We start from the raw sequence: 56,383 nt of genomic DNA on the forward strand, positions 1-56,383 counted from the left end.
GCAGACGGGCTACGCCCGCCCCACCGCCCCCGCGAGCACCGGCTCCCGCGCGAGGGTCCCCGTGGGCATCGACGGGTGGCGGCACAGGAACACGATTCCGCCGACGATCGCGGCAAGGCCCGCCGCCTGCCAGGCCAGTGCGCCCGTGTCCGTCCGCAGCCGGTCCCCGAGGAAACCGACCCCGCAGACGATCCCCGCGAGCGGCTGCGCGGCCGTGAGCGCGGGCAGCGAACTGCGCAGCGGTGCCATCTCGAAGGCGCTCTGGACGAGGAGCAGACCGGCGAGGCCGAGGACGAGCACACCGTACGGCTGCCAGGCGGTGAGCAGTCCGAGCAGCCCCTGTTCGCCGACGCGTTGGCCGCTGATCCGGGTGAGCGCGTCCTGCAATCCGTACAGGAGACCACCCGCGGCGCCGAGGAGTGCCGGGCCGATGCCCAGGCGGAAACGGCGGGCGACCACGGTCAGGACCAGCGCCGTGCCGAGCACCGCGCCGATCACCAGCCAGTGCCGCAGCGGCGCGACCGTCGCGTCCGAGCCCTGGGGATGCCCGGCGATCAGGAAGGCGCTCACACCGCCCGCGAGCAGCAGCAGACCGCCCCAGCCCTGGCGACCGAGCGGCTGGCCCGTGCGCCAGCGCACCAAGGTCATCGCGAACAGCAGATGCGTGGCGAGCAGCGGCTCCACCAGGGACATCTCGCCCCAGGACAGAGCGACCGCACCGAGTGCGGTGCCGCCCGACATCAGCGCGATGCCCGCCAGCCAGCGCGGCATCCGTACGAGGTCGAGCAGGAGCCTCGGGGAGAGGAAGTCCCCGAGGGGTGCGCTGCGGGCGGCGCTCTGCTGCAGCACGAAGCCGAAACCCAGACAGCAGGCCGCGCCCAGCGCGAAGAGTAAGACGGGGAGCGTCAAAGGGGACCTCAAGAGCGGTCGTTCATGGGGGACTTGGGCGACCTTAGCCGGATGCCTCCCTTGATCGCCTCCCCCCTGCGCCTTCTGTGGGCGGTCGCACACGGCGGTCCGCCGTCCGGTACGGCCATCACCAGGGCTTCGCACACAGTTGACGGAACCCGCCCTGGTACCGAGGATCTGAACCGACCGGTAACCGCGCGTGTGAACTGATTGAAACGGACGGCGACGATGGCGTACGACGCAGATGTGATCGTGATCGGAGCAGGCCTTGCCGGTCTGGTGGCCACCGCGGAGCTCGTCGACGCCGGGCGCAAAGTGATCCTGCTCGACCAGGAGCCCGAGCAGTCCATCGGCGGCCAGGCGCACTGGTCGTTCGGCGGGCTGTTCTTCGTCGACTCGCCCGAGCAGCGCCGACTGCGGATCAAGGACAGCCACGACCTCGCCCTCCAGGACTGGATGGGCACGGCGGGCTTCGACCGGGACGAGGACCACTGGCCGCGCAAATGGGCCGAGGCGTACGTGGACTTCGCCGCAGGCGAGAAGCGCTCCTGGCTGTACGGGCAGGGCGTGCGCTTCTTCCCGGTCGTCGGCTGGGCGGAGCGCGGCGGCTACGACGCCACCGGTCACGGCAACTCCGTGCCGCGCTTCCACATCACCTGGGGCACGGGCCCCGGCCTGGTCGCGCCCTTCGAGCGGCGGGTACGGGAAGGCGTGGCGCGCGGTCTGGTCGAGCTGAAGTTCCGCCACCGGGTCACCGGCCTTTCCCGTAGCGCCGGTTCGGTCGACACCGTCACCGGCGAGATCCTCGAGGACTCCTCGATCGAGCGCGGCCAGGAGTCCAGCCGCACCGCCACCGGCACGTTCGAGCTCAAGGCCCAGGCGGTGATCGTCACTTCCGGCGGTATCGGCGGCAACCACGATCTCGTACGCGAGGCCTGGCCCGCCCGCCTCGGCAAGGCCCCCGAGAAGCTGCTCTCCGGCGTGCCCGCGCACGTCGACGGTCTGATGCTCGGCATCACCGGGGAGGCCGGCGGCCGCCTCATCAACGGCGACCGGATGTGGCACTACACCGAGGGCATCGAGAACTGGAACCCGATCTGGCAGCGGCACGGCATCCGCATCCTGCCCGGCCCGTCCTCGCTCTGGCTGGACGCCCGCGGCAAACGCCTGCCGGTGCCGCTCTTCCCGGGCTTCGACACGCTCGGCACCCTCGAGCACATCATGAAGACCGGCCACGACTACACCTGGTTCGTGCTCAACCAGCGCATCATCGGCAAGGAGTTCACGCTCTCCGGATCCGAGCAGAACCCCGACCTCACCGGCAAGTCGGTGCGCGGCGTGATCGACCGGGCGCGTGCGGACGTGCCGGGCCCGGTCAAGGCGTTCATGGACCACGGCGTCGACTTCATCATCGAGGACGATCTCTCCGCGCTCGTACGGGGGATGAACGCCCTGACGAAGGACGACCTGATCGACGAGGCGGAGCTGCGCCGCGAGATCACCGCGCGCGACCGGGAGATCGTCAACCCGTTCACCAAGGACCTGCAGATCACCGCGATCCGCGGCTCGCGCAAGTTCCTCGGCGACAAGCTGATCCGCACCGTCGCCCCGCACCGCATCCTCGACCCGAAGGCGGGCCCGCTGGTCGCCGTCCGCCTCAACATCCTGACCCGCAAGTCTCTCGGCGGCCTCGAGACGGACCTGTCGTCCCGGGTCCTGACGGAGAGCGGCGAGGCGCTGCCCGGTGTGTACGCGGCCGGTGAGGCGGCCGGCTTCGGCGGCGGCGGCGTACATGGCTACCGGTCCCTCGAGGGCACGTTCCTCGGTGGCTGCATCTTCTCGGGGCGCGCGGCGGGCCGCGCGGCGGCGAAGGCTGTCGGCTAGCCGAGGGCCCTCCCGTACGACCGTCTAGAGCGACCCGCCCGTCGGCTTCGGCCCGGGCGGGTCGACCCGCTCCACCACACGGAAGCGCTGGGCGACGACAGGGGTGGCGTCGTCCACCGAGAACTCCGGGTCGCCCAGTGCCTCCCGCATCTCGGCGCCGTGCCAGAACTTCTCGTGCACGGCCCGCCATTCGGCGACGGTCCGGTACCCCTCGCCCTCGTCGCTCGCGTGCTGCTGATCCACCTCGGCGAGCGGCAGCACCCGTACCTCGGTCAGCTCGATCACGGCGACCACACGTTCGTCCGAGTCGAGGACCGCACCGCGCTCGCCGGCCGTGGGCAGCGGGTCGCCCCAGTGCTCGTAGTCGATGACGAGCCCGGTCGTGGAGGTCTTCTCCCCGGCGAGCACCGCGGCGACCAGCTGGTCGCGCAGCGGCCCCGGAAAGGCGAACTCGAAGGTCTTCATGTCCTCGGGATACGGCATGGGCGCAGCGTAGAGGCGGGGGGTGCGCGCAGTCGCGCCGATTATGACGAATCACGGACGGAGGGCCGTGGCCCCTTCACTCCCCGCATCCCAGGTGCTCGAATCGTGGGGTGAACTCCCCCTCGCCCCACGAAGAGCCGGCCGACGGCCGCGGCAGCCCCGTCGGGCGGCGGCTCGTGCTCGGCATGCTCGGGCTCGGCGCCGCCGGCATCGCGGCCGCGCCCGTCCTGCAGCGCGGAGTCGAGGCGGTGGCCGCGAAGGACCCCACGGGTCTGACCGACGTGCTGCCCGCGGGCGGCGGCTTCCGCTACTACTCGGTCGTCGCCTCCGTACCGCGCAAGAACGAGGACACCTACCGCCTCACCGTCGACGGACTGGTCGAGCACAAGGCCACGTACACGCTCGATGAACTCCGCGCGCTTCCGCAGACCCGGATCGTCCGCGACGTCCAGTGCGTCACGGGCTGGCGCGTACCCGATACGCCCTTCCAAGGGGTGCGGCTCTCCACGCTGTTGGACGCCGCGGGGGTGCGCCCGGAAGGCCGTGCCATCCGTTTCGAGTGCTTCGACGGCGCGTACAGCGAAAGCCTCACCCTGCAACAGGCGCGCCGCAAGGACGTGCTCGTCGCCCACCGCATGCGGGACAAGGACCTCTCCCACGCGCACGGCGGCCCGGTCCGCCTCTATGTGGCGCCCATGTACTTCTACAAGTCGGCCAAGTGGCTCTCCCGGATCACCGTCACCGACAAGGTCATCCCCGGTTACTGGGAGGAGCGAGGCTATGACATCGACGCCTGGGTCGGCCGGTCCAACGGCCGCGACGACAACCCCACGGCCTGAACTCCCGGCGCGGGTGCGGAGGTTCAGCCGCGGCGAACGCTGGATCCACCGCACCACGGCCGTCCTGATGACCGTCTGCCTCGTCTCCGCCGCCTGCCTCTACCTGCCCTCCCTGGCCCAACTCGTGGGCCGCCGCCATCTCGTGGTGACGATCCACGAGTGGTCCGGCATCCTGCTGCCCGCCCCGTTCCTCCTCGGCCTCGTCTCCCGCGCCTTCCGCGCCGACCTGCGCCGCCTCAACCGCTTCGGCGCGCACGACACACAGTGGTGGCGCGCCGCGCTGCGCCGCGAGAAGGGGCCTCGGCCGGCCGGCAAGTTCAACGCCGGCCAGAAGTCGTACGCGGCGTGGATCGCCGGCGCCACCCTGGTGATGCTCGGCACGGGCCTCATCATGTGGTTCACGCACCTCACGCCGCTGACCTGGCGCACGGGCTCGACCTTCGTCCACGACTGGCTCGCTCTGGCGATCTCGGTCGTATTGGCCGGTCACATCGGCAAGGCCCTCGCGGACCCGGAGTCCCGGCGCGGCCTGCGTACGGGATCGGTGGACCGCGCGTGGGCGGAACGCGAACACCCCTTGTGGAGGCCCTGAAACGCGCATGGGGCAGTCCGGTGTGCGGGCGAGGCGTGGCCGGGATCCGCCTCGACAGGTGCATGCACATGCCACAGGCTCGTGGGTCGCGGCGGCGCAGGGGGCGCCGCCCGCGTACCGGAAGGCAGACCCGTGAAGTTCAGCTACGTCATGCTGCCCGACTACCCGCTCGAGGAGTCACTCGCCTCGATCCGGCTCGCGGACGAACTCGGCTTCCACGCCGTCTACGCGGCGGACGAGACCTGGCACAAGGACATGTGGCTTCTGTTCGCCGCGGCCGCCCGTGAGACCAGCCGCGTCCGCCTGGGCCCGAGCCTGTCCTCGGTCGTGCTGCGCGAGCCCACGCTCATCGCCCAGGCGCTCGCGACCCTCGACGAACTCTCCGGCGGACGCGCCGAAGGAGTCCTCTCCAGCGGCAACTTCGGGCTGCTCGCCCAGTACGGCATCGACTGGACCCGCCAGAAGCCGCTCTCACGCACCAAGGAAGCGCTGCATGTGATCCGTACGCTCCTCGACGAGGGGACGATCACATACGACGGTGAATTCTTCACGTACGACGGCCTGTTCACCTTCGCGCGCCCCGTGCAGGAGCGGCTGCCGCTGAAGCTGGGCGCCATGCGCGGCCCCAAGTCCTTCGAGGCGGCGGGGGAGTTGTCGGACGGCTGCCATCATGCGCTCAGCTACACGCGTGAGGCGTACGACTATGCGGTGGAGCATCTGCGGATCGGCGCCGAGCGGGCGGGCAAGGACTGGCGGAGCCTCGACATCGGCGCCTGGGTGGTGTTCGCGACCGGGCCCGACTCGGCGAAGGCGAAGGAGGCCGCGCGCTCCATGGCCGGGATCTACGCCTCGTCGATGCCCGAGGAGCAGCTGCGGCGCAACGGGGTGGAGCCGGCCGAACTCAAGCCGGTGATCGACGCGATCGCTGCGGGGGACCTGGCCCGCGGGATCGAGCTGACCTCGCCGGAGACCGCAGAGAAGCTGTCCGTCGCGGGCACGCCCGAGGAGTGCCTGGAGAAGATCCGGCGCGATATCGAACCGAGCGGCGTGAACCACATGATCTGCGCCGTCACCGACCGGTCCCTGGTCCGCGCCTTCACCGGCCGGGACCTGCCGGGCGCAGCGGACGTGGAGACCCAACTGCGCCTGATCCACGAGGAGATCATGCCTGCGTGGGGACGCTAGGGGAGGACGGGCGGGGTGTTGCCGACGAGGGCGTCGAGTACCGCCCAGTCGCATTCGACCGGGTAGCCGCCCAGGCCTTCGAGCAGCGCGTACGGGTCGAAATCTTCCGCCGCCTCGTCCCGGGGCGGGTAGAGGGCCGGACCGGAATCCTCCTCGGGTGGCCGTCCGGCCGTCACCCGCTCCGCCTCCCGCCGGCAGCGCTCGGTGTCGGCGTCGATCGCATCGCTGCACGACGCGCCCACCGCGAACGAGGTGACGTGCAGATCGCCTTCGAGCCGGGCCCGGGCCGCTCGGACCGAGGCCTCCCACTGGGCCTCCTGCACCAGCTCGATCTGCTCGGCGCACTGCGCGGCGGTGAGCTGTTCGACGTGCTGAGGGTTGCGGTCCAAGGGGTTCGGACCGGCGTACGCGGCGACGGCCACGGCGGCGATCAGGACGAGACGCGAAGCGCGCCGACTCACAGCGATCCCCCTCGCGTCCGGCCCCGGGGCGGGCCGCCCGGCAGGGGCACACCTTAGCGATCACCGGACGGCGCGCCGCCCAGGGGGTCGCGGCCGCTCAGAGCTTGCGCAGCTTCGCGACGGCCTCCGCCGTGATCTCCTCGGGCGCCGGCGTCACATCGACCACGACGCCCGCCTCGTCGGCGCCCAGCTCCTCCAGCGCCTCGAACTGCGAGGCGATCAGCGAGGCCGGCATGAAGTGGCCCTCGCGCGCCGACTGCCGTTCGGTGATCAGTTCGCGCGAGCCCGACAGATGCAGGAACACAACGCCGGGCGCGGCCGCCCGCAGCCGGTCACGGTAGACCCGCTTCAGGGCCGAACAGCTCACGACCCCGCCGAGTCCCGCCCGCGAAGCCGCCCACGCGCCGAGCGAGTCGAGCCACGGCCACCGGTCCTCGTCGGTGAGCGGCGTGCCCGAGCGCATCTTCTCGATGTTGGCCGCCGAGTGGAACTCGTCCGCCTCCGCGTACGGCACGCCCAGCTCCGCGGCCAGCAGACGACCGACCGTGGTCTTGCCCGTTCCGGACACACCCATGATCACCACGACCTGATCGGAGCCCACAGCCGCTCACCCTCCTCGGTGTTTGTGCACGTCACGTCCATGATGCCGGACGCGTCCGGCACGGAATCCGGGGGGCGGGACAGCCGCCGGCCGCAGGTCAGGTGAGAAAGTCACCGTCCACATAGACCCACGCACCGTCCAGGCGCACGAACCGGCTGCGCTCATGCAGCTCACCGGGTGCGCCCGCGTCGGCGAAGCGGGCCAGGAAGGTCACGGTGCCGGTGTCGTGGAACGCCGTACCCTCGGTCGTGGCCTCGATCTCCAGGCCCGCCCACCGCATCCCGGAGTCGAAGCCCACGCCCGGCGGCCTCGTGTCCGGGTGCCAGGTCCGCAGGAGATATGCCTCATCCCGTACGACGAAGGCCGCGTACCGGGAACGCATCAGCTGCTCGGGCGTCGCGGCCCGGGCCGCCCCGGAGTGGAGGCGACCGCAGCACTCCCCGTAGGGGACACCCTGACCACACGGGCAGGGGGTCGTCGTGGTGACGGCGGATGCCGGTGTGCGCTGGGCGGCAGCCGTCTGAGCGCGGCGTTTCGGGCGTCGTGACATGGGCGCCATTGTCCCTCGGGCCCTGTCCGCCGGGCCCCACCCACCCCAGCCGCCCCCCTTCGATTCAGGTGCGGCGTACATCTATCACCTGTGGATCTACATCAGGTGGAGGGAACGACCCCGTTCTCTACACCCAGCGCAGTACACAGGTCCAGCCCCAGGGGCTGAGTGAATCACCGATTCCGCCGTTGACGATGGATGGGTACACCGGACAGAACTTCCTGCTTTCTCCCGTCTGCCCGGTCTTCGTCCTGCCCGTAACTCGACGGAAGCTTGGTCTCAGGTGGCTACGTTCCTTTATCGACTCGGCCGAGGCGCGTTCCGACGCCGCGGTCTGGTCGCCCTTCTGTGGGTGGCCATACTCGTGGGCATCGGCGGCGCCTCGTCCGTGGCGCCCGCCGCGCCCGAAGACTCCTTCTCCATGCCCGGCACCGAGTCCCAGAAGGCCTTCGACCTCCTTGCCGAGCGATTCCCGGGCCAGGCCTCCGACGGTGCCACGGCCCGTGTGGTGATCAAGGCCCCCGAGGGCGTGAAGCTCACCGAGGGCCCCGGTAAGGCGCACGTCGACGGCCTGCTCAAGGACCTCGGCGACAACCCGCAGGTCAAGGAGGTCGCCAACCCCTTCGAGGCCAACGCCGTCAGCAAGGACGGCTCGACCGCGTACGCCTCCGTGTCGTACAAGGTCAATGCGCAGGAGCTGACGGACAAGGCTCGTGAGGCGCTCACCAAGTCCACCGACGAGGCGCGCAGCGACGGCTACACCATCGAGACCGGCGGTGACGCCGTCCAGGCCGAGCCCGAGATGGGCGGCACCGCCGAGCTGATCGGCATGGGCGTCGCGCTCGTCGTCCTGGTCCTGACCTTCGGCTCGCTGGTCGCGGCCGGCATGCCGCTGCTCTCCGCCATCATCGGCGTCGGTATCGGCGTCTCCGGTATCGCGGCACTCGGTTCCGCGCTCGGCCTGTCCGCGACCACGGGCACGCTCGCCACGATGATCGGTCTCGCGGTCGCCATCGACTACGCGCTGTTCATCATCGCCCGCTACCGGGCCGAGATCGCCGAAGGCCGCTCGTACGAGGAAGCCGCAGGCCGCGCCGTCGGCACCGCCGGTTCCGCCGTGGTGTTCGCCGGACTCACCGTGATCGTCGCCCTCTCGGGCCTGGCGGTCGTCAACATCCCGATCCTCACGAAGATGGGCCTGGCCGCCGCGGCGACCGTCGCCGTCGCCGTGCTGATCGCGCTCACCCTCACCCCGGCGCTGCTCGCCTTCGCCGGCAAGAAGGCGCTCAGCCGCAAGGACCGCAAGGCCCTCAAGACCGGCACCGAGCCGAAGAACGCGGGCAAGACCAAGCTCGGCACCCGCTGGGCCCACTTCGTCCTTCGCCGCCCGGTGACCGTGCTGGTCACCGCGGTGCTCGGCCTCGGCGTCATCGCCCTGCCGGCCACGAGCCTCGAGCTCGGCCTGCCGGACGAGGGCAGCGCCGCGCCGGACTCCACGCAGCGCAAGGCGTACGACATCCTGTCCGACTCCTTCGGCGCCGGATTCAACGGTCCGCTGAATGTCGTCGTCGACGCCAAGGGCGTCGCCGACCCGAAGGCCGCCGCGGAAGAGGTCGGCAAGAAGATCACCGACCAGGGTGGTGCCGCGGCCGTCACCCCGGCCATGTTCAACAAGGCCGGCGACACCGCCACCATGACCGTCGTGCCCAAGACCGGCCCGAGCGACCCGGCCACCGAGACGCTGGTCCGCGACCTGCGCGACCTCGCGGGTGACATGAAGGCCGAGACCGGTGCCACCGTTCTCGTCACCGGCATGACCGCGATGACGATCGACTTCTCGCAGACGCTCAACGACGCGCTGCTGCCGTACCTCGGCATCATCGTCGGCCTGGCGGTCATCCTGCTGATGCTGGTGTTCCGCTCGATCCTCGTCCCGCTGAAGGCGGCGCTCGGCTTCCTGCTCTCCGTGATGGCCGCGCTCGGCTCCCTGGTCGCGGTCTTCCAGTGGGGCTGGCTCGCCGACGTCTTCGGCGTGGACCAGCCGGGTCCGATCATGTCGATGATGCCGATCTTCATGATCGGTGTGGTCTTCGGTCTGGCCATGGACTACGAGGTCTTCCTGGTGACCCGGATGCGCGAGGCCTACGTGCACGGCGCATCGCCCGCCGAGGCCATCACCAAGGGCTTCACCCTGGGCGGCCGGGTGGTCGCCGCAGCCGCGGTCATCATGATCAGCGTGTTCTCCGGCTTCATCCTGGAGAACGACGACATGGTCAAGACGATGGGCTTCGGCCTCGCGATCGCGGTCCTCTTCGACGCCTTCGTGGTCCGTATGGCGATCGTGCCCGCGGTCCTTGCACTGCTCGGCCACAAGGCCTGGTGGCTGCCGAAGTGGCTGAACCGCATCCTGCCCAACGTCGACGTCGAGGGCGAGAAGCTCCACAAGGAGCTCGGCGACACCCCGGCGCCCGCGCAGGAGCAGCGCGAGCCCGAGCCTGCCGGAGTCTGATCCGTCGGTGACGCACGGTGGCCCGGTCCTGAACGTTCAGGACCGGGCCACCGGCGTTTGTGCGCTCCCCGCTCGTTCACCGCGCCGTCCCTCGTATGGGCGCATAACGTGGCAGATACGGATCTCCGGACTCGAAATCCCGAGCCGGATCTCCCGAGCCGGAATCCGGAGCCGGATCCCCCTGAGCCGGATCCCCCGAGCCGGAATCCGGAGCCGAAGATCCGAGCCGGATCCCCGAAGCAGGAGGCAGAAGCCATGCCCGCATATCCGCTGGGCGCACCGTGCTGGGTCGACGCGATGTTCCCGGACCTCGACGCCGCCAAATCCTTCTACAGCGAGCTCTTCGGCTGGACCTACACCGAAGGCTCCGCGGAGTTCGGCGGCTACACGCAGGCGTTCGCCGACGGCAAGGCCGTGGCCGCGGTCGTGCCGCAGATGCCGGGCATGGAGGAGCAGCCCCCGGCCTGGAGCCTGTATCTGGCGGCGCCCGACATCGAGGCCACGACGGCCGAGATCAAGGCGAACGGCGGCACCGTCGTCATGGACCCCATGCAGGTCGGGGAGTTCGGCTCCATGGTCGTCGCGCAGGACCCCGGCGGTGTCTTCTTCAGCGTCTGGCAGGCCGGCGCGCACCAGGGCTTCGAGAAGGTCAACGAGCCCGGAGCCTTCTGCTGGGCCGAGGTCACCACCCGGGACCCGGACGCGGCGGACGCGTTCTTCCCCGCCGTCTTCGGCTACAACGCCCAGCGGATCCCCGACGAGACCATCGACTTCACGGTGTGGGACCTGGGCGAGGACCCGGTCCTCGGACGCTTCAAGATGACGGAGGACTTCCCGCCGGAGGTGCCCTCGTACATCAACGTCTACTTCGTGGTCGACGACTGCGACGCCGCCGTCGAGACCGTCAAACGCCTCGGGGGAGAGGTCCACATCGGCCCCATGGGCAGCCCCTTCGGCCGCTTCGCTTCGGTGACGGACCCGCAGGGCGCGGCGTTCTCCGTGATCGACGTGGCGACCATGGAAGGCGAGATGCCCGACTTGGGCTGACAGTTCAGGCATACGGCGGGGTGCGGGCCGAGCGAGGCCCGCACCCCGCCGCCTTGTGCGGACCCGAAATCCCTTGCACCCGGGGACGATCTCCCCGATCCGATGCATCATGCTTGCCAGGCGCGCCCGCCGATCAAGGCGCCGCGGACCGTACGGCAAGGGGGAACACGGGTGAACCGTTACGAGCGCCACGGCGAACTGCTCCGCCTGCTCGCCGAGCAGCGCCAGCTCGACGTCGAGTCGGCGGCGAAGGACCTGGACGTCTCCGCGGCCACGATCCGCCGCGATCTCGACCAGCTCGCCGAGCAGGGCCTGTTGATCCGCACCCGCGGCGGCGCGATGCCCAACGACGTCACCTACGACCTGCCGCTGCGCTACCGCTACGCCCGCGACTCCGTCGAGAAGGAACGCATCGGCCGGGCCGCCGCCGCACTCGCCACACGCGGCATGGTCGTCGGCATCAACGGCGGCACCACCACCACCGAAGTCGCCCGCGCCCTGGCCGCCCGCCCCGACCTCCTGGAACGCGAACCGTCCGACGGCCCCGCGCTGACCCTGGTCACCAACGCCCTGAACATCGGCCACGAGTTGGCGGTACGCACCCACATCAAGGTCGTCACCACGGGCGGCGTCGCCATGGCGCAGTCGTATGAACTCGTCGGCCCGCTCGCCGGGTTGATCCTCAAGGAGATACGCCTCGACATCGCCTTCATCGGCGTCGACGCCCTCGACCCCGAGCGCGGCGCCAGCGCCCGCAGCGAACACGAGGCCAGCATCAACGCCCTGCTCGCCGAACAGGCCGACCGCCTGGTCGTCGTCGCCGACTCCAGCAAGCTCGGCATCCAGGCCTTCGCCCGCATCTGCCCGCCCCAGGCGATCGACACGGTGGTCACGGACGACCGCTCGCCCGAGAAGGCCAAGGTGTTCGAGGAGCGGGGCATGACGGTGATCCAGGCTTAGGCCTGGATCAGCCGCTGGCCTGGGTCAGCCGCCGGATCAGCCGGCGGGCGGCAGGATGATGCAGGTCGTGGTCGCGTGCGCGATCAGCTTCCCCTGCTCGTCGAGGACCTTGCCCTCGGCGGTGGCGGTACGCCGCCCGGCATGGATGACGGTGCCCTCGGCGGTGAGGGTCTGGCCGTCGGTGCGGGCGGACCGGATGTAGTTCACCTTGAGTTCGAGTGTGGTGTACCCGGTGCCGGCCGGCAGCGTGGTGTGCACGGCGCAGCCCATCGCGGAGTCGAGCAGGGTGGCGGCGATCCCGCCGTGGACGCTGCCGAGAGGGTTGGCGAAGTCCGGGCGGGTGTCGAGCGAGAGGACGATACGGCCGTGCTCGACCTCGTCGAAGCGCATCCCGAGCAGACGGCCGATGGAGGGCACGTCGGTGGGGCGTTCGGTCTGCACCCAGCGCATCAGTTCCAGGCCGGTCATGGCGGTGAAGTCGGTGGTCGTCACGGTGGTTCTCCTTGCACGGTGCCGCCGTCCCGCCGCGAGCGGCGGCGGGACGGTCGTCGGACGGGATGAGGCGCGATACGGACCGGGACGCTGGCCCGGCAGGCTCTTCGGGGCAGCGCGTGTGCGGTCGGCCGGGTGCTCGTCAGCCGAGCGGGGCGGTGGTGTCGCGCAGAGTGGCCAGGGCCGGGGCGTACATACGGGACTTGATGGTGCCGAGGGTGTCGCCCGCTTTGTTCACCTGCGCCTGGGCGAGCTCGATGGCGGTGGCGCGTACGGCCTCCTCGGTGACCGCCCGGTCCACGATGCCGGCGGCCGCGGCTTCGGTGCCGCCGTAGCGCCGGGCGGTCAGCATCGCCTCGTGTGCCGTCCGCGGCGCGAGCCGGGACTGGATCAGGGCGGACATCCCGGGGGTGAACGGGATGTTGATATCGGCCTCGGGCAGGCACCAGTAGCCGCGGTCGGCCCGCATCACGCGGAAGTCCTGGGCGAGCGAGAACATCGCGCCGGCCGCGAAGGTGTGCCCCTGCAGCGCGGCCACCGTGACCACCGGCAGAGACAGCATCCGCGCGAAGAGCTCATGGACGGAGACGACGTAGTCCTGGTGCTGGTCGGCGTGGGCGAACAGCCAGTCCAGGTCGAGCCCGTTGGAGTAGAACTTGCCGCTCGCGGCGGTCACCAGCGCGCGCGGGCCCTCCGCCTTCTCCACCTCGTCGAGCGCGGCACCGACGGCGCTGAGCCAGTCGGGGTGGAAACGGTTCTCTCCGTCTCCGAGGTCGAGGATGAAGACGTTGTCCTGACGGTCGAGCGAGGGCATGGCGACTCCTTCGGTCTGGGCGGGTGAGGCGAGTTGGGCGGTGTGGCGTACTGGGCCTTCATGGCGTGCTGGGCCTGTGAGGCGGGTCAGGCGGGTGAGGCGAGTTGGGCGCGTAGGGCGTGCTGGCCGGATACGTCATGGCCGCACCGCAGCTACGACCGGCCTTCCGGCGCGGCACCGGGCCGGTCGCGCAGGGCGTGGCGGAGCAGATCGTGGATCTCGGCGGCAGCCCCTTCGATCGGGGCGGTGCTCCGTTCGGCGCGGCACATGATCACCGCGCCTTCGACCGCGGCGATGATGAACGCGCCCAGCCGGCGGCTGCGTTCCTCGGTCAGGCCGTGCCGGACGAAGAGGGCCGCGAGGGCCTGCTGCCAGCGGGCGAAGACAGCGGCGGCCGAGCGGGCGAGCTGGGGCGCGTCATCGTTGGTCTCGACGGCCACCGCCACGATCGGGCAGCCGGCCCGGAACCCGCTCTCCACGAGCCGGTCGCGCCACAGCACGAAGAACGCGTCGACGGCCTCCACCGGGTCATCCGCCTGCATGGCGGCGTCGATCAGGCCCGCGATGAAGTCCCCTGCCAGCGCCACCGCTTCGTCGATGAGCTGAGCCCGCCCGCCGGGGAAGTGGTGATACACCGAGCCCCTGGGGGCGCCGCTGTGTGCGAGCACCCGGTCCACGCTGGTCGCGCTCGCCCCGTACTCACGCAGCAGCGCGGCGGCGCTGAGGATCATCCGGTCACGGCTGTCACTTCTGCGCGGACTCACACGCCCGCCCCCTTCCGACGGCCAGGCGGCCCGGTGGGCTACCTGTCGGTAACTTATGGGCTATGGCATAGAACATGCAAGAGGTGGAGTTGACCGGAGGCTCCCTCCGTTTTACGCTCGACCCTATACGGAGGCGGCATCCGTTTTTGATGCGTCAGCAGGGGCACGGAGAAACCGGAGCGCGCATGATCGCCAGCGGGCAGCAGGGGCGCAGGCCCCGCGCCGACGTCCAGCGCAACCGCGCGGCCCTCCTGGAGACGGCTCAGCGCCACTTCCTGCAGTACGGCGTCGGCACCTCCCTGGAAGCAGTGGCCAAGGAGACGGGCGTCGGACCCGCCACGCTGTACCGGCACTTCCCCACCCGGGAGGCGCTGCTCGCCGCCGTGCTGCAGACGCGCTCCGAGGAGTTCGTGGCCCGCCGGGCGGACATCGAGCAACTCGGGGACTCCGCCGAGGCGTTGGAGCGGTGGCTGCGGGCGATGGAGGAGTACCTCAGCGCCTTCAGCGGTCTGCCGGACCCGCTCATGACCGCGGCTCGGGCCCAGGATCCGGACAACCCCCTCACGATTCCCTGCGACATCCTCATCACTGCCACGGATGAGTACGTGCGGGCCGCGCAGCGCGCGGGACACGTGCGCGCGTCGGTGCGGGGACACGACCTGTTCCTCGCGGCCTGCTCCATCGCCTGGATCAAGGGCACCGGCACCGACGAGGCGTCACTCGACCGTCTCCGCGCGCTCATCGCGAGCGGATACCGCGAGGTGGACCCGCAGGCGTAAACCGCCACATGCCCCGGGCGCGGCCCGGTGGCCCACCCCCAGCCATCGCATCGAGCCGCCCTCATGGCGGCAGCGCAACCACTTCAGGGACGAATCATGAAAATTACTGTCATAGGCGCAGGTGCCATCGGTGGGAACCTCGCCGTCAAGCTCAGCGCGGCCGGTCACGACGTCCAAGTGGCCGACGCCCGCGGCACCAGGGACATCCGGGCCGAGGTGCTCGAGTCCGGGGCCCGCGCGGCCGAGCCGGCCGCCGCCGTCCAGGGCCGCGACGTCATCATCCTGGCCGTCCCCTTCGGGGTCGCGGGGGAGCTCGCCGACCTGTTCGCCGCGGTCCCCGACGAGACCGTGGTCATCGACACCTCGAACTACTACCCGCACCTCAGCGGGCAGATCGCGGCCGTGGACGACGGCGAGGTGGAGAGCGTGTGGAACGCCCGTCAGCTGGGCCGCCCCGTGGTCAAGGCGTGGAACGCCGCCCTGGCCGGGACTCAGCGCACCCGGGGCCTTCCGGCCGGAACCCCCGGCCGTATCGCCCTCCCCGTCGCCGCCGACTCCGCGCGGGCGCGGCGCGTGGCGATGCGGCTCGTGGACGACACCGGCTTCGACCCCTATGACGCGGGCGTGCTGGCCGACTCCTGGCGCCAGCAGCCCAACAGCCCTGCCTACTGCACCGAGTTGACCCTCGACGCACTGCCGGCGGCCTTGGCCGCAGCCGACCGCGTCAAGGACGCGGCCGTCCGCGACAGCGTTCCGGAGCGCCTCGCCGCCCTTCCTGCGGACTTCACCCTGGACGATGTGGTCGAGATGAACCGCGCCGCCCACCGCTGACCGGCATCGGCCGCGGCACGGGCAGTCGGCGATACGCGGGACGGCGCAGGCGTACGGGCCCGTCTCCTCCCCCGGGGGAGACGGGCCCGTACGGTTCGGTCACACCGCTCAGTACGTGGTGGGCAGGTGCTTGTAGCAGTACTTGTCGCCGCCAACGGACTTCAGCAGGGCGTTGCCGGTCTTCTTGCCCACGATGCCGTCGTACGGCTTGACCTTGAAGTCCTCCTGGAAGGCCTTCACCCAGGCCTTGGTGTAGCTGCCGTACTTGCCGTCCTCCTCGAGGACGGTGCCGTAGTTGCGGTTGATGATCCGCTGGACGCACCACACACCGCTGCCGGACGAGCCGTGGTTGAGGGTGGGTGCGCCCGGGCGGGCCTCGGCGGCGGTCGTGGTCATCAGACCGAGCGTGCCGGCGGTGACGGCGGCGGCCGCGAGACCGGCCTTCAGACGGAGACTGCGCATGGGGTTCCTCCCCCCGTGTCGGCGGGGCGGCCCGGTGCCGCCCGGCTGGTGGAACGACCGTGCCCCGGCCGCGCCGCCGAGGGCCACAGCATGCCGTGCTTCTGCCGTCCCAGGCCGCTGACCTGCTGGGACGCCACGTCCCCTGACAAAGTGGCGGCACCCTGGGACGCACTCGTCACCGTGTCCTGATCCCGTCACGACGCCGGAAGGGCCGGAACCCACCGCCGAGGGCGATGCATCTCTTCCTCGGTAGGACCTTGGGTCGGTACGTCGACGGGGGTGGACCATGGCCCGCTGGAAACCGTTGCCCGGCGCGCTGCCGGAGCGTGAGCGACAACTCGCCGTCCAGCTGAGGCGGTTGAAGGACCGCGGCGGCCTGAGCTTCACCGCCCTTGCCGCGAAGACCTCGTACAGCTCCTCGTCCTGGGAGCGCTATCTCAACGGAAAGAAGCCCGTGCCGCGCGAGGCCGTGGAGGAGCTTGCGCGGGTGTGCGGGGCGGATGCGACACGGCTGCTCGTCCTGCACGAGGCGGCGCTCGCGACCGCCTCCGTCGACCGGACACCGCATCCACCGCCCTTGCCGGCGACGGGAGATGCCCGGCGCGCGGGCACGGCGCTGCTGTCCCGTCGGGAGGCGGATGCCCTGCCCATGGGGCACCCGGGAGGCGAACTGCCGCCCCCGGCCCGATCCGCGCGCGGTGGCACCCTCGCCGTGGCGCGGAGTGTGCGAGGTCGCCTCGTTGCCGGAGCACTGATCGCCGCCGCGTTCGGTGCCGGGCTCCTCGTCGGCGCCCGGTGGCTCGGAGCGGGGGAGCCGGCTCCAGCAGCCACCGCCGAGTACCGCGTCGGCACCACGTACACCTGTGAAATCGCCCGCCACGACGGCCGGTTGTACGCGGGCCACAGCGCCACCCGTGAGGTGCTGCTCACCCTGGACAGCAGCGGCTGGGACGTGGTCGAGGCCCAGTGCCTGCTCAGCCGGCACGGCTATCCGGCCGGAAAGGCCGACGGCCTGTACGGCGCCGGCACACGGCGCGCCGTCCAGGTCTTCCAGAAGGACCGCGGCTTGGTGGTGGACGGCATCGTCGGCCCCGACACATGGGGGGAGCTGCGCCGATGAGCCCATCCCGCCCCGAGCGCACGGCTACCGGTGCCGACCGTACGGTCCCCGGCGCCGAGCGCACGGCACCCGGCGTCGACCGTACGACAACCCGGGCCGCCCGCACGGCAACCCGAACTGAGCGGACGACAGCCCGGACCGCCGACACCGCCGCCCCCGAGCTCCGTCAACTGGCCGATCGCCTCCGTCACTTACGTACCGAAGCAGGCCTGTCCCTGGAGGCCCTGTCCGCCCGCACCCACCGCGGCACCACCTCCTGGGCCCGCTATCTGTGCGGCACCGCACTGCCGCCGCGCGGCGCGGTCGAGGAACTGTGCCGCGCCGCAGGAGCGCAGGCCCACGAGGTGCTGGCGCTCTGGGAGTTGGCGGAGGCGGAGTGGAGCGGACGGGCCGGCCGTGCGAGGGATGCGGCGCCGGATGCCGCTGCGCCCCGTGCCGAGCACCGCCGTCCGAAAGCGGCCCTCACCTTGGCATCAGCCGCAGCCGCTCTCGCCGCCACGCTGACCCTGGCCCTCACGCTCACAACGACCGGCGGCGACGCCCGCCCCACCCCGCCGCCCTCGGCCGCCCCGGGCTGCACAGGCCGTACCTGCGAAGGCCAGGACCCCGTACGCATGGGCTGCGGCGGAGCGGACATGGTCACCACGCTCGCCACGCACACCGCGGGCGACCGCCGCGTGGAGCTCCGCTACGGCAGGCCGTGCGCCGCGGTCTGGGCGCGCGCCGCCCATCTGCGCAAGGGGGACCGGGTCGACGTGACCCTGCCGGGCAGGCCGCCGAAGCAGGTCGTCGCGCAGGGCGGTCCGCGCTACGCGGCGACCCCGATGACCGCCGGCGACCCCTCCCGCGCCACTGTCTGCCTGACCCCGGCCGACGGCTCCCGCCGCTGCTTCACGGCCGGCGACGAATCCTGACACCGCCGGCTCCGGAGCGCGGAGGTCAAGCCGACGCGTCGCCCCGCGCAGCCGCTGTCAGATACCCGAGCACCATGTCCCCGAGCATCGAGCGATAGTGCTCACGCCGCCCCGGCTGGGTGAGGTCGCGGTCGAAAAGAGCCTGGAACGTATGCCGGTTGGCGACACGGAAGAAGCAGAACGAGCTGATCATCGCGTGGACGTCGATCGCGTCCACATCGGCACGGAAGACACCCTCCGCTCGCCCGGCCTCGAGGATCCGCCCGATGACCTCGATCGCGGGGGAGTTGAGCGAGCGCAGATGCTCGGAGCCCGCGACATGTTCGGCCCCGTGGATGTTCTCGATGCTCACGAGCCGGATGAAAGCGGGGTGGGCCTCATGGTGATCGAAGGTCAGCTCCGCGAGCCGGCGGATCGCCGCCACCGGATCCAGGTGCTCGACGTCGAGCTTCTGCTCCTGGGTCCGGATCACCGTATAGGCGCGTTCGAGTACGGCTGTGAAGAGCTGTTCCTTGCTGCCGAAGTAGTAGTAGATCATCCGCTTCGTGGTGCGCATCCGGGCGGCGATCTCGTCCACACGCGCCCCGGTGTACCCGGCCCGGGCGAATTCGTCCGTGGCCACATCGAGGATCTCGGCCCGGGTACGCGCCGCGTCCCGGGTGCGCCGCGAAGGGGACTCGGTCGGCTGCGCGGCGGCCATGCGGCTCCTCGGGTACGGACGATGCGGCGCCGGCCAGTCTAGCTTCGGCGCCCCGGGCCGAAGCGGCCGGTCAAGCGCCCCCGCCGGAAGAGCCGATCAGTTACTTCTTCGCCTACGGATGCGGGCGGGAATTCCGCCGCGAAGCGGGCCGCAGCACGTGACCGGCGTATCGCGAAGTGGAAGCCGGGACTCGCCTCCTTCTTCGTGCCGCTGATCTGCTGCTCGCGGCGGGGACGTGGTTCTACCGCCCCGGCCGCACCGACGCTCGTGCCGACCATCGGCCGCGACCACACCTATCCGGCCCTCGAGCGCTCTGTCCGCTCGTACACCGACCACGTGCCGGCCTACTTCCCGAAAAGCCGTGGTGCGGAACTCGGTGGTCGGGCGCCACGCCTCGATCGCGGCGTCCTGCGTCCTCGACGGCGCGGTCATCGGCGACCTCGCCCGCCGGCGCAGGTCACGGACGGTGCACCACGACCACAGGGCCGTCGCCTGAACCGTCCGCCCGCCTTCACCCGCCCCTCCACACCACGCGATCGCGCTGTCCCGGTGCGGAAGGGGCGGGAAACGAAAAAGACCCCACATGGTGTGGGGTCTCATCTGTGTCCGAGGGGGGACTTGAACCCCCACGCCCGATAAAGGGCACTAGCACCTCAAGCTAGCGCGTCTGCCATTCCGCCACCCGGACCGGTGACCCGCGGTTTCCCGCGGCGACGTGGAAAACCATAGCAAACATTCAGGGGTCCCCGATCACACCCCCGGGCCGCCCCGCCTGACGTGAACGGCGCATGTCGCAGCGGGCCCGCCCTTGGGTCCGGACCGGGGACGCGGGAGGATGGGACCGACCAGCGAGCAGCAACTGCGAGAGGAACGCGGCGTGAGCGAAGCGGGCAGGAACGGGCAGCACAGCGGTCGGCACGGCCAGGAATACGTCGCCGGTGAGGACGAGGTCGTCGACCTCTGCCGGGACCTGATCCGGATCGACACCAGCAACTACGGGGACCACTCCGGGCCCGGCGAACGCAAGGCCGCCGAGTACGTCGCCGAGAAGCTCGCGGAGGTCGGGCTCGAGCCCCAGATCTTCGAGTCCCACCCCGGCCGTGCCTCGACGGTCGCCCGGATCGAGGGCGAGGACCCCTCGCGTCCGGCGCTGCTGATCCACGGGCACACTGACGTCGTCCCGGCCAATGCGCAGGACTGGACCCACCACCCCTTCTCCGGCGAGATCGCCGACGGGTGCGTGTGGGGGCGCGGCGCCGTCGACATGAAGGACATGGACGCGATGACCCTCGCGGTCGTACGCGACCGGATGCGCAGCGGCCGCAAGCCTCCGCGCGACATCGTGCTCGCGTTCCTCGCCGACGAGGAGGCGGGCGGCACATACGGCGCCCGGCACCTGGTCGACAAGCACCCGGGCCTCTTCGAGGGCGTGACCGAGGCGATCGGCGAGGTCGGCGGCTTCTCGTTCACGGTCAACGAGAATCTGCGCCTATATCTCGTCGAGACCGCCCAGAAGGGCATGCACTGGATGCGGCTCACCGTGGACGGCACCGCCGGGCACGGGTCGATGACCAACAAGGACAACGCGATCACCGAGCTGTGCGAGGCCGTCGGGCGCCTGGGCCGCCACGAGTGGCCGGTGCGCGTGACCAAGACCGTACGGTCGTTCCTCGACGAACTGTCCGACGCACTCGGGACCGAGCTCGACCCCGAGGACATGGACGCCACCCTCGCCAAGCTCGGCGGCATCGCCAAGATGGTCGGCGCGACGCTCCGCAACTCCGCCGCCCCGACGATGCTCGGCGCCGGCTACAAGGTGAACGTCATTCCCGGGCAGGCCACCGCCCACGTCGACGGGCGCTTCCTGCCGGGGTACGAGGAGGAGTTCCTCGCCGACCTCGACCGCATCCTCGGCCCGCGCGTGAAGCGTGAGGACGTGCACGGCGACAAGGCGCTCGAGACCGACTTCGACGGCAAGCTCGTGGACGCCATGCAGCTCGCCCTGAAGGCCGAGGACCCCATCGCACGGGCCGTTCCGTACATGCTCTCCGGCGGCACCGACGCCAAGTCCTTCGACGATCTCGGCATCCGCTGCTTCGGGTTCGCGCCCCTGCAGCTGCCGCCCGAGCTGGACTTCGCGGGCATGTTCCACGGTGTGGACGAGCGCGTGCCGACCGAGGGACTCAAGTTCGGTGTGCGCGTTCTCGACCGCTTCATCGACGCTTCCTGAGCTCGTTGATCTCAATATTCGGCCGTACGTGCGCAGTTGACTGAAAAGAGTGAAAGCGACCATAGGCTCGTAGCCCGAATACTCCCTCCTCGTTACAGGTGATGCAGTCCGCGGCTGGGACTGCATTGCCAACAAGGAGGAATAATGATCAAGAAGGTCGTCGCTGCTGCGGCTGCTACGGGTGGCCTGGTTCTCGCTGGTGCGGGTATCGCAGCTGCCGACTCCGGTGCCCAGGGTGCCGCTGTGAAGTCTCCCGGCGTGCTCTCGGGCAACGTTGTTCAGGTCCCGGTCCACATCCCGGTGAACGCGTGTGGCAACACCGTTTCCGTGATCGGGCTGCTGAACCCCGCCTTCGGCAACACCTGCACCAACGTCTGAGACGTAGTGCCTCACCCCAAGAGGGTCTGAGTCCGTCGGCCCCGGAGTGCGTGCCATGCGCTCCGGGGCTGCCTGGCATCTAGGCGCACCCGCAAGGGAGCGGTTGCGCTACTCCAGTAGGTCAAAGGCAGGGAAGAACCTATGCGACAGGTCACGCGCAAAGGCCTGATCACCGTGGCAGCCGCGAGCGGCGTGCTCGCCGTCACGGGTGGCACCGCGTTCGCCGACTCGGGAGCGGACGGCAAGACCGCCGACTCCCCGGGCGTGCTGGCGGGCAACACCGTCCAGCTGCCGATCAACATCCCCGTGAACCTCTGCGGTAACACGGTCAACGTGGTCGGACTGCTCAACCCGGCGGCGGGCAACAGCTGCGCCAACGTCTCGGACAGCGGCAACAGCGGCAACAGCGACAACGGCGGCAAGGACGAGCCCGGTGGCGGCGCCACCGCCGAGGGCTCGGCGAAGGACTCGCCGGGCGTCGGCTCCGGCAATGTCATCCAGCTGCCGATCGACGTCCCCGTGAACGCCTGCGGGAACAGCGTCACGATCGGCGGCCTGGGCAACGGCACCGAGGGCAACGACTGCACCAACGAGGCCGGCCCGAAGCCGCCGGTCGACGAGGAGCCGCCGGCCGGGCCCGAGAAGCCGGAGAAGCCCGGTAAGCCGGACACCCCGGACCGTCCCGAGAAGCCCTCGAAGCCCAATGAGCCCGAGACGCACACCGTCACTCCGCCCAAGGGTTCCGAGCAGCTCGCCCGGACCGGCGCCGAGACGCCGATCGGTATCGCCGTGCCGATGAGTGCGGGTCTGCTCCTCGCGGGCGCCGTGCTCTACCGCAGGGCGCGTCAGGCGGCCTGACGCAGTACGGATGCGCAAGTGAGTGGGCCCCGCCTCTTGGCGGGGCCCACTCCGTTGTCACCAGGTTCTCGTCGGCGGATACGTCACCACGTCGCACGCACTTGACGGATGATCCGTCGGCGCAGCCGCACCCGGCGGCTTCCGTCGCGGCGCAGGGTCAGTCGGTGCAACTCCCAGTGTCCGTACTCGGCATGCTCGGTCAACAAGCGAGTCGTGTCCTTGCGAGAGATCCCGCGCGGCACGTACACGTCGAGAAATTCGTATTCGGCCATCGCATCTATTGTGCGGGCAACGGCCTGGTACGGATAGCGTCTGCACTATGTCTGATGCTGCGCAGGTCACCGCTGCCGAGGTACGTGCCGCCGCCGAGGCGGTCAAGACCGCTCTCGACCGCCACCTTGCCGCGGTCGAGGGACGGTCGGGCGAGGACGACCCGGGTGTCTACGAAGCGTTCAACGAGCTTGCGTCGGCGGCCGAGGCGTACGACGAACTGCTCTACGACACCTACGACGAGGTCACCCCCTTCGAGATTCCCGGAAACGAGGACGATCTGCCGCCCTATGCCGGCCCTGCCGATCCCAGCGCGCTCAGCGTGCTGATCCGGCGGGACTACGCGGTGGTCGAGCCGCAGCGGCTGCTCGCCCAGGCGCAGCGGGTGGCGGACCTTGACGCGGATACGGCGGGCGATCTGTCCGGGTCCGAGGAGGTCGGCGGGAGTGCGCATGCGGCGCTCGGGGTGCTGTTCGGCGAGTTCGAGCCGGATGAAATCGCTTCCCGGCACAAGGAGTTCGGCCTGGAGGAGGGCGACTCCACGCTCTGGGTGACGGCGTCGGAGGGGACGCCGGAGCCGGGGGAGTGGCTGGAGGCGCCGTTCGAGACGGTGGATCCGCAGCGGGTGGTGTGCCGGTTCGATGTGAGCGCGGTGTTCGACGAGGAACTGGACGACGGGCTCGATCTGGTGGGGGAGCCGGATCTGGAGGACGACTTGGAGCCGCTGGATTCCGAGCGGTAACGGTTCTGTTGTGGTGCCGGGTGCCGGGTGCCGGGTGCCGGATGCGGGGAGCGTGGCGTAGGCCACGCTCCCCGCATCCGCGACAGGCTCAGCCCTGAGTCGGCACCAGCCCTCGGATCAGACGCTCCAAGCGGGTGGTGCGCGGCTTCGCCGGCGCCTCGGCCACCGCACGCGGCAGTGCCTGGTCCACGCCGTGCACCACGGACAGATGGCGGTCGGCGCGGCTGAAGGCCGTGTAGACCCAGGGCCGGGTCAGTGACGCGGCAGCGTCCCCCGGCAGTACCGCCACCACCGCGGGCCAGCGGTGGCCGACGGCCTGGTGTGCGGTCAACGCCCAGGCGTGCCGGACGAGTTCGTCGACCTTGTCCTTCGGGACGGTGAACTTGATGCCCGCGCACTCCAGCTGAAGGCCCGCCGCCTCGGCGCCCACCACACGGCCCGTCACCGTACGGCCGGGAGCCGGCGCGTAGGCGATACGGTCGCCCGGGTCGAAGCCGCCGAAGCGGCCGGGCCCGGGGTTGAGCCGCTCCTTGAGCGCCGAGTTGAGCGCACGCGTACCCACGGGGCCGCCGTGCGCCACCGTGATCACCTGGGTGTGGTCGGCGGGGATCGAGAAGGCGCGCGGGATGGAGTCCGCGACCAGCTGGACCGTACGGTGCACGGCCTCGCCCGGGTCGCGGACCGGAACGATGACCACTTCCTTGTCCGGAGCCTCGACCTGGTTCAGTTCGCCGATGGTGATGCCGGAGGTCAGCTCGCCGATCGGCCCCTCGTCCGGGGTGCGCGAGGTGATCTGGGGGCAGACGCGCGCGGCGAGCAGGTCGGCGAAGACCCGGCCCGCGCCCGCGGACCACAGCACGGTGGGGTCGCCGCTGAGGACGAGCCGCGCGCCGTCGGGGAGTGATTCGGCGAGCATGGCCGCCGTCTCGACGTCCAGCTGCGGTGCGTCAAGGACCACCAACAGGTCGAGGGCCAGGGCGCCTTCACCGTCCCGGCCGGGGCCTTCGGCGCCGGAAAGGAGGCCCGCCACGGTGACCGCGGCCTCGGGCAGCGTCCCGGCAAGCCGGCGGCGCCCGTCCGTGGTGTGGGCCGCCGCGCAGGCCCGCAGGCCCAGTTCGGTTGCGGCGCTCACGAGCGCCGCGGCTTCGGTGCGTGCGGCTTCGCCGCCGGTGTGCAGCACCAGGCCGTGCCCGGCCACGGCCCGGATCAGCTCGGCCGCCGATCCCCGTACGGACGATGCGGCGCTCTCCCAGTCGGCGAGGTCCGAACCCTCTTCCTTGGCCAGCGAGTTCACCACACGGGCCAGCGCATCGGCGAGGCTCTCCTCGGCCAGTGCGTACCGTTCGAGCCCGAACAGCACCCGCATCGGACGCTCGACCGGCTCCTCGTCCTCGTCCTGCTGCTCCTGAGCCCTGGGCTGCTGAGCCCCGGCCTGCTGGGGTCCGCCCTCGTCCAAGGCGTCCTGGAAGACGAGGACTTCACCCTCCGCCACGGCCAGCTCGACCGCGGCATCCGGGTCGGGGACGGCGCGCTGGGCGAGGGCCGCCTTGAGCGGGCCGGCGTCGAGCGCGGTGTGCCCGGCGACCGCGGCCTGCTCCAGGAGCCACCCGGTCAGGGCGCGGCCCCTGCGTTCATCGTCCGGGCGGCATTCGTCGCCGAGCAGAGCGCGTGCGAATCCGTCGGCGTGGTCCGGGCGCACTCCGCCGACCCGCAGCAACTGCCAGGGGTCCTCGCGCAGTTGGTGCTCGGCGCCTTCCCCGAGCTCCGCGACCGCCCGTTCGGCGAGGGACTCGGGGGCCCCGCCCTCGGTCAGCACGGCCCGTACCGCCGCGACCTCCTCGGCCTGGGGAGCCCTCACCGCGGCGGGGGCCGCGGGTGCGGGTGCGGGCCTGGGCTGCTCGGTGGCCGGACGACGGGGCGCGGGCGGCTCGCTGAAGGTGCGGGGCACCGGCTTCTCGCCGCTTTCCACCGCCCGTACGGCCGCGAGCAGATCCGCGGCGGTACCGCTGAGCTTGCCGCCCGCGGCGATCGGTCCGTCCTTCTCGGCCTTGCGCTTCTCGATGCGCTCCCGGAGCTCTCGCTGCGCCGCCAACTCGGCCTCGGCTTCCGACGGCCCGTCAGCGGCATCCGCGGACACCTCCGCGGCAACGCCCCCGTCGGCCGCCTCTCCGTCAGCTGTCTCTCCGTCAGCTGTCTCCGCGTCAGCCGCCTCCCCGTCAGCCGCCTCCGCGTCACCGGACACCTCCGAACCGGCGGGCACCTGCGAACCGGCGGCGTCCGAGGCACCCTCCACGTCCGGAGCACCCTCAACGCCCGTGGTGCCCTCGGCCTCCGGCTCCTCGCCGGTCCGCGGCTCCTCGTCGGTCCGCGTTTCCTCCGCGGCTGCGGACTCCGTACTCACAGCGTGCTCCAGTCCTGATCGGGATAGCGGTGCACGGGCGCCGACACATCGTCGAGCGCCTGGCAGATCTCGTCAGGAAGACTAAGCGCCTCCACTGACAATGCGGCGGTGAGCTGCTGCGCCGTGCGCGCCCCCACGATCGGCGCGGCCACTCCGGGTCTGTCGCGCACCCACGCGAGCGCCACTTGAAGCGGTGTCGCGGCGAGCCCGTCGGCCGCCGTCGCCACCGCGTCCACGATCCGCGAGGCGGCCTCGTCCAGATACGGCGCGACGAAAGGCGCCATGTGGTCGGAACCGCCCCGCGAATCGGCCGGCGTCGAGTGCCGGTACTTCCCGGTCAGCACCCCGCGCCCGAGCGGCGACGAGGGCAGCAGCCCGACCCCCAGGTCGAGCGCGGCCGGCAGCACCTCGCGCTCGATGCCCCGCTGCAGCAGCGAGTACTCCATCTGCGTGCTGGCCAGGCGGGTGCGCACCCCCGGCACCGCCAACTGCCAGGTCGCGGCCTTCGCCAGCTGCCAGCCGCTGAAGTTGGACACCCCCGCATAGCGCGCACGCCCGCTCGCCACCGCTATGTCCAGCGCCTGGAGCGTTTCCTCGAGCGGGGTCTCGGGATCGAACGCGTGCACCTGCCAGACGTCCACATAGTCCGTGCCGAGCCGCTGCAGCGAGGCGTCGAGGGCGGCGAGCAGATGGCCACGCGAACCGTCGAAGCGCCGGTCCGGATCCGGCACGCTGCCGGCCTTGGTCGCGATCACCAGGTCACGGCGCGGCACGAGCCCTTCGATCAGCCGCCCGAGCACGTACTCGGCATCCCCGTCCCCGTACACGTCCGCGGTGTCGACGAGCGTGCCGCCGGCCTCCCAGAAGACCTTCAACAGGTCGGCGGCGTCATGCTCGTCGCTGTCACGGCCCCATGTCAGGGTGCCGAGCCCGATCCGGGATACGCGCAGGCCGGTACGGCCGAGATGCCTCTGCTCCATGGGCGCTGAGATTACTGGCCGAGAAGCGTCCCGTGGGAGCCTGTGGATAACCCGGGTCCCAGCCGTACCGCGCCCTTGTGGACAGCCCGGGCCCCGGCCGTACCTCGGCCCTTGTGGAAGCCCGGACGCCGGCCGTACCGCGCCCTTGCCCCCTCGGCCCCTGCCGCAATCCGCCCCCACCCGCTAGGCTCCCGACCACACAGTCTGTTACTGATCAGTAAGGGGTGCGGCCGATGCGACTCGGGATCAACCTGGGCTACTGGGGCGCCGGAATGGACGCGGACAACCTGGCCGTCGCCAGGGAGGCCGACAAGCTCGGCTACTCGGTCTGCTGGGCCGCCGAGGCCTACGGCTCGGACGCGGCGACGGTCCTGTCCTGGGTCGCGGCACAGACCGAACGGATCGACATCGGCTCCGCCATCTTCCAGATCCCGGCCCGCCAGCCCGCGATGACCGCGATGACGGCCGCGACGCTCGACTCGCTGTCCGGCGGCCGCTTCCGCCTCGGCCTCGGCGTCTCGGGCCCGCAGGTCTCCGAGGGCTGGTACGGCGTCAAGTTCGACAAGCCGCTGGCCCGTACCCGCGAATACGTGGAGATCGTCCGCAAGGCGATGAGCCGCGAGCGCCTCAGCTACGAAGGCGAGCACTGGACGCTGCCGCTGCCCGGCGGCCCGGGCAAGCCGATCAAGCTGACCGTGCACCCGGCCCGCGAGCACATCCCCGTATACATCGCGGCGATCGGCCCCAAGAACCTGGAGCAGACCGGCGAGATCGCCGAGGGCGCCCTGCTGATCTTCCCGTCCGCCGAGCACATCGAGGACACCGCGCTCCAGTACATCCGGGCCGGCCGCCAGAAGGCGGGCCTGGCGATGGACGGCTTCGACGTCTGCCCGACGCTGCCGCTCGCCCTCGGCGACGACAGCAACGTCAGCGCGCTCGCCGACACCTTCCGTCCGTACACCGCGCTGTATGTGGGCGGCATGGGCAGCCGCAAGCAGAACTTCTACAACCAGCTCGCCCAGCGCATGGGATACGAGAAGGAAGCCGCCGAGATCCAGGACAAGTACCTGTCCGGCGACAAGGAGGGCGCCGCGGCCGCCGTACCGCAGCAGCTGATCGACTCGACCGCGCTGCTCGGTTCCGTGGACCGGATCGCCGACCGGATGCAGGCCTATGCCGCGGCCGGGGTGACGACGCTGACGCTGGCTCCCGCGGGCTTCACGCTCGACGAGCGGCTTGCGGCGCTGCGGGCCGGTGTGGAAGCGGTGGAGCGCGCCGGTCTGGCGTAACGCGCGCCAAAGAATTTCTGCGGCCGTGGTGGGGGCTCGGGGGGTCTTCCCCGCCACGGCCGTCACGGAGAACAACGCGCCAAAGACAGGACGGTTACGGCTGTCCACCGCCAGATGGATGCAAACCGCACACGAGCCGGAATACGTCTTTCAGCGCAGTTGTCCGACACAACTGTTGCCTGGCACCTCGCACCGCATTTGACTCGTTCTTTGCGGAACCCTGCAGATCGCTGCGTGGAGGTGCCAGTCATGCTTTCGGCCAAGAGCCTGTTCACGGAGATCCTCGACAACGACGAGTCCTTCCGGCTGTTCTGTTCCATCGCCGCGAGCGGGGAGTCCCAGGGCGGCTGGGAGAACGCGCGCATCGCGGCGCTCGTACCGGAGAGCCAGCGCGAACTCGCGCCCAAGATCACCCGGCATGGCGCGGACGAGGACAAGCACGGGCGGATCTTCAACGCCCTGCTGAAGAAGCGCGGCCTCGAACCGTGCGAGATCCCGCACGAGACCGACTACACGATGCTGCTCGAGAAGAACGGCATCGGGCTCGCGCACGAGCAGCTCAAGGGCGACCAGCCGCTCGGTGAGCAGGACATCATCACGTATCTCGCGCACAGCAGGGTCACCGAGCAGCGCGCCTCCGAGCAGATGGACATGCTGCGCAAGTACTTCGGCGACCACCCCGACATCGGCCGCGCCGTCAAGATGATCTCCAACGACGAGGACAACCATCTCGCGTACTGCCACGAGGAGTTGCTGCGCTTCGCGTACGCCGGGCACGGCCGTGACATCCAGCGGATCCTGCGCGAGTGCGCCCACGCGGAGATCCGTATCTACCGCGATGTGAGCCTCGCCGTCATGGACCACATGGGCCGCATCCTCGGCTGGCCCAAGGCCAAGGCCGGGACGCTCGCCGCGGGCATCCACGCCGTGTACGCGTACGAACGGGCCGGCGGCTGGCGGCGGATGGTGTCCCTCAAGATGCCCGAGCGGCGCAACGCGCTCGGCGGTCCCGCGGCCTCGGCCCCCGAATTCGCCTGACCCGGGGGCGGTTCACAGCCAGCCGCGCCGCTTGAAGGTGCGGTACAGGCCGTACACCGCCCCCGCCATCACCAGTACGGCGCCCGGGTAGCCCCACCACTGGTCGAGCTCCGGCATGTGCGTGAAGTTCATGCCGTAGACACCGGCGACCATGGTCGGCACCGCGGCCATGGCGGCCCAGGCGGAGATCTTGCGCATGTCGTCGTTCTGCCGCACGCCCGTCTGCGCCAGATGCGCCGAGAGGATGTCCGAGCACAGCCGGTCGAGCGACTCCACGCCCTCGTTGGCGCGCGTCAGATGGTCGTTCACATCGCGGAAGAACAGCCGTGAGTGCTCGTCCACGAACGGCACGCCCGCGCCCGTCAGCCGGAGCATCGGTGTCGTCAACGGCACGGTGGCACGGCGGAATTCGAGGATCTGCCGCTTGAAGTTGTAGATCCGCGCGGCGAGCGTCCTGGTGTCGGTGGTGCCGGGCGCGAAGACCTCCTCCTCCAGGGTCTCCAGGTCCAGATGGAGCTCGCCGGCCACGTCCAGGTAGTGGTCCACGACGGCGTCGCTCACCGCGTAGAGCACGGCGGTGGGCCCGTGCTGCAACACCTCGGGCTGCTCCTCGAGCCGGCTGCGCACGACCCCGAGCGGAGCACTCTCACCGTGCCGCACGGTCACCACGAAGGAGTCGCCGACGAAGAGCATCAGCTCCTCGGAGGTCACCTCGTCGCGCTGGACGTCGTACGCGATGGGCTTGAGCACCACGAACAGCGAATCGTCGTACACCTCGAGCTTGGGCCGCTGATGTGCCTTGAGCGCGTCCTCCACGGCCAGCGGATGCAGCCCGAACTCGGAGCTGACGAGGGCGAACTCCTCCTCGGTCGGCTCGTGCATCCCCAGCCAGAGGAAGGCGTCCCCGCTCGCGCGCGCCTCGTCCAGGGCATCGGAGAAGTCCTCCGGCCCCTTGGTCCGGCGGCCTTCCCGGTAGATGGCGCAGTCCACGATCACGGAGGGCATCTTTCCTGGATACGGCGGAGCATGCATTCTGTGCGGTGCTTTCGGGCGCCTACCCTGGCCGCATGCCCACCTTGATTCTCGTGCGTCACGGACGGTCCACCGCCAATACCGAGGGGGTGCTCGCCGGGCGGATGCCCGGGGTCGCGCTCGACGAGCGGGGCAGGGCGCAGGCCGACGGGCTGCCCGGGCGGCTGGACGGGGTGCCGCTCGCGCTGGCCGTGAGCAGTCCGCTGCAGCGGTGCCGGGAGACGGTCGCGCCGCTGCTCTCCGCACGGGACGGGCTCGAACTGCACGAGGACGAGCGGATCGTCGAGTGCGACTACGGGGACTGGTCGGGGCGCAAGCTGGCCGAGCTCGCCGGTGAGCCGCTGATGGAGGTCGTGCAGCAGCATCCGACAGCAGCCGCCTTCCCCGGCGGGGAGTCCATGCGCGAGATGCAGCACCGGGCCGCGGAGGCGGTACGGGAATGGAATGCGCGGGTGGAACGGGACTTCGGGCCGCAGGCGGCGTATGTGATGTGCTCGCACGGCGACATCATCAAGTCCCTTGTGGCGGACGCCCTCGGCCTCCATCTGGACCTGTTCCAGCGCATCTCCGTCGAGCCCTGCTCAGTTACCGTGATCCGCTACACGCGGCTGCGGCCCTTCCTCGTACGCCTGGGAGACACCGGGGACTTGAGCTCCCTGGCGCCGCCCGCCGAGCCTTCCGGGCCCGACCGGTCGGAGGCCAGAGTGGGGGGAGATGCGGGCGCACCGTGATCGTCGGCCGCAGTAGGGTGGCACCGTTCCGCGTACAAGCTTCCATGTCCATAGACGCCGATCGCAGGGAGAGGCAGAGTCCGTGACCCGTCAGGTGTTCCTGTACGACCCGCCGGAGCGCTTCGTGGCCGGCACGGTGGGTCTGCCCGGACGCCGTACGTTCTTCCTGCAGGCCTCGGCCGGTGGCCGGGTGACCAGCGTGGCGCTGGAGAAGACCCAGGTGGCGGCGCTGGCCGAGCGGATGGACGAGCTGCTCGACGAGGTCGTACGGCGCAGCGGCGGCAGCGCTCCGGTCCCCGCGGTCGCACCCTCCGAGAACGCCGACACCGCACCGCTCGACGCCCCCGTCGAGGAGGAGTTCCGGGTCGGCACCATGGCGCTGGCCTGGGACGGTGACGCCGAGCGCATGATCGTCGAGGCGCAGGCCCTGGTCGAGCTGGACGCCGAGACCGAGGACGATCTCGCCGCTGCCGAGGAACAGCTCCTCCAGGACGAGGAGAACGGCCCGCCGATGCTGCGGGTCCGCCTCAGCGGTGCGCAGGCGCGGGCCTTCGCCAAGCGCGCCCTTGACGTGGTGAACGCGGGCCGCCCGCCGTGCCCGCTGTGCTCTTTGCCGCTCGATCCGGAAGGACACGTATGTCCGCGCCAGAACGGATACCGCCGCGGGGCGTGAGCTCCTTTGGGCTTTCCACCGAGCTCCTCACCCACGGCGAGCTGACCGTGCGCGGCCGGATCCGTGAGGCGTCCAACGCGGTGCTGCTCTGCGATCTCTCGTACGAGGGCGAGTCGGCCGCGTGCGTCTACAAGCCGGTCGCCGGGGAGCGCCCTCTGTGGGATTTCCCGGACGGCACGCTCGCCGAGCGCGAGGTCGCCGCGTACGAGGTCTCCGAGGCGACCGGCTGGGGCCTTGTGCCGCCGACCGTGCTGCGCGAGGGCCCCTACGGCACGGGCATGTGCCAGCTGTGGATCGACGCCCCGGAGGAGCCCGGGCCCGAGCTGCTCGCGCTGGTCGACGCGGAGGAGCCGGGGGAGGGCTGGAAGGCGGTGGCCTTCGCCGAGGTCGGTGAGGGACGTCAGGCGCTTCTGGTGCACGCGGACGACGAGCGGCTGCGGCGGCTCGCGGTCCTGGACGCGGTGATCAACAACGCCGACCGCAAGGGCGGGCATCTCCTCGCCGCGCCTGAGGGGCGGCTGTACGGAATCGACCACGGGGTCACGTTCAACACCGAGAACAAGCTGCGGACCCTGCTGTGGGGCTGGGCGGGGGAGCCGCTGCCCTCGTGGGCGCTGACCGTGCTGACCGGCCTCGCGTCCTCGCTCGCGCCCGACGGGCCGCTGTCCGCACGCCTGGCCGAGCTCCTCACCCCGGCCGAGGTCGACGCGACCCGCGCGCGGGTCTGGGCCCTGCTGCGCTCGGGCGTGCACCCGGTCCCGGAGGGGGAGTGGCCCGCCATCCCTTGGCCGCCGATCTAGCCCTCCGGCAAACCCGGCCGTTCCCGCAAACCCAGCCCGTCCCCGCAAACCCAGCCCGGCCGGGCAAACCCAGCCCGGCCGGGCAACCCGGCCCGTCCGCAAACCCAGCCCGCCGGCGTTTGAGGCGGTCTCTCTCAGCCCCTGCGGCGCTTGAGCAGATCCGAACGAAGTTCGGATGCGGGGCCCCGGGGGCGAGCCCCCGAAAGCGCAAGACCGCGGATCCGGTCAAGATCGAGGACCGGTTCGGACAGGGAACACCCCTCCGGTTACGCTCAAGGAATGCATGCCTGGCCCGCTTCCGAGGTCCCCGCCCTGCCCGGCAAGGGCCGCGACCTCAGGATTCACGACACCGCGACCGGAGGGCTCATCCCCCTCGACCCCGGTCCCGTCGCCCGTATCTACGTCTGCGGCATCACGCCGTACGACGCGACCCACATGGGTCACGCGGCGACCTACAACGCGTTCGACCTCGTGCAGCGCGTGTGGCTCGACACGAAGCGGCAAGTCATCTACGTGCAGAACGTGACGGATGTCGACGACCCGCTGCTCGAGCGCGCGCTGCGCGACGGCGAGGACTGGGTCGGGCTCGCGGAGCGCGAGACCGCGCTGTTCCGCGAGGACATGACCGCGCTGCGGATGCTTCCGCCGCAGCACTACATCGGTGCGGTCGAGGCCATACCCGGCATCGTTCCGCTCGTGGAACGGCTGCGGGACATGGGCGCGGCCTATGAGCTCGAAGGCGACATCTACTTCTCGGTCGAATCCGACGACAACTTCGGCAAGGTCTCGAACCTCGACGCAGCCGCCATGAAGCTGCTCTCCGCCGAACGCGGCGGCGACCCCGAGCGGCCCGGCAAGAAGAACCCGCTCGACCCGATGCTGTGGATGGCCGCCCGCGAGGGCGAGCCGAGCTGGGACGGCGGTTCGCTCGGCGCCGGACGGCCCGGCTGGCACATCGAGTGCGTGGCCATCGCGCTCGACCACCTCGGCATGGGCTTCGACGTCCAGGGCGGCGGCTCCGACCTGGCCTTCCCGCACCACGAGATGGGCGCCTCGCACGCACAGGTGCTGACCGGCGAGTTCCCCATGGCCAAGGCGTATGTGCACGCCGGCATGGTCGGCCTGAACGGCGCGAAGATGTCCAAGTCCAAGGGCAACCTCGTGTTCGTCAGCACGCTGCGCCGCGACGGTGTGGACCCCGCGGCCATCCGGCTCGCGCTGCTCTCGCACCACTACCGGGCCGACTGGGAGTGGACCGACCAGGTGCTCGCCGACGCCGTGGCCCGCCTCGGCCGCTGGCGCGCGGCCGTCTCGCGCCCCGACGGACCGGCCGCCGAGGCACTCGTCGAGGAGATCCGCGAGGCCCTGTCGAACGACCTCGACGCCCCCTCCGCGCTCGAGGCCGTGGACCGCTGGGCCGAGCTGCAGAGCTCGACCGGCGGTACGGACGAGGGTGCGCCGGGGCTCGTATCGCGGGCCGTGGACGCGCTGTTGGGCGTGGCTCTCTAGGCGGTACCGAGAACCGCAGATCCACGAGGAAGGCCGCTTCGGAAAGTCCAGAAGCGGCCTTTCTCAGTCCATGGTGGCGCCTGTGCGCAGCTGCTACACACGCGCCATGAGATCTCCAAAGTGGTTCAGGGGAACGGCAGTTGCCGCCCTGTTGGGGTTGTTCGCAGTGCTCGCCGGGCCCGGCGGCGGGCAGACCGTGCAGGCCGAGCCCGCGGACACCACCGTCGGCGACATCACCGGCTTCGAGGCCGACGGGGCCGTCTACCGCCTGGCCGCAGGAGCCGCCGAGGCCCGCGTCTCCTTCGTGACGGCCGAGACCTTCCGTATCGAACTCGCGCCGGACGGAAGGTTCACCGACCCCACCGGCACCGACATCGTCCTGCCGCAGGGCACCCCGCCCGCCACCAAGTGGCGCGACAGGGGTGACCGCTACGAGCTCTCCACGTCCCAAGTCACCTTGCGCGCCTACAAGAAGCCCCTGCGCTTCGCCCTGCACCGGGCCGACGGCAGCCAGGTCTGGGCGGAGACCAAGGGGCTCACCTGGAACGGCGAGCGCACCACGCAGAGCCTCGCGCGCGGCGCCGACGAGCAGTACTACGGCGCCGGAATGCAGAACGGCCGCGGCAACACCTCGCACCGCGGCAGGGCCGTCGAGGTCGGCGTCGACTACAACTGGGAGGACGGGGGCCACCCCAACTCCGTCCCGTTCTACCTGTCTTCGTCGGGATACGGCGTCTACCGCAACACGTACGCCCCGAACACGTACTCCTTCGCCGACCCCGTCACGGCCTCGGCGAAGGAACAGCGCTTCGACGCCTACTACTTCACCGGCGAGGGCGCGGACGGTGCGAAGGACGTCATCGGCTCCTACACCCGGCTGACCGGGAAGCCGTTCCTGCCGCCGATCTACGGTCTGGAGATCGGCGACGCCGACTGCTATCTGCACAACGCCAACCGCGGCGAACGGCACACCCTCGACGCCCTGAAGGTGGCCGACGGCTATCTCGAGCACGACATGCCGAACGGCTGGATGCTCGTCAACGACGGCTACGGCTGCGGCTACGAGAACCTCGCCGAGACCGCCGACGGCCTGCAGGACCGCAAGATGCAGCTCGGCCTGTGGACCGAGGACGGTATCGACAAGCTCGCCGACCAGGTGAAGGCCGGACAGCGGGTGGCCAAGCTGGACGTCGCCTGGGTGGGCGAGGGCTACAAGTTCGCCCTCGACGGCTGCAAGGACGCGTACAAGGGCATCGAGGACCACAGCGATGCCCGCGGTTTCACCTGGGCACCCGAGAGCTGGTCGGGCGCGCAGCGCTGCGGTGTGCAGTGGTCCGGCGACCAGTCGGGCAGCTGGGAGAACATCCGCTTCCAGATCCCGACGTACGCCGGTGCCACCATGTCGGGTCTCGCCTACACCACGGGAGACGTGGACGGGATCTTCGGTGGCAGCCCCAAGACGTACACGCGTGATCTGCAGTGGAAGGCCTTCCTGCCGGCCCTCATGACGATGGACGGCTGGGCCGCGAGCGACAAGCAGCCCTTCCGGTACGGGGAGCCGTACACCTCGATCAACCGCAAGTACCTCAAGCTCAAGGAGTCCTTGCTGCCCTACATGTACTCGTACGCGCACGAGGCCACGAGGACCGGCGTGGGGCCGGTCCGGCCGCTCGCGCTGGAGTACCCGGGGGATCCGAAGGCCGGGACGGACGCGGCCAAGTACGAGTTCCTGACCGGTGAGGACTTCCTCGTCGCACCCGTGTACCAGGACTCCACCGTGCGTGACGGCATCTATCTGCCGAAGGGAACCTGGATCGACTACTGGAGCGGGCGTGTGCACCAGGGCCCGGTCACGCTGGACGGCTACAGCGCGCCGCTGGACACGCTGCCGCTGTTCGTACGGGCCGGGGCCTCGGTTCCGATGTGGCCCGGCATCCGCTCGTATCAGGACCGCACGGCCGATTCGCCGCTCGCCTGGGATGTCTATCCGCAGGGCAGGTCCTCCTTCACGCTGTACGAGGACGACGGCGTGACGCGGGAGCACCGCGCCGGGAAGTACGCCACCCAGCGCGCGGAGGTCGACGCCCCGCGCCAGGGCGCCGGTGAGGTGTCCGTGCGGATCGGGGCGAGCGAGGGCGAGTTCGGCGGAAAGCAGCGCAGCCGCCCGTACCGCTTCACCGTGCACACCGGGGACGCGCCGAGCCGAGTGGAGCTCGACGACCGCGGGCTGCCGCGGCTGGCGTCGAAAGCCGCGTTCGACACGGCGGCCGAGGGCTGGTGGTACGACCGGGACGACCGCGGTGGCGTGGTCCAGGTCAAGACCGCGAAGCTGCGGACCGACCGGGCCTTCGAGCTCGAACTCGAGGACACCAGCGCGGTCGGCGGTGCGGTGCCCGGCGCCCAGGCCGCTCTCGCGGCGCCTGTGGAACAGGAGTTGGGTGCCGGGGTGGCCGGCAAGGTGTCCGTCGACGTCACGGCGGGCAGCCGGGACGCGACCGGGGTCCAGGTGGGCATCGAGGCGCCGGAGGGCTGGCAGGTGACCTCCGCACCGGTCGTCGACCGCATTCCCGCCGGCACGACCCGCCGGGTCGAGGTGGCCGTCACCCCGGACAAGGACGCGCGGCCCGGCGAGGCCTCGCTGACCGCCACCGCCCGCTACCGGGCGGCGGGCCAGGACCGCACCTCCGTACAGCGGTTCGCCGTGGCCGTGATGCCCCCGCCGCCGACCGCCGACGCCTGGGCGAGCGATCTGCCGTGGCTCAAGTCCACCAACGGCTGGGGCCCGCCGGAACGCGACCGCAGCAACGGCGAGTCCGGCGCCGAGGACGGCCGGGCGCTGACGCTGGCCGGGACCACGTACGAGAAGGGCATCGGCGCGCACGCCGACTCGGATATCGAGGTCTATCTCGGCGGCCGCTGCTCCAAGCTGACCGCCGACGTCGGCATCGACGACGAGATCAACGGCTATGGCGAGGTGGCCTTCTCGGTCGAGGCGGACGGCAAGGTCCTGTGGACCTCGCCGAAGGTGACCGGGGCTTCGGCGGCCGTGCCGGTGGACGTGGACCTGGCCGGCGCACGCCATGTCCATCTGCGGATCACGGATACGAACGGATCCAAGAGCGGTGATCACGGGGACTGGGCGGCGGCCAGGTTGCACTGCGCGTAGCGCCCGCGGGCCGGCACGACACGGTGCAGGGCGGGAAGCGCTTCCCGCCCTGCACCTCTGCGCGTACGTGGCCTACTTGTTGACCACGATCGCCTGGATCTGGTTCGGCGACTGGCTGTCGAAGAAACCGAGCACCTGGTGGCCCGCGATGAACGCGCGCTGCACCACGTCCTGGATCACCTGGCTGGGGTTGTGCAGCTCACGCCAGACGTTGTCGACCAGGAGGAACAGGATCGGCGGCTGGCCGGGGAGCGCGTCCACGACATCCCAGTAGCGGGTGGCGACGCCGCTCTGGATCGCCTGCGCCCCGATCTGGCCGGTCTGGCCCATCTGCTGCCCCATCTGCTGGAGCAGCTGCTGGATGTTCGGCTGCTGGCCGAGCTGCTGGAGCTGCTGCTGCAGCTGCGGCGGCATCTGCTGCTGGCCGGGCTGGCCGAACTGCCCGTACGGGGAGGACTGCTGGCCGAACCCCTGCTGGCCGTAACCCTGCTGGTTCTGCTGCTGCGGGGGCGCCGTGCTGGGTCCCTGCTGCTGCCCGAACTGCTGCTGGCCGTACTGCTGAGGGTTGAACTGCCCCTGGCCGTACCCCTGCTGGGGCTGCTGCCCGAAGCCTTGCTGCCCGTACCCCTGCTGGGGCTGCTGCCCGAACTGGCCGTACGGCGCCGACTGCTGGCCGAAGCCCTGCTGGCTCTGCTGCTGCGGGAACTGCTGCTGCTGTTGCTGCTGCGGAATCTGCTGCTGTCCGAACTGACCTTGCTGACTCATCTGCGGGGTGGTGCTCATGCGGGTGCCACCTTCCCTCGGTGATGGAGTGCGGTGATCGATGGATGTCGTCGGTGGATGCCGTTGTTGGATGCCGTCGTACGGGGACCGTGCGGTCTCAGCCGGTGACGACCAGGCCCACGATCTCGTCGTCCGCGTACCAGACACGGATGTCCGGTCGGCCGCCGGCGAAGGCGGAGTGCACCGCCTGGCGGACCTCCGGCGCCGGATGGTTGAGATTGCGCCAGGCGCCGGCCACGAACAGCCGGAGCCGGGGCGGGAGTTCACGGGGATAGGGGACCAGTTCGTCCCAGTACCGCTCGGCCTGGCCCGAGCCGATCGCCGACGGGAGCAGCCGGGTCAGCGCCGACTTGATGTCGGGCCGGTTGCCGATGCGCTGTGATGCGGGGCGGCCGGGCGCGTCCTGCTGGGGCGTGCCCGATGCACGCAGGACCTCACGCGCCTGCTGCGGGGACATGGGCGCCGACCCGGAGGCCTTCAGCATGCCCTGCAGCGAGGCGAGCGCTCCGGTCACCACCGGGGAGGCCGAAGAGGTGCCGGAGAACGTGTCGGTGTACCAGGCGATTTCCTCGGCACCGCCCTGCAGGTCACCGGGCCGGTTCCACGAGCCGCCGGTCGTGGTGGTCTCGCGGCCCCACCCCTGGGCGTCCACGCGCGCACCGTAGTTGGAGAACGCCAGACGGGAACGGTCGGGTCCGTGATCGCGGCCGTGGGTGCCGGGCGGCGGCGCGCCCGCACCGACCAGGACCGCGCCGGAGGGCTGGTTGGACGGATTGAAGGGGTTGCGCCACCACTCGGGGAACTCGTCCGGCCTGCGCTCGTACACCGCGTCGTCGAGCGACTCGGCACCGTTGCCCGCGGCCTCGACCACGATGACGCCCTTGGCGGTGGCCCAGCGGATCGCCGCATAGTCGTCCGGCCACCATTCGAGCGGGATGTAGCCGCGCTGGTCGTCGCGTGTCTCGTAGTCGAACTGCGGGCCCGGGCGGTGCAGTTCGATCAGGACGATATCGCCGTGCGTGAGCTTCTCGGCCGCCGCGTGGACGGCCGCGGCGGATCCGATGCCCTGGAAGGACGCGGCCGCGGTCACGGCCTCGGGCACGATCCCGGTGATCCCGCGCTGGTTGCGGTCGCCGCCGAGCACACCGAGCACGGCGGTGCCGTGGTTGCGCCAGGCGATGTCCTGCACAGGGGTGCCGACTACGACGCCGGCGAGCTTGGCCGACAGGTCTTCGTGGCCGAGCTGCCAGGCGCCTTCGACATCGATGATCGTGATGCCCTCGCCGCTGCCGCCGGGCCGCTGCCAGGCCCAGTGGGCGTCGATGCCCTCGGGGGCCGGACGCAGATACCCCTGGCGCGAGGTGAAGTCCGGTGTCTCGGGGGCGCCTTCCTTGAGGCGCTGACTCTCCTCGGTGGTCTGCCGTACGGGTCCGAGCGCCGCCGGTACGGCTCCGGGCTTGACGTATGCCGTATCGATCTCGGGCAGCGCGGCCATCCGCGACCGCAGCTCCTGGGCCCGCTCGCGGCCGCCGCGCACCCGGTAGAACAGGGTGAGATCGGGGCCCGGCTCCTGGATCTGCTGCGGGGAGACGGCGGCTTGGATGCGCTCTTCGTTGCCGAACAGCGGCTCCAGAGCCAGCTGTTCATCGCTGAGGAACATGTTGAGGGCGGATACATCGGCGCCGGCCGCCGAGCGCACCGAGGCCCCTTCGGCCCGCAGCCGGGCCTCGGGCCGTGCGACCACGATCAGTTCCTGCTCGGCGCCTCGATAGGTGAATCCCGCTCCGTCGGGTCCTGGCCCTGTGCTGCCCGGTCCCTGCGGCGGCTGTACCTGGTCGGTCATCGCTGTGCGCTCCCCTCGGACGAGTACTGCTGCGTACGTCGGGTGCTGCTCCGCGGTTCTCCGGAGCCCACCCTGCTACCGCTGCGCGGATCCGTCCACCCCCTGTCGTACCAACTGAGTTTGAAATCAAGTTGAATGGGGAACCCCCTGCAATTCGTCTTGAATCCGATGTCACGCCTCAATTCGGCCAAACCCTGCGGCGACAGACGTCATGTGATGGGGTATGAGCGACTGTTGACCGTTTCTGGCGACTTCTCCACGAGAGGATGCGCAATGGCATTCAGCAACAGACCGGGGCGCCCGTTAGCACGTCGGGGACTGCTCGGCGCGGGGGCGGCGCTCGGCGGCGCCGCACTCCTCGGAGGTCTCGGCTCCACGGCGCAGGCGGCCGAAACCCGTGACAAAGCCGCGTGGCCCCGGCAGTTCCCGCTGCCGAACGGTTTCCAGCCCGAGGGCGTCACCATCGGCCGCACTCCGCACGCCTACTTCGGCTCCATCGCCCACGGCGGCGTCTACCGCGTGGACCTGGCCACCGGTCGCGGCCGGACCGTCGTGCGAGGCCAGGGCGCGGACCACCCCACCATCGGGCTGAAGATCCTCGGCAGCGGCGATCTGCTCCTGTGCGGCGGCCCCAGCAGCGAGCTGCGGATCGCCGACCCGCGTACCGGCGCGCTGCGCACCCTCGCCACCGTGGACGGCATCTTCGTCAACGACGTCATCCCCACGCCGGGCGCCGCCTGGTTCACCGACTCTTTCAAGCCGCAGCTCTACCGTCTCGCCCTCGACCGGCACCAGCGGCCCGGCGCCGTGACGACCGTGCCGCTCTCGGGTGACTGGGTGCAGGGTCCGGACTTCACGGCCAACGGCATCGAGCGCACCCCGGACGGGTCGGCCCTGCTCGTGGTGAACGCCTATGCGGACGGCGGCACTTTGATGCGCGTGGATCCGCGTACCGGCCGTGCGGCGGCCGTCGATCTCGGCGGTGCGAAGATTCCCAACGGCGACGGACTGCTGCTCCTCGGCCGCACGCTCTACTGCGTGCAGCAACAGCAGAACGCCGTCGACGTGTTCGCCCTGAACAAGGCGGGCACACGCGGCCGGGCGATCGCCCGCATCACGGATCCGGAGAGGTTCCGCATCCCCACGACCGCGGCCGCCTGGGGCAACAGGCTCTATCTGCCCAACGCGCGCTTCGACGTGCCGGAGCCCGGCCCGGACACGACGTACGACGCGGTCGCGATCGACCAGGTCTGAGGGCGCATACGGACTTGCCGGACCAGCAGGACGGGGCGGCACCCACCAGGTGCCGCCCCGTACGTACGCCTGAGAGCTCCGCCGTATGCCCGAGAGCTCGGCCGCGGGACTCCGGGCTCAGTCCGACGCGTCCTCGCCGCCGGCTTCCTCGGTGTCGTCCTCCTCGGCCTTCTCGCCCGGCCGCGGCCCCTGGTCCGCCGGCGGATAGGGCGGCTTCGTGCGGTCGTGCGGGGTGTCCCTGTCCCGCAGGAACTGGCCCTCGCCCCCCTCGGTCGCATGCCCGGGACCACCGTCCCGCCGCCGGAGATAGCGCTCGAACTCCCGCGCGATCGCCTCGCCGGACGCCTCGGGAAGCTCGGCGGTGTCCCGGGCTTCCTCCAGCGTCTGTACGTATTCGGCGACTTCGCTGTCCTCCGCGGCCAGCTGGTCCACGCCGAGCTGCCAGGCGCGGGCGTCCTCGGGCAGTTCACCGAGCGGGATCCTGAGGTCGATCAGGTCCTCGAGACGGTTGAGCAGCGCCAGGGTGGCCTTGGGGTTCGGGGGCTGCGACACATAGTGCGGAACGGCCGCCCACAGCGAGACCGCGGGAACGCCCGCGTGCGTGCAGGCCTCCTGCAGGACGCCGACGATGCCGGTGGGACCCTCGTAACGGGTCTCCTCCAGGTTCATGGAGCGAGCCAGATCCGCGTCCGAGGTCACCCCGCTGACCGGCACGGGCCGGGTGTGCGGGGTGTCACCGAGCAACGCGCCCAGGATGACGACGAGTTCGACGCCCAGCTCATGGGCGAAGCCGAGCAGTTCGTTGCAGAACGAGCGCCAGCGCATGGACGGTTCGATGCCGCGGACGAGCACCAGGTCGCGCGGCTTGGCACCGCCGACGCGGACCACCGAGAGCCGGGTCGTCGGCCAGGTGATCTTGCGGGTGCCGCCGTCGAGCCAGACGGTGGGGCGGTTGACCTGGAAGTCGTAGTAGTCCTCGGCGTCGAGCGCGGCGAAGACCTCGCCCTTCCACTCCTTGTCGAGGTGCGCGACCGCGGTGGAGGCGGCGTCGCCGGCGTCGTTCCAGCCCTCGAACGCGGCCACCATGACCGGGTCGACCAGCTCGGGAACCCCTTCGAGCTCGATCACCCAGCGCCTCCTTCCGACGTTCCTCTTTGCACGCCCCAACCTTACGGCTTGTACGGGGGCCTTCCGCAGCCCCCTTGCACGGCCCTGGTGTGGTGTGGTCAGGGTGAGGGGAGTTTGTCTTGGGGACATCACCTCCAAACCACCACCTCGGAATTCATCCGAGCTGTAACCCGTAAGTTGCGTCAGAACTCTGGACGACCCCCGTTCCAAGGGCTATACATCGGATGTCCAGCAAAGATCCGATGTCAGGTGCGACGTTACGGGGGCGTGCATGAGCGAGAGCGTCACCGGCTTCGAGGTGGAGGACATACGCTTCCCGACCTCGCTGCAGCTCGACGGCTCCGACGCCATGAACCCCGACCCCGACTACTCGGCCGCGTATCTGGTGATCCGTACCGGCACCGGAGCCGAGGGCCATGGTTTCTGCTTCACCATCGGCCGCGGGAACGATGTCATGGCGGCCGCCATCCAGTCCCTGCGCCCGTATCTCATCGGCCGCCCGGCACCACGGGACGCGGCGGATCTGGCCGCGCTGCACCGCGAACTCACCCATGATTCACAGCTGCGCTGGCTCGGCCCCGAGAAGGGCGTCATGCATATGGCGGCCGGCGCCGTCGTCAACGCGGCCTGGGACCTGGCCGCCAAGCGAGCGGGCCTGCCCGTCTGGGAGTTCCTCGCCGCCATGAGCCCCGAAGAGCTCGTCTCGCTCGTGGACTTCCGGTACTTGAGCGATGCCCTGACCCCCGACGAGGCCCTCGGCATCCTGCGCGCCGCCGAACCCGGCAGACGGGAGAGAGCGGACCGGCTGCGGGCCGCGGGCTATCCCGCGTACACCACATCGGCCGGCTGGCTCGGCTATGACGACGCCAAGCTGGTGCGGCTCGCCAAGGAGGCCGTCGCCGAGGGGTTCGAGCAGATCAAGCTGAAGGTCGGCGAGAACCTGGCCGACGATCTGCGCCGGATGCGGCTGGCCCGCGAGGCGGTCGGCCCGACCGTACGGATCGCCGTCGACGCCAACCAGCGCTGGGACGTGGCCGACGCCGTCCGGTGGATGGAGGCGCTCGCACCGTTCGATCCGCACTGGATCGAGGAGCCGACCAGCCCCGACGACATCCTCGGCCACGCCGCCGTACGCGCCGGGCAGCCGGTGAAGGTCGCCACCGGTGAACACATCGCCAACCGCGTGGTGTTCAAACAGCTCCTGCAGGCCGGCGCCGTCGACTTCGTCCAGATCGACGCCGCCCGGGTCTCGGGCGTGAACGAGAACCTCGCCATCCTGCTGCTCGCCGCCAAGTTCGGGGTGCCGGTCTGCCCGCACGCCGGCGGGGTCGGACTGTGCGAACTCGTCCAGCATCTCGCCATGTTCGACTACGTGGCGGTCTCCGGCTCCCTCGAAGGCCGGGTCATCGAGTACGTGGACCATCTGCACGAGCACTTCACGCACCCCGCGGTCGTCGCATCGGGTCGCTACCAGGCACCCGCCGCACCGGGCTTCTCCGCCCGGATGCACCCCGAGTCGATCGCCGCCCACCGCTATCCCGACGGGCCGGTCTGGCGGCCTGGCACCCCAGGGAGGACCTCATGAGATTCCGTACGACGAGTGCGGCGCTGGCCGCCGCACTGATAGCCGTCTCTGCGCTGTCGGCCTGCAACCGGGACTCCACGGACGGCGCGGGAGGAGGCGGCGGCAAGGTCGGGATCGATCTGCCGCGCAGCGACACCGACTTCTGGAACTCCTACCAGCAGTACATGGAGAAGGGCGTCAAGGCGGAGAAGCTCGGCCATCTGCCGTTCACCAACTCGCAGAACGACATCGGCAAGCTCGCCGCCAACGTCCAGACCTTCCAGGACCAGGGCGCCAAAGCCGTGATCATGGCGCCGCAGGACACCGGAGCGGTCGCCGAGACCCTCAACAGCCTTGCCGAGAAGGACATCCCGGCCATCAGCGTCGACACCCGGCCCGACCAGGGCGACGTCTACATGGTCGTACGCGCCGACAACCGCGCGTACGGCGAACAGGCCTGCAAGTACCTCGGCGAACAGCTCAAGGGCAAGGGCAAGGTCGTGGAGTTCCAGGGCGACCTGGCCTCCATCAACGGCCGTGACCGCTCCGAGGCGTTCAAGGAGTGCATGGACAAGAACTACCCGGACATCAAGGTGTTCGAGCTGGCCACCGAGTGGAAGGGCGAGGTCGCCTCGGCCAAGCTGCAGACCACGATGGCCGCCCACCCGGACATCGACGGGATCTACATGCAGGCCGGCGGCGCGTTCCTCGAGCCCACCCTCGCGCTCCTGGAGCAGAAGAAGCGGCTCGTCCCGAGGGGCGAGAAGGGCCACATCACGATCATCTCCAATGACGGCATCCCGCAGGAGCTGGACGCCATCCGCAAGGGGACGATCGACGCGACCGTCTCCCAGCCGGCCGACCTCTACGCCAACATCGCGCTGTACTGGGCGAAGAAGGCCCTGGAGGGGGAGAAGGTCAAGGAGGGGCCCACCGACCACGACTCCACCGTCATCAAGATCCCCAACGGGTACGAGGACCAGCTTCCCGCGCCCCTGGTGACCAAGGAGAACGTGGACGACCCCAAGCTCTGGGCCAACCAGCTGGACAAGAAGTAGCCGAGATGACCGAGCAGTTGGATCTGTCACCCGCAGTCCGGGCGGAAGGCGTCGTCAAGCGCTTCGGGCCGACCCTGGCGCTCGACGACGTCGGCCTCACCGTGCGCCCCGGCGAGTCCCACGCACTCGTCGGGCGCAACGGCGCGGGCAAGTCGACCCTGGTCAACGTACTGACCGGACTGCACAAGCCGGACGCGGGAACGGTCCGGTTCCACGGTGAACCGGCGCCTGAATACGGCAACATGGCGGCCTGGCAGTCCAAGGTCGCCTGCGTCTACCAGAAGTCGATGGTCGTACCCGAACTGACCGTCGCCGAGAATCTCTTCCTCAACCGCTTCGAGCCGGGCGAGCGCTACATCCGCTGGTCACGGCTGCGGCAGAAGGCACGGGAGCTGCTCGCCTCGTACGGCGTGGACGTGGACCCCGCGGCCAGGGCGAAGGATCTCGCGGTCGAGCAGCGGCAGTTCGTGGAGATCGCCAAGGCGCTGTCCTTCGGCGCCAAGCTCATCATCCTCGACGAGCCCACGGCCCAGCTCGACGCCCGCGGCATCCAGCGCCTCTACGCCAAGCTGCGCGAACTCCAGGCGCAGGGCGTGGCGTTCCTCTACATCTCGCACCACCTGCAGGAGGTCTACGACCTCTGCACCACCGTCACCGTCTACCGCGACGCCCGCCATGTGCTGACCGAGCAGGTCGCCGAGCTGTCCAAGGCGGATCTGGTCGAGGCGATGACGGGGGAGGGCAAGGGCGGCGCCTCCTCGTGGCATGCCGTCTCCGTGCACGGTTCGGACCATGCGGTGGGCGAGACGGTGCTGCGGACCGAACGGCTCGCCCTGGACGGCGAGTTCGAGCCGATCGACCTGTCCGTACGCTCCGGTGAGGTGGTCGGACTCGCGGGCGCGACGGCCAGCGGCAACACCGCACTGGGCGAAGTGCTCGCCGGCATGCGGAGCCCCACCTCGGGCGCGGTGAACGTGGCGGGCCGCGATGTCCGTACCGGCAGCGTGCCGCACGCCCTGGACGCGGGGATCGGCTACATCCCCGAGGACCGCCACCGCCAGGGCCTGGTGCTCGGCCGCAGCGTCGCCGAGAACGCCACGCTCACCGTGGCCGACCAGCTGGGGCCGTGGGGGACCGTACTGCCGTCCCGTACAAGGGAGTTCGCGGGCGGGATGATCGCCTCGCTCGACATCAAGACCCGCGGCCCCGAGCAGCTGGTGAGCGGCCTGTCCGGCGGCAATCAGCAGAAGGTCGTGGTCGCCCGCGCGCTCGCCCGCGACCCCAAGGTCCTGGTCGCGCTGCGGCCGACCGCGGGCGTCGACATCAAGTCCAAGGACGCGCTGCTCGGCGTGGTGCGGCGGGTCGCCGGCGAAGGCAGCGCGGCGGTGATCGTCTCCGACGAGCTCGACGATCTGCGGGTCTGCGACCGGGTGCTCGTCCTTTTCCACGGGCGGGTGGTCGCCTCGTACGACAGCGGGTGGAGCGACCGCGAACTGGTGGCCGCGATGGAGGGCGTGGGAGAGACCACGCCCACCGCCGACGGCGGGCAAGAGGGAACAGCCGGGACCTCCGGGAACAAGGAGCAGACGTCATGACCGAGACCTTGCAGCCCGTGCAGGTCGACGAGCCCAAATCCGGCGGCGGGGCGCGCAGTCGGCTCGATCTGATCCGGTGGAGCGACTTCTCGCTCGTGCCCGTGATCCTGGTCCTGATGGTGATCGGCTACATCGTCTCGCCGGTCTTCCTGACCTCCGACAACCTCATCAACGTCGTCCAGCAGTCGAGCGAGCTCTCGCTGCTCGTGCTCGGGCAGGCGCTGATCCTCATCGCCGGCCGGATGGACCTCTCGCTCGAATCGACCATCGGCATCGCGCCGGTGATCGCGATGTGGCTCGTCCTGCCCACCGAAGGCGGGCGGTTCGCGGGCCTCGAGTGGTTCCCGATCTGGACGGCCGTGCCGATCTGCCTCCTCGTCGGCGCGCTGATCGGCACGTTCAACGGCTTCATGATGCTGAAGCTGCACGTCAACGGGTTCATCGCGACTCTCGGCATGCTGACCATGCTGCGCGGTCTGCAGATCGGCATCACCGAGGGCAAGTCCATCACGGGAGTCCCGGAGTCCTTCCGGTACCTGGGCAAAGCCGACTGGATCGGCGTCCCCGCCTCGGTGTGGATCTGCCTCGCCCTGTTCGCCGTCGGCGGCGCCGCGCTCGCCTGGCTGCGGCACGGGCGCTCGTTGTACGCGATCGGCGGCAACCCCGAAGCCGCGCGTGCGGCCGGTATCCGGGTCGACCGGATCACCTGGATCGTGCTCGCCGTCGGCGGTGTACTCGCCGCCCTCGCCGGCATCCTCTACACCGGCCACTACGGCTCGGTCGCGGCGAACCAGGGCAACGGCTGGATCTTCCAGGTGTTCGCGGCCGCCGTGATCGGCGGGATCAGCCTCAAGGGCGGCCGGGGCACCTTGTTCGGCGCCCTCACCGGTGTGCTGACGCTGCAGCTCGTGGTGAATGTGATGACGCTCGGCGGGGTGCCCCAGCTGTGGAACCAGTTCCTCAACGGCGCGATCATCATCGTCGCCCTGATCATCTCCCGCTTCGCGAGCGGCGAGAAGCAGGACTGACCGCGCCGGCGCGGGTGCTCAAAGTGTGGTGCGCAGCCACTGCTCCACGCTCGCGATGTGGACGGTCGCCCAGGAACGGGCGGCCTCCGCGTCACGGTCCCGCAGCGAACCCAGGATCATCCGGTGCTCGTGCAGCGTGCGGCTGACCGCGTCCTCCTGGGTCAGCCCGCGCCAGACCCGGGCCCGGGTCGTGGGCCCGGACAGGCCGTCGAGCAGCGAGCAGAGCACCGAGTTGCCGGAGGCCTGCACGATGCCCCGGTGGAACTCCAGGTCGCACGCGACCAGCTCCTCCACCGAGGGCGCCGGGCCCAGCGCGTCCAACTGGGCGCTGAGCGCGTCCAGTTGATCGTCGTCGATCAGGGCGCTGGCCATCGCCGTCGCGGCCGGCTCCAGGATCCGGCGGACCGCGAGGAACTCCAGGACCGTGTCGTCGCGGTGGAAGTCCACGACGAAGCTGAGCGCTTCGAGCAGCAGCTGCGGGTCCAGGCTGGTGACATACGTACCGTCGCCCTGGCGGACGTCGAGGATGCGGATCAGCGACAGCGCCCGTACGGCCTCGCGCAGCGAGTTGCGGGACAGACCGAGCTCGGCGGCGAGCTCGCTCTCCTTGGGGAGGCGGTCTCCGGGGCGCAGTGCCCCGGAGACGATCATTCCCTTGATCTTCTCGATGGCCTCGTCGGTGACAGCCATGGCGCCCTCCCTGATACCTCCGATGTATCCGGCCATTATGGGGGCGCCGGGCCGCCGGGGAAGACGTTCTCGCAGATGAAGCGCTTGCCATGACTGTACGTGTGGCCTGCCGCGCACTCCGTGATCACCGGACGTACAGGTGTGAGGGACGGCCGCCGCGGCGACCGCCCCTCACATCCCCCGATTCCCCCGTGTTCCGGGGCCGCTCGGTCCTACTTGGCGTCGAGCAGCCCCTGGACCTTGCCCCGTACCTCGTCGGAGGCGAGACCGCGGATCGTCAGCGTCGTACGGCGGCGCAGCACGTCGTCCGCCGTCTCGGCCCACTCGTGATCACGGGCGTAGACGACCTGGGCCCAGATCTCCGGGGCGTCGGGGTGGATGCGCTGCGCGAGCTCCGGGCTCTCGTTGGCAAGGCGCGCGATGTCGAAGGCCAGCGAACCGTAGTGCGTGGCGAGGTGGCGGGCGGTGTCGGCGGCCATCCGCGGCCCCGGCGCCGGACCGTCGACGAGCAGCCGGTGGGCGACCGCGCGCGGGTTGGCGATGCCCGGCAGCGGCAGCTTCTTGGGCAGCCGGCCGACCGGCTCCAGGTCCTCGCCGAGGGGGTGGCCCGGCAGCTGCGCCAGCTTGTTCATCACGGTGCGGCCGATGTGCCGGAAGGTGGTCCACTTGCCGCCGGCCACCGACAGCATGCCGCCCTTGCCCTCCGTCACGACCGTCTCGCGCTTGGCCTTCGCGGTGTCGCCGGGACCGCCGGGCAGCACGCGCAGACCTGCGAAGGAGTACGTGATCAGATCGCGCGACAGCTGCTGGTCGCGGATGGAGAACGCGGCCTCGTCGAGGATCTGCTTGGTGTCCTGTTCGGTGACGGACACTTCGCGCGGATCACCCTCGTACACCTCGTCCGTGGTGCCGAGGAGCAGCATGTCCTCCCACGGCAGGGCGAAGGTGATGCGGTACTTGTCGATCGGTGTCGCGAGCGCGGCCTTCCACGGCGAGGTGCGCTTGAGCACCAGGTGCGCGCCCTTGGAGAGCCGGATGGAGGGCGCCGCGTTCGGGTCCTCGAGCGTGCGCAGGTGGTCGACCCAGGGGCCGGTCGCGTTGAGCACGAGCCGGGCGTCGACCCCGAACTCCGTACCGTCCAGGCGGTCCTTGAGCTCGGCGCCCGTGACCCGGCCGCGCGTGAAGCGAAGGCCGGTCACCTCGGCGTGGTTGAGCACCACGGCGCCCGAGTCCACGGCCGCGCGGACCGTCATCAGGGCCATGCGCGCGTCGTTCATCTGGTCGTCGCCGTACACGGCCACGGCCTTGAGGTTGTCGGTCCGCAGCTCCGGCACGTCCTGCGCGGCTTTGGACGGGCTCAGCAGATGCCCGACGCCGTCGCCGAACGCGGAGAGCGCGCTGTACGCGAAGACACCCGCGCCCAGCTTCGCCGCGCCGTGCGGACCGCCCTTGTAGACGGGCAGGTAGAAGGTCAGCGGGTTGGCGAGGTGCGGCGCCACCTGACGGGAGACCGCACGCCGCTCGAAGTGGTTCTCGGCGACCAGCTTCACCGCGCCGGTCTGCAGATAGCGCAGACCGCCGTGGAGCAGCTTGGACGAGGCCGAGGAGGTGGCGCCGGCGAAGTCGCCGGCGTCCACGAGCGCCACCCGCAGACCGGACTGCGCGGCATGCCACGCGGTGGAGATGCCCAGGATCCCGCCGCCGATGACCAGCAGGTCGTACGAGGCACGGCTCAGCTGCTCACGGGTCTCGGCGCGCCCGGGGTTGATGCCCGAGGCGGCGTGCGTCCCGAGCGAAGGGAGGCTCTGCAGGGTGGTGCTCATGGTCCAACTCCTCGTCGGCCGCGGCCGGTTGTCAAGACCGGCCGCGGTCCTCTCGTAAGGCCCGGTCAGGCCTCTGTGTTTCCCGGCCTGTCAGGCCTCGTCGTCATCCTCGACCCAGCCCATGGTCCGCTCCACGGCCTTGAGCCAGCTCTTGTACTCGCGGTCCCGCTGTTCGGCGGGCATCCGCGGGGTCCACTCCGCGGCGCGGCGCCAGTTGGCCCGCAGCGCGTCGGTGTCCGGCCAGTAGCCGACGGCGAGACCGGCGGCGTAGGCGGCACCGAGGCAGGTCGTCTCGGCCACCATCGGACGCACCACGGGGGCGTCCAGGAAGTCCGAAAGGGTCTGCATCAGCAGGTTGTTGGAGGTCATGCCGCCGTCGACCTTGAGCGCGCTCAGCTCGACACCGGAGTCCTTCGTCATGGCGTCGGTGATCTCACGGGTCTGCCAGGCGGTGGCCTCGAGGACGGCGCGCGCGATGTGCGCCTTCGTCACGTAGCGCGTGAGACCGGCGATCACACCGCGGGCGTCCGAGCGCCAGTACGGGGCGAACAGACCGGAGAAGGCCGGCACGAAGTACGCGCCACCGTTGTCCTCGACGGACGAGGCGAGGGTCTCGATCTCGGCGGCCGAGTTGATCAGACCCATCTGGTCGCGCATCCACTGCACCAGCGAACCGGTGACGGCGATCGAGCCCTCGAGCGCGTAGACGGGCTTCTGGTCGCCGATGCGGTAACCGACCGTCGTGAGCAGTCCGTTGTACGAGTTCACCGGCGTCTCACCGGTGTTCATCAGCATGAAGGTGCCGGTGCCGTACGTGGACTTGGCCTCGCCCTCGGCGAAGCAGGTCTGGCCGAACAGCGCCGCCTGCTGGTCACCCAGCGCGGAGGCGACCGGCACTCCCGCGAGCACGCCTTCCTTGGCGTGCCCGTACACCTCGGCGGAGGAGCGGATCTCCGGCAGCACCGCCGCCGGGATGTCCATCGAGTGCAGGATGCGCTCGTCCCAGGCCATGTCGTGCAGGTTCATCAGCATGGTGCGCGAGGCGTTGGTGACGTCCGTGACGTGCACACCGCCGTCCACGCCGCCCGTCAGGTTCCAGATGACCCAGGAGTCCATCGTGCCGAAGAGGATGTCGCCGGCCTCGGCGCGCTCGCGCAGACCCTCGACGTTGTCCAGCAGCCAGCGGACCTTCGGACCCGAGAAGTACGACGCGAGCGGCAGACCGGTCTCGCGGCGGAAACGGTCCTGACCGACGTTGCGGCCGAGTTCCTTGCACAGCGCGTCGGTGCGGGTGTCCTGCCACACGATCGCGTTGTGCACCGGCTCGCCGGTGTTCTTGTCCCACATCAGCGTGGTCTCACGCTGGTTGGTGATGCCGATCGCCTTCACGTCGGCGGAGGTGATGCCCGCCTTCGAGATGGCGCCCGCGACCACGGACTCGACGTTCGCCCAGATCTCCTTGGCGTCGTGCTCGACCCAGCCGGGCTTGGGGAAGATCTGCTCGTGCTCGCGCTGGTCGACGGAGACGATCCGGCCGTCCGTGTCGAAGACGATGCAGCGGCTCGAGGTCGTGCCCTGGTCGATGGCCGCGATGAACGGGCCTGCGGTGTGTGCGTCGGTCATTTCTGGTGCTCCAAGAAGTCTGTGTACGGCGGCTCTTGCGTCCTCGTGGGAGTCGGTCAGGCGAAGGCGAGCTTGTAGAGACCGCCCGCGATCACACCGCCGATGATCGGTCCTGCGACCGGGATCCAGGCGTACGACCAGTCCGAACCGCCCTTGTTGGGCAGCGGCAGGAGCGAATGGACGATGCGCGGGCCGAGGTCGCGGACCGGGTTGATGGCGTACCCGGTGGGACCGCCGAGCGAGAGACCGATGCCGACCACGACGAGCGCGGTGATCAGGCCGCCGAGCACGCCGAGGCCGTTGCCCTCGGCGTTGAGGCCCTGGGTGAGGATCGCCAGGACCAGGACGACCGTGGCGATGATCTCCGTGGCCAGGTTCTGTGCGACGTTACGGATCTCCGGGCCGGTGGAGAAGATGCCGAGGACCGGGCCGGGCGCGTCCTTGGAGGGCGCCTTGGCCGTGTCCTGTGCACCCGGGCCGCCGACGATCTCGCGGTCGGTCAGATGGGCCTGGAACTGTCCGTAGTACGTGACCCACACCAGGACCGCGCCGATCATGGCGCCGATCAGCTGCGAGAAGAGGTAGAGGGGAACGTCGCCCCACTCGGTGCCGCCCTCTATCGCCAGGCCGATCGTGACGGCCGGGTTGAGGTGGGCGCCCGAGACGCCTCCCGCGAGATACGCGCCGGTCAGCACGGCGAAGCCCCAGCCGAAGGTGATGGCGAGCCATCCGGCGTTGCGGGCCTTCGAGTGCTTGAGCGTGACGGCGGCACAGACACCGCCGCCGAGCAGGATGAGCACGGCGGTACCGATGGTCTCGCCGATGAAGATATCCGAGCTGGACACCCGCGACTCCTTTGTCCTTCGTCCAGGTGACTACCGGGCAGAGCCAGGTAGTTGGTTGCGGTGCTCGATCCGCGTTGTCACACCCTACCCCGTATTGCCGGTAGCTGTTCGACAATGCCGACCGATGAACGGAAGTCTTGTTCCCGTGTTTGCTCGACGTCAAGACTTGTGTGAAGGGAATCGCGATCGTTACGCGTGGGTGGTGACGGATGTGTGGGGGAGTGGATACGGGAGGTGAGCGGAAGCGCTCAGAACCTGCCCGCGCCCAGGTCGCGCGACACCGCGCGGGCGCAGTCCCGTACCGCCGCGATCAGCTCGTTGCGCAGCTCGCCGCCCTCGCAGACCCGCTCCACCGCGCCCGTGATGCCTACCGCGCCGACCGGCATCCGCCGCCGGTCGTGGATGGGCGCGGCCACCGAGGCCACGCCGTCCCAGGTCTCCTCGACATCGGCGGCCCAGCCGCGTGCGCGGGTCAGGTCGAGCACCGACTCGAAGTCGTCGAGCCCGGTGATCGTGCGCGGTGTGAACTCCTTGCGTTCCACCTCCACGACCTCGCTGTGCGCCACCGGGTCGTAGGCGGAGAGCACCTTCCCGAGCGCGGTCGAGTGCAGCGGATGCATGGCGCCGACCTCGAGCACCTGACGCGACTCGTCGGGCCGGAAGACGTGGTGCACGATCAGGACGCCCTGCTGGTGCAGTACGCCGAGGTAGACGCTCTCGCCGCTTGAGCGGGCCAGGTCGTCGGTCCACACCAGGGCGCGGGCGCGCAGCTCGTGGATGTCGAGGTAGCTGTTGCCCAGGCGCAGCAGCTCGGCGCCCAGCTGGTAGCGGCCGGAGGCGGCGTCCTGCTCGACGAAACCCTCGGCCTGCAGTGTGCGCAGGATCCCGTGTGCGGTGCCCTTGGCGAGACCCAGCGAGGAGGCGATGTCGGAGAGGCCGAGGCGCCGCTCGCCGCCGGCGAGCAGCCGCAGCATCGCGGCGGCGCGCTCGAGCGACTGGATGTTCTTCGCCATCGCTTAAAGCCTCCTGGTCGTTCGGCAATGCTGAACACTATCGGTCGTTGTCGACCTTGGCCTAATGGCGAGCACCGCAGATTTCGGTATCCGGCCGACATAGTGGCGGACGCCTGTACGACCCAGGGCCCCGCCCCGTCGTCCGTCCCCTGGGACGCCCCTCACCCCGGGACCTTGGTCCCGGCTACCCTGACCGGGTGCGCCCTCCGCCGGGAGGACGTAAAGCCGACAGCCGTCGCACTCCAGGGAGCAGATCCATGGCCTCGCAGCCGACGCCCACCCCGTCCGCAGGCACCCCGCAGGGACAAGCCGCCCGCATCGCAGCCCTCAGGGAAGCGCTCGCCACCCGTGTCGTGGTGGCCGACGGCGCGATGGGGACCATGCTCCAGGCGCAGGACCCGACCCTGGAGGACTTCCAGCAGCTCGAGGGCTGCAACGAGATCCTCAACATCACGCGCCCCGACATCGTGCGCTCGGTGCACGAGGAGTACTTCGCCGTCGGCGTCGACTGCGTGGAGACCAACACCTTCGGCGCCAACGCCACGGCCGCCAGCGAGTACGAGATCGCCGACCGGATCTTCGAGCTCTCCGAGGCGGGCGCCCGGATCGCCCGTGAGGTCGCCGACGAGTTCGGCGCCAAGGACGGCCGCCAGCGCTGGGTGCTCGGCTCGGTGGGTCCGGGTACGAAGCTGCCGACGCTCGGCCACACCACGTACACCTCGATCCGCGACGGCTACCAGCAGAACTCCGAGGGCCTGCTCGCCGGTGGCGCGGACGCCCTGATCGTGGAGACCACACAGGACCTGCTGCAGACCAAGGCCGGTCTGATCGGTGCCCGGCGCGCGATGGAGGCGTTCGGCATCGACGTCCCCCTCATCTGTTCGCTGGCCTTCGAGACCACAGGTGTGATGCTGCTCGGCTCCGAGATCGGCGCCGCGCTGACCGCCCTTGAGCCGCTCGGCATCGACCTGATCGGCCTCAACTGCTCGACCGGGCCCGCCGAGATGAGCGAGCACCTGCGCTATCTGGCCCGCCACTCCCGTACTCCGCTGATGTGCATGCCGAACGCCGGTCTGCCGATCCTGACCAAGGACGGCGCGTACTTCCCGCTGACCCCGCCGGAGATGGCGGACGCGCAGGAGACCTTCGTCAACGACTTCGGTCTCCAGCTGGTCGGCGGCTGCTGCGGCTCCACGCCCGAGCACCTGCGCCAGGTGGTCGAGCGCGTACGGGACATGACGCCGCCCGAGCGCAACCCGCAGCCCGAGCCGGGTGCCTCCTCGCTCTACCAGACGGTGCCGTTCCGCCAGGACGTCTCGTACATGGCGATCGGTGAGCGCACCAACGCCAACGGTTCGAAGAAGTTCCGCGAGGCCATGCTCGAAGGCCGCTGGGACGACTGCGTGGAGATGGCGCGCGACCAGATCCGCGAGGGCGCGCACATGCTCGACCTGTGCGTGGACTACGTGGGCCGCGACGGTGTCGCCGACATGCACGAGCTCGCGGGGCGTTTCGCCACCGCGTCCACGCTGCCGATCGTCCTCGACTCCACCGAAGTCCCCGTGATCCAGGCCGGTTTGGAGCACCTCGGCGGCCGCGCGGTCATCAACTCCGTGAACTACGAGGACGGTGACGGTCCCGAGTCCCGTTTCGCCAAGGTCACCAAGCTCGCGCAGGAGCACGGCTCCGCGCTGATCGCGCTGACCATCGACGAGGAGGGCCAGGCCCGCACCGTCGAGCACAAGGTCGCCATCGCCGAGCGGATCATCGACGACCTGACCGGCAACTACGGCATCCTCGAGTCGGACATCCTCATCGACACCCTGACCTTCACCATCTGTACGGGTCAGGAGGAATCCCGCAAGGACGGCATCGCCACCATCGAGGCGATCCGCGAGCTGAAGCGCCGCCACCCGGACGTACAGACCACGCTCGGCCTGTCCAATATCTCCTTCGGTCTCAACCCGGCCGCGCGCATCCTGCTCAACTCGGTCTTCCTCGACGAGTGCGTCAAGGCGGGCCTCGACTCGGCGATCGTGCACGCGTCAAAGATCCTGCCGATCGCGCGCTTCGACGACGAGCAGGTCAAGGTCGCGCTCGACCTGATCTACGACCGCCGTGCAGAGGATTACGACCCGCTGCAGAAGCTGATGCAGCTCTTCGAGGGCGCCACCACCAAGTCCCTCAAGGCCGGCAAGGCCGAGGAACTGGCCGCACTCCCGCTGGACGAGCGCCTCCAGCGCCGCATCATCGACGGCGAGAAGAACGGCCTCGAAGCCGACCTCGACGAGGCACTCGTCGACACCCCGGCCCTCGACATCGTCAACAACACGCTGCTCGAAGGCATGAAGGTGGTCGGCGAGCTGTTCGGCTCCGGCCAGATGCAGCTGCCGTTCGTGCTGCAGTCCGCCGAGGTCATGAAGACCGCGGTGGCCTACCTGGAGCCGCACATGGAGAAGGCCGAGGGGGAGGAGGGCAAGGGCACCATCGTGCTCGCCACCGTCCGCGGCGACGTCCATGACATCGGCAAGAACCTCGTCGACATCATCCTGACCAACAACGGCTACAACGTCGTCAACCTCGGTATCAAGCAGCCCGTTTCGGCGATTCTGGAGGCTGCGGAGGAGCACCGGGCCGACGTGATCGGCATGTCCGGTCTGCTCGTGAAGTCGACGGTGATCATGAAGGAGAACCTGGAGGAGCTCAACTCCCGCAAGCTCGCCGCCAAGTTCCCCGTGATCCTCGGCGGCGCGGCCCTGACCCGTGCGTATGTGGAACAGGACCTGCACGAGATCTACGAGGGCGAAGTCCGCTACGCCCGGGACGCGTTCGAGGGCCTGCGCCTGATGGACGCGCTGATCGGTGTGAAGCGCGGCGTGCCGGGCGCCGTTCTGCCCGAGCTGAAGCAGCGTCGGGTCAAGGCCACCGGCGCCCAGGTCGCCGAGCGCGAGCAGGAGGAGCCGCAGGGCCGTTCCGACGTCGCCGTAGACAACCCCGTGCCGGAGCCGCCCTTCTGGGGCACCCGCGTCATCAAGGGCATCCAGCTCAAGGAGTACGCCTCCTGGCTGGACGAGGGCGCGCTGTTCAAGGGCCAGTGGGGCCTCAAGCAGAACCGCAAGGGCGACGGACCCACGTACGAGGAG

General features: G+C 70.3%; 51 protein-coding genes and 1 tRNA gene (1 of these 52 cut by a window edge). 29 read left to right on the forward strand and 23 right to left on the reverse strand.

The window, feature by feature from the left end; translation table 11 throughout:
• Nucleotides 1-9 precede the first annotated feature (9 nt).
• Complete coding sequence (locus ABT367_RS04345) at nucleotides 10-909, reverse strand: DMT family transporter (RefSeq protein WP_352249451.1); 900 nt, start codon at nucleotides 907-909, stop codon at nucleotides 10-12.
• Between the two features lie 228 nt (nucleotides 910-1,137).
• Here ABT367_RS04345 and ABT367_RS04350 point away from each other — a divergent pair, with 228 nt between their 5' ends.
• Entirely contained in the window at nucleotides 1,138-2,793 is a 1,656-nt protein-coding gene (locus ABT367_RS04350; protein ID WP_352249453.1) for an FAD-binding dehydrogenase, read from the forward strand.
• A gap of 24 nt (nucleotides 2,794-2,817) precedes the next feature.
• On the opposite strand, the gene ABT367_RS04355 is transcribed toward ABT367_RS04350, so the two are convergent.
• Nucleotides 2,818-3,276, reverse strand: coding sequence for an ASCH domain-containing protein (locus ABT367_RS04355; RefSeq protein ID WP_352249455.1), 459 nt, complete (start codon nucleotides 3,274-3,276; stop codon nucleotides 2,818-2,820).
• A gap of 185 nt (nucleotides 3,277-3,461) precedes the next feature.
• Between ABT367_RS04355 and ABT367_RS04360 the strand changes: the two genes are divergently transcribed.
• From ABT367_RS04360 to ABT367_RS04370, 3 genes are all read left to right on the forward strand, one after another.
• Complete coding sequence (locus tag ABT367_RS04360; protein ID WP_352249632.1) at nucleotides 3,462-4,115, forward strand: molybdopterin-dependent oxidoreductase; 654 nt, start codon at nucleotides 3,462-3,464, stop codon at nucleotides 4,113-4,115.
• Nucleotides 4,057-4,707 carry a cytochrome b/b6 domain-containing protein gene (locus ABT367_RS04365; RefSeq protein WP_352249456.1) on the forward strand — a complete coding sequence of 217 codons (651 nt, stop codon included), beginning with the start codon at nucleotides 4,057-4,059 and terminating at the stop codon, nucleotides 4,705-4,707. The genes ABT367_RS04360 and ABT367_RS04365 overlap by 59 nt, the downstream gene beginning before the upstream one ends.
• Before the next feature lie 132 nt (nucleotides 4,708-4,839).
• Nucleotides 4,840-5,892 carry an LLM class flavin-dependent oxidoreductase gene (locus ABT367_RS04370; protein ID WP_352249458.1) on the forward strand — a complete coding sequence of 351 codons (1,053 nt, stop codon included), beginning with the start codon at nucleotides 4,840-4,842 and terminating at the stop codon, nucleotides 5,890-5,892.
• On the opposite strand, the gene ABT367_RS04375 is transcribed toward ABT367_RS04370, so the two are convergent.
• From ABT367_RS04375 to ABT367_RS04385, 3 genes are all read right to left on the reverse strand, one after another.
• Nucleotides 5,889-6,353 (reverse strand): hypothetical protein, encoded by a 465-nt coding sequence (locus ABT367_RS04375; protein ID WP_352249460.1) that lies wholly within the window; start codon nucleotides 6,351-6,353, stop codon nucleotides 5,889-5,891. The genes ABT367_RS04370 and ABT367_RS04375 overlap by 4 nt on opposite strands.
• Nucleotides 6,354-6,450: 97 nt before the next feature.
• A complete protein-coding gene (locus ABT367_RS04380; protein ID WP_434975399.1) occupies nucleotides 6,451-6,927 on the reverse strand; it encodes a gluconokinase in 477 nt (158 codons plus the stop codon).
• 124 nt (nucleotides 6,928-7,051) lie between these two features.
• A complete protein-coding gene (locus ABT367_RS04385) occupies nucleotides 7,052-7,504 on the reverse strand; it encodes a YchJ family protein (protein WP_352249463.1) in 453 nt (150 codons plus the stop codon).
• A 283-nt stretch (nucleotides 7,505-7,787) separates the two neighbouring features.
• Between ABT367_RS04385 and ABT367_RS04390 the strand changes: the two genes are divergently transcribed.
• From ABT367_RS04390 to ABT367_RS04400, 3 genes are all read left to right on the forward strand, one after another.
• Nucleotides 7,788-10,013, forward strand: a complete 2,226-nt coding sequence (locus ABT367_RS04390; protein ID WP_352249465.1) for an MMPL family transporter — start codon at nucleotides 7,788-7,790, stop codon at nucleotides 10,011-10,013.
• A 255-nt stretch (nucleotides 10,014-10,268) separates the two neighbouring features.
• On the forward strand, nucleotides 10,269-11,060 hold the full coding sequence (locus ABT367_RS04395) for a VOC family protein (protein WP_352249467.1): 792 nt from the start codon (nucleotides 10,269-10,271) through the stop codon (nucleotides 11,058-11,060).
• A 171-nt stretch (nucleotides 11,061-11,231) separates the two neighbouring features.
• Nucleotides 11,232-12,020, forward strand: a complete 789-nt coding sequence (locus tag ABT367_RS04400) for a DeoR/GlpR family DNA-binding transcription regulator (protein WP_352249469.1) — start codon at nucleotides 11,232-11,234, stop codon at nucleotides 12,018-12,020.
• Nucleotides 12,021-12,056: 36 nt separating this feature from the next.
• On the opposite strand, the gene ABT367_RS04405 is transcribed toward ABT367_RS04400, so the two are convergent.
• The 3 genes from ABT367_RS04405 to ABT367_RS04415 all read right to left on the reverse strand — a co-directional run bounded on the left by ABT367_RS04405 (nucleotide 12,057) and on the right by ABT367_RS04415 (nucleotide 14,090).
• The gene (locus ABT367_RS04405; protein ID WP_352249471.1) at nucleotides 12,057-12,512 is read right to left on the reverse strand and encodes a PaaI family thioesterase; all 456 of its coding nucleotides are present in this window, start codon (nucleotides 12,510-12,512) and stop codon (nucleotides 12,057-12,059) included.
• Nucleotides 12,513-12,654: 142 nt separating this feature from the next.
• Nucleotides 12,655-13,326 (reverse strand): enoyl-CoA hydratase-related protein, encoded by a 672-nt coding sequence (locus ABT367_RS04410; protein WP_352249473.1) that lies wholly within the window; start codon nucleotides 13,324-13,326, stop codon nucleotides 12,655-12,657.
• A 152-nt stretch (nucleotides 13,327-13,478) separates the two neighbouring features.
• On the reverse strand, nucleotides 13,479-14,090 hold the full coding sequence (locus tag ABT367_RS04415) for a TetR/AcrR family transcriptional regulator (protein ID WP_352249475.1): 612 nt from the start codon (nucleotides 14,088-14,090) through the stop codon (nucleotides 13,479-13,481).
• 185 nt (nucleotides 14,091-14,275) lie between these two features.
• Between ABT367_RS04415 and ABT367_RS04420 the strand changes: the two genes are divergently transcribed.
• Together ABT367_RS04420 and ABT367_RS04425 are read left to right on the forward strand one after the other, a co-directional pair.
• Complete coding sequence (locus ABT367_RS04420; RefSeq protein ID WP_352249477.1) at nucleotides 14,276-14,869, forward strand: TetR/AcrR family transcriptional regulator; 594 nt, start codon at nucleotides 14,276-14,278, stop codon at nucleotides 14,867-14,869.
• A 96-nt stretch (nucleotides 14,870-14,965) separates the two neighbouring features.
• Nucleotides 14,966-15,700, forward strand: coding sequence for an NADPH-dependent F420 reductase (locus ABT367_RS04425; protein WP_352249479.1), 735 nt, complete (start codon nucleotides 14,966-14,968; stop codon nucleotides 15,698-15,700).
• 108 nt (nucleotides 15,701-15,808) lie between these two features.
• Here ABT367_RS04425 and ABT367_RS04430 read toward each other — a convergent pair whose 3' ends face one another.
• Nucleotides 15,809-16,162 (reverse strand): peptidoglycan-binding domain-containing protein, encoded by a 354-nt coding sequence (locus ABT367_RS04430; protein WP_352249480.1) that lies wholly within the window; start codon nucleotides 16,160-16,162, stop codon nucleotides 15,809-15,811.
• A gap of 286 nt (nucleotides 16,163-16,448) precedes the next feature.
• Here ABT367_RS04430 and ABT367_RS04435 point away from each other — a divergent pair, with 286 nt between their 5' ends.
• Both ABT367_RS04435 and ABT367_RS04440 read left to right on the forward strand, forming a co-directional pair.
• On the forward strand, nucleotides 16,449-17,282 hold the full coding sequence (locus tag ABT367_RS04435) for a peptidoglycan-binding protein (RefSeq protein ID WP_352249482.1): 834 nt from the start codon (nucleotides 16,449-16,451) through the stop codon (nucleotides 17,280-17,282).
• Nucleotides 17,279-18,196 carry a helix-turn-helix domain-containing protein gene (locus ABT367_RS04440; protein ID WP_352249484.1) on the forward strand — a complete coding sequence of 306 codons (918 nt, stop codon included), beginning with the start codon at nucleotides 17,279-17,281 and terminating at the stop codon, nucleotides 18,194-18,196. Before ABT367_RS04435 ends, ABT367_RS04440 begins: the two co-directional genes overlap by 4 nt.
• A gap of 25 nt (nucleotides 18,197-18,221) precedes the next feature.
• On the opposite strand, the gene ABT367_RS04445 is transcribed toward ABT367_RS04440, so the two are convergent.
• Nucleotides 18,222-18,896, reverse strand: coding sequence for a TetR/AcrR family transcriptional regulator (locus ABT367_RS04445; protein ID WP_352249486.1), 675 nt, complete (start codon nucleotides 18,894-18,896; stop codon nucleotides 18,222-18,224).
• Nucleotides 18,897-19,257: 361 nt separating this feature from the next.
• On the opposite strand from ABT367_RS04445, the gene ABT367_RS04450 reads away from it, so the two are divergent.
• Nucleotides 19,258-19,392, forward strand: a complete 135-nt coding sequence (locus tag ABT367_RS04450; RefSeq protein ID WP_352249488.1) for a hypothetical protein — start codon at nucleotides 19,258-19,260, stop codon at nucleotides 19,390-19,392.
• A 107-nt stretch (nucleotides 19,393-19,499) separates the two neighbouring features.
• Here ABT367_RS04450 and ABT367_RS04455 read toward each other — a convergent pair.
• Nucleotides 19,500-19,584: transfer RNA gene (locus tag ABT367_RS04455), tRNA-Leu, on the reverse strand.
• 189 nt (nucleotides 19,585-19,773) lie between these two features.
• On the opposite strand from ABT367_RS04455, the gene ABT367_RS04460 reads away from it, so the two are divergent.
• From ABT367_RS04460 to ABT367_RS04470, 3 genes are all read left to right on the forward strand, one after another.
• Nucleotides 19,774-21,126 (forward strand): M20/M25/M40 family metallo-hydrolase, encoded by a 1,353-nt coding sequence (locus ABT367_RS04460; RefSeq protein WP_352249490.1) that lies wholly within the window; start codon nucleotides 19,774-19,776, stop codon nucleotides 21,124-21,126.
• A 144-nt stretch (nucleotides 21,127-21,270) separates the two neighbouring features.
• Entirely contained in the window at nucleotides 21,271-21,504 is a 234-nt protein-coding gene (gene chpH, locus ABT367_RS04465) for a chaplin ChpH (protein ID WP_165330906.1), read from the forward strand.
• Between the two features lie 141 nt (nucleotides 21,505-21,645).
• Nucleotides 21,646-22,362, forward strand: coding sequence for a chaplin (locus ABT367_RS04470; protein WP_352249492.1), 717 nt, complete (start codon nucleotides 21,646-21,648; stop codon nucleotides 22,360-22,362).
• 83 nt (nucleotides 22,363-22,445) lie between these two features.
• Here the strand turns inward: ABT367_RS04470 and ABT367_RS04475 are convergent, their stop codons facing one another.
• Nucleotides 22,446-22,634, reverse strand: coding sequence for a DUF5703 family protein (locus ABT367_RS04475; protein ID WP_165330904.1), 189 nt, complete (start codon nucleotides 22,632-22,634; stop codon nucleotides 22,446-22,448).
• A 47-nt stretch (nucleotides 22,635-22,681) separates the two neighbouring features.
• Here ABT367_RS04475 and ABT367_RS04480 point away from each other — a divergent pair, with 47 nt between their 5' ends.
• Nucleotides 22,682-23,374: a hypothetical protein gene (locus ABT367_RS04480; protein ID WP_352249494.1), complete on the forward strand. Its 693-nt coding sequence runs from the start codon at nucleotides 22,682-22,684 to the stop codon at nucleotides 23,372-23,374.
• 88 nt (nucleotides 23,375-23,462) lie between these two features.
• Here ABT367_RS04480 and ABT367_RS04485 read toward each other — a convergent pair whose 3' ends face one another.
• Both ABT367_RS04485 and ABT367_RS04490 read right to left on the reverse strand, forming a co-directional pair.
• Nucleotides 23,463-25,775, reverse strand: coding sequence for a helix-hairpin-helix domain-containing protein (locus ABT367_RS04485; RefSeq protein ID WP_434975397.1), 2,313 nt, complete (start codon nucleotides 25,773-25,775; stop codon nucleotides 23,463-23,465).
• A complete protein-coding gene (locus ABT367_RS04490; protein ID WP_352249496.1) occupies nucleotides 25,772-26,755 on the reverse strand; it encodes an aldo/keto reductase in 984 nt (327 codons plus the stop codon). Before ABT367_RS04490 ends, ABT367_RS04485 begins: the two co-directional genes overlap by 4 nt.
• 233 nt (nucleotides 26,756-26,988) lie before the next feature.
• Between ABT367_RS04490 and ABT367_RS04495 the strand changes: the two genes are divergently transcribed.
• Both ABT367_RS04495 and ABT367_RS04500 read left to right on the forward strand, forming a co-directional pair.
• On the forward strand, nucleotides 26,989-28,044 hold the full coding sequence (locus ABT367_RS04495) for an LLM class F420-dependent oxidoreductase (protein WP_352249498.1): 1,056 nt from the start codon (nucleotides 26,989-26,991) through the stop codon (nucleotides 28,042-28,044).
• Between the two features lie 249 nt (nucleotides 28,045-28,293).
• Nucleotides 28,294-29,082, forward strand: a complete 789-nt coding sequence (locus ABT367_RS04500) for a ferritin-like domain-containing protein (protein WP_352249500.1) — start codon at nucleotides 28,294-28,296, stop codon at nucleotides 29,080-29,082.
• 12 nt (nucleotides 29,083-29,094) lie between these two features.
• On the opposite strand, the gene corA is transcribed toward ABT367_RS04500, so the two are convergent.
• Nucleotides 29,095-30,087 (reverse strand): magnesium/cobalt transporter CorA, encoded by a 993-nt coding sequence (corA, locus tag ABT367_RS04505; protein ID WP_352249502.1) that lies wholly within the window; start codon nucleotides 30,085-30,087, stop codon nucleotides 29,095-29,097.
• Nucleotides 30,088-30,149: 62 nt separating this feature from the next.
• Here corA and ABT367_RS04510 point away from each other — a divergent pair, with 62 nt between their 5' ends.
• The 5 genes from ABT367_RS04510 to ABT367_RS04530 all read left to right on the forward strand — a co-directional run bounded on the left by ABT367_RS04510 (nucleotide 30,150) and on the right by ABT367_RS04530 (nucleotide 36,993).
• Nucleotides 30,150-30,845, forward strand: a complete 696-nt coding sequence (locus tag ABT367_RS04510) for a histidine phosphatase family protein (protein WP_352249504.1) — start codon at nucleotides 30,150-30,152, stop codon at nucleotides 30,843-30,845.
• Nucleotides 30,846-30,927: 82 nt separating this feature from the next.
• Entirely contained in the window at nucleotides 30,928-31,518 is a 591-nt protein-coding gene (locus tag ABT367_RS04515) for a DUF3090 domain-containing protein (RefSeq protein ID WP_352249506.1), read from the forward strand.
• The gene (locus tag ABT367_RS04520; RefSeq protein ID WP_352249508.1) at nucleotides 31,482-32,318 is read left to right on the forward strand and encodes an SCO1664 family protein; all 837 of its coding nucleotides are present in this window, start codon (nucleotides 31,482-31,484) and stop codon (nucleotides 32,316-32,318) included. Before ABT367_RS04515 ends, ABT367_RS04520 begins: the two co-directional genes overlap by 37 nt.
• Nucleotides 32,319-32,597: 279 nt before the next feature.
• On the forward strand, nucleotides 32,598-33,827 hold the full coding sequence (mshC, locus tag ABT367_RS04525; protein WP_352249510.1) for a cysteine--1-D-myo-inosityl 2-amino-2-deoxy-alpha-D-glucopyranoside ligase: 1,230 nt from the start codon (nucleotides 32,598-32,600) through the stop codon (nucleotides 33,825-33,827).
• 106 nt (nucleotides 33,828-33,933) lie between these two features.
• Nucleotides 33,934-36,993: an NPCBM/NEW2 domain-containing protein gene (locus ABT367_RS04530; protein ID WP_352249512.1), complete on the forward strand. Its 3,060-nt coding sequence runs from the start codon at nucleotides 33,934-33,936 to the stop codon at nucleotides 36,991-36,993.
• 72 nt (nucleotides 36,994-37,065) lie between these two features.
• On the opposite strand, the gene ABT367_RS04535 is transcribed toward ABT367_RS04530, so the two are convergent.
• Together ABT367_RS04535 and ABT367_RS04540 are read right to left on the reverse strand one after the other, a co-directional pair.
• Nucleotides 37,066-37,776: a hypothetical protein gene (locus ABT367_RS04535; protein WP_352249514.1), complete on the reverse strand. Its 711-nt coding sequence runs from the start codon at nucleotides 37,774-37,776 to the stop codon at nucleotides 37,066-37,068.
• A gap of 97 nt (nucleotides 37,777-37,873) precedes the next feature.
• On the reverse strand, nucleotides 37,874-39,619 hold the full coding sequence (locus tag ABT367_RS04540; protein ID WP_352249516.1) for a S8 family peptidase: 1,746 nt from the start codon (nucleotides 39,617-39,619) through the stop codon (nucleotides 37,874-37,876).
• Between the two features lie 273 nt (nucleotides 39,620-39,892).
• Here ABT367_RS04540 and ABT367_RS04545 point away from each other — a divergent pair, with 273 nt between their 5' ends.
• Nucleotides 39,893-40,873, forward strand: a complete 981-nt coding sequence (locus tag ABT367_RS04545; RefSeq protein WP_352249518.1) for an SMP-30/gluconolactonase/LRE family protein — start codon at nucleotides 39,893-39,895, stop codon at nucleotides 40,871-40,873.
• A 117-nt stretch (nucleotides 40,874-40,990) separates the two neighbouring features.
• Here ABT367_RS04545 and ABT367_RS04550 read toward each other — a convergent pair whose 3' ends face one another.
• The gene (locus ABT367_RS04550; protein ID WP_352249520.1) at nucleotides 40,991-42,001 is read right to left on the reverse strand and encodes a PAC2 family protein; all 1,011 of its coding nucleotides are present in this window, start codon (nucleotides 41,999-42,001) and stop codon (nucleotides 40,991-40,993) included.
• A 271-nt stretch (nucleotides 42,002-42,272) separates the two neighbouring features.
• Here ABT367_RS04550 and ABT367_RS04555 point away from each other — a divergent pair, with 271 nt between their 5' ends.
• From ABT367_RS04555 to ABT367_RS04570, 4 genes are read left to right on the forward strand one after another with little or no spacing between them, the layout of a single operon-like run.
• Entirely contained in the window at nucleotides 42,273-43,586 is a 1,314-nt protein-coding gene (locus tag ABT367_RS04555; protein ID WP_352249522.1) for an enolase C-terminal domain-like protein, read from the forward strand.
• Nucleotides 43,583-44,623, forward strand: coding sequence for a sugar ABC transporter substrate-binding protein (locus ABT367_RS04560; protein WP_352249524.1), 1,041 nt, complete (start codon nucleotides 43,583-43,585; stop codon nucleotides 44,621-44,623). Before ABT367_RS04555 ends, ABT367_RS04560 begins: the two co-directional genes overlap by 4 nt.
• A 5-nt stretch (nucleotides 44,624-44,628) precedes the next feature.
• Entirely contained in the window at nucleotides 44,629-46,218 is a 1,590-nt protein-coding gene (locus ABT367_RS04565) for a sugar ABC transporter ATP-binding protein (RefSeq protein ID WP_352249526.1), read from the forward strand.
• Nucleotides 46,215-47,246, forward strand: a complete 1,032-nt coding sequence (locus tag ABT367_RS04570) for an ABC transporter permease (RefSeq protein ID WP_352249528.1) — start codon at nucleotides 46,215-46,217, stop codon at nucleotides 47,244-47,246. The genes ABT367_RS04565 and ABT367_RS04570 overlap by 4 nt, the downstream gene beginning before the upstream one ends.
• Before the next feature lie 18 nt (nucleotides 47,247-47,264).
• Here ABT367_RS04570 and ABT367_RS04575 read toward each other — a convergent pair whose 3' ends face one another.
• The 5 genes from ABT367_RS04575 to ABT367_RS04595 form a co-directional block, all read right to left on the reverse strand.
• Nucleotides 47,265-47,936: a FadR/GntR family transcriptional regulator gene (locus tag ABT367_RS04575; protein ID WP_165330885.1), complete on the reverse strand. Its 672-nt coding sequence runs from the start codon at nucleotides 47,934-47,936 to the stop codon at nucleotides 47,265-47,267.
• Nucleotides 47,937-48,148: 212 nt separating this feature from the next.
• Nucleotides 48,149-49,759: a glycerol-3-phosphate dehydrogenase/oxidase gene (locus ABT367_RS04580; protein WP_352249530.1), complete on the reverse strand. Its 1,611-nt coding sequence runs from the start codon at nucleotides 49,757-49,759 to the stop codon at nucleotides 48,149-48,151.
• Nucleotides 49,760-49,849: 90 nt separating this feature from the next.
• Nucleotides 49,850-51,382, reverse strand: coding sequence for a glycerol kinase GlpK (gene glpK, locus ABT367_RS04585; RefSeq protein WP_352249532.1), 1,533 nt, complete (start codon nucleotides 51,380-51,382; stop codon nucleotides 49,850-49,852).
• Nucleotides 51,383-51,438: 56 nt separating this feature from the next.
• Nucleotides 51,439-52,227 (reverse strand): MIP/aquaporin family protein, encoded by a 789-nt coding sequence (locus ABT367_RS04590; protein WP_352249534.1) that lies wholly within the window; start codon nucleotides 52,225-52,227, stop codon nucleotides 51,439-51,441.
• 248 nt (nucleotides 52,228-52,475) lie between these two features.
• Nucleotides 52,476-53,240, reverse strand: coding sequence for an IclR family transcriptional regulator (locus ABT367_RS04595; RefSeq protein ID WP_352249536.1), 765 nt, complete (start codon nucleotides 53,238-53,240; stop codon nucleotides 52,476-52,478).
• A gap of 257 nt (nucleotides 53,241-53,497) precedes the next feature.
• Here ABT367_RS04595 and metH point away from each other — a divergent pair, with 257 nt between their 5' ends.
• Nucleotides 53,498-56,383, forward strand: the 5' portion of a protein-coding gene (gene metH / locus ABT367_RS04600; protein WP_352249538.1) for a methionine synthase. Its footprint extends 648 nt past the window's final position; only the first 2,886 of its 3,534 coding nucleotides appear in the window; the start codon lies at nucleotides 53,498-53,500; its stop codon lies off the right edge, out of view.

Source organism: Streptomyces mesophilus, assembly GCF_040300965.1.
Classification (GTDB): Bacteria; Actinomycetota; Actinomycetes; order Streptomycetales; family Streptomycetaceae; genus Streptomyces; species Streptomyces mesophilus_A.

Coding starts and splice junctions, on each gene's coding strand:
- ABT367_RS04360 (WP_352249632.1), top strand. CDS start 3,462: ATGCTCGGGCTCGGCGCCGCCGGCATCGCGGCCGCGCCCGTCCTGCAG.
- ABT367_RS04555 (WP_352249522.1), top strand. CDS start 42,273: ATGAGCGAGAGCGTCACCGGCTTCGAGGTGGAGGACATACGCTTCCCG.
- ABT367_RS04540 (WP_352249516.1), bottom strand. CDS start 39,619: ATGACCGACCAGGTACAGCCGCCGCAGGGACCGGGCAGCACAGGGCCA.
- ABT367_RS04355 (WP_352249455.1), bottom strand. CDS start 3,276: ATGCCGTATCCCGAGGACATGAAGACCTTCGAGTTCGCCTTTCCGGGG.
- ABT367_RS04570 (WP_352249528.1), top strand. CDS start 46,215: ATGACCGAGACCTTGCAGCCCGTGCAGGTCGACGAGCCCAAATCCGGC.
- ABT367_RS04535 (WP_352249514.1), bottom strand. CDS start 37,776: ATGAGCACCACCCCGCAGATGAGTCAGCAAGGTCAGTTCGGACAGCAG.
- ABT367_RS04470 (WP_352249492.1), top strand. CDS start 21,646: ATGCGACAGGTCACGCGCAAAGGCCTGATCACCGTGGCAGCCGCGAGC.
- ABT367_RS04425 (WP_352249479.1), top strand. CDS start 14,966: ATGAAAATTACTGTCATAGGCGCAGGTGCCATCGGTGGGAACCTCGCC.
- ABT367_RS04445 (WP_352249486.1), bottom strand. CDS start 18,896: ATGGCCGCCGCGCAGCCGACCGAGTCCCCTTCGCGGCGCACCCGGGAC.
- ABT367_RS04475 (WP_165330904.1), bottom strand. CDS start 22,634: ATGGCCGAATACGAATTTCTCGACGTGTACGTGCCGCGCGGGATCTCT.
- ABT367_RS04350 (WP_352249453.1), top strand. CDS start 1,138: ATGGCGTACGACGCAGATGTGATCGTGATCGGAGCAGGCCTTGCCGGT.
- ABT367_RS04440 (WP_352249484.1), top strand. CDS start 17,279: ATGAGCCCATCCCGCCCCGAGCGCACGGCTACCGGTGCCGACCGTACG.
- ABT367_RS04510 (WP_352249504.1), top strand. CDS start 30,150: ATGCCCACCTTGATTCTCGTGCGTCACGGACGGTCCACCGCCAATACC.
- ABT367_RS04420 (WP_352249477.1), top strand. CDS start 14,276: ATGATCGCCAGCGGGCAGCAGGGGCGCAGGCCCCGCGCCGACGTCCAG.
- ABT367_RS04385 (WP_352249463.1), bottom strand. CDS start 7,504: ATGTCACGACGCCCGAAACGCCGCGCTCAGACGGCTGCCGCCCAGCGC.
- ABT367_RS04500 (WP_352249500.1), top strand. CDS start 28,294: ATGCTTTCGGCCAAGAGCCTGTTCACGGAGATCCTCGACAACGACGAG.
- ABT367_RS04575 (WP_165330885.1), bottom strand. CDS start 47,936: ATGGCTGTCACCGACGAGGCCATCGAGAAGATCAAGGGAATGATCGTC.
- ABT367_RS04395 (WP_352249467.1), top strand. CDS start 10,269: ATGCCCGCATATCCGCTGGGCGCACCGTGCTGGGTCGACGCGATGTTC.
- ABT367_RS04530 (WP_352249512.1), top strand. CDS start 33,934: ATGAGATCTCCAAAGTGGTTCAGGGGAACGGCAGTTGCCGCCCTGTTG.
- ABT367_RS04365 (WP_352249456.1), top strand. CDS start 4,057: ATGACATCGACGCCTGGGTCGGCCGGTCCAACGGCCGCGACGACAACC.
- ABT367_RS04495 (WP_352249498.1), top strand. CDS start 26,989: ATGCGACTCGGGATCAACCTGGGCTACTGGGGCGCCGGAATGGACGCG.
- ABT367_RS04480 (WP_352249494.1), top strand. CDS start 22,682: ATGTCTGATGCTGCGCAGGTCACCGCTGCCGAGGTACGTGCCGCCGCC.
- ABT367_RS04545 (WP_352249518.1), top strand. CDS start 39,893: ATGGCATTCAGCAACAGACCGGGGCGCCCGTTAGCACGTCGGGGACTG.
- ABT367_RS04565 (WP_352249526.1), top strand. CDS start 44,629: ATGACCGAGCAGTTGGATCTGTCACCCGCAGTCCGGGCGGAAGGCGTC.
- corA (WP_352249502.1), bottom strand. CDS start 30,087: ATGCCCTCCGTGATCGTGGACTGCGCCATCTACCGGGAAGGCCGCCGG.
- ABT367_RS04595 (WP_352249536.1), bottom strand. CDS start 53,240: ATGGCGAAGAACATCCAGTCGCTCGAGCGCGCCGCCGCGATGCTGCGG.
- ABT367_RS04490 (WP_352249496.1), bottom strand. CDS start 26,755: ATGGAGCAGAGGCATCTCGGCCGTACCGGCCTGCGCGTATCCCGGATC.
- ABT367_RS04520 (WP_352249508.1), top strand. CDS start 31,482: ATGTCCGCGCCAGAACGGATACCGCCGCGGGGCGTGAGCTCCTTTGGG.
- ABT367_RS04380 (WP_434975399.1), bottom strand. CDS start 6,927: ATGGGTGTGTCCGGAACGGGCAAGACCACGGTCGGTCGTCTGCTGGCC.
- ABT367_RS04560 (WP_352249524.1), top strand. CDS start 43,583: ATGAGATTCCGTACGACGAGTGCGGCGCTGGCCGCCGCACTGATAGCC.
- ABT367_RS04410 (WP_352249473.1), bottom strand. CDS start 13,326: ATGCCCTCGCTCGACCGTCAGGACAACGTCTTCATCCTCGACCTCGGA.
- ABT367_RS04435 (WP_352249482.1), top strand. CDS start 16,449: ATGGCCCGCTGGAAACCGTTGCCCGGCGCGCTGCCGGAGCGTGAGCGA.
- chpH (WP_165330906.1), top strand. CDS start 21,271: ATGATCAAGAAGGTCGTCGCTGCTGCGGCTGCTACGGGTGGCCTGGTT.
- ABT367_RS04580 (WP_352249530.1), bottom strand. CDS start 49,759: ATGAGCACCACCCTGCAGAGCCTCCCTTCGCTCGGGACGCACGCCGCC.
- mshC (WP_352249510.1), top strand. CDS start 32,598: ATGCATGCCTGGCCCGCTTCCGAGGTCCCCGCCCTGCCCGGCAAGGGC.
- glpK (WP_352249532.1), bottom strand. CDS start 51,382: ATGACCGACGCACACACCGCAGGCCCGTTCATCGCGGCCATCGACCAG.
- ABT367_RS04430 (WP_352249480.1), bottom strand. CDS start 16,162: ATGCGCAGTCTCCGTCTGAAGGCCGGTCTCGCGGCCGCCGCCGTCACC.